Origin of the sequence: Lacticaseibacillus pantheris DSM 15945 = JCM 12539 = NBRC 106106, from assembly GCF_001311175.1 — a bacterium.
GTDB lineage: Bacteria > Bacillota > Bacilli > Lactobacillales > Lactobacillaceae > Lacticaseibacillus > Lacticaseibacillus pantheris.
Map to the genome: position 1 here is coordinate 1 of NZ_BBAI01000012.1, position 57,671 is coordinate 57,671.

Sequence of the window (57,671 nt, forward strand, 5' to 3'; positions counted from 1 at the left end):
GTGGCTGGTCGTACTGGCGTGATGGCTCCGGTTGAGCGGCTGGTCCCCGCGACCGGCTACGTGTCTCACGCTCACGCCCGTGCCGGGCTACCGCGAATTGCCGTAGCCCGAGCAAAACCCGCTCGGTCTAGCCAATTTGATTCTGTAAGTCATTACTGCCAGTAAGTGCTAACGCACTAACTGGCAGTAATTTCTAACAGAACTACGGGCATGCAGCCGTCGCGAGGACCAGCCGCTCAACCTCCGCCACCACGCCAGTACGACCAACGGTAGGAGTTGATCTTTATGTTTACGAAGGAGTTTACAGTCCTAATTGAAATAGTGGAACAGCCCCGCGCAAATCTGTAGTCATATTCACGCGATTACTGGAGCTTATTCCGGTACGAGTTCTTTCAGGTAACGTATTGGTATACGACTAGGCTCAAGAGATTAGAGACCACGAAATATCGGGAACCGCGGGTGGGCTTTGGGACGGAGGCGTCGTGCACGGAGACGTGGTTGCTGTGACCCCGGAGCGCCCTAGGAACGTAGTGACGTAGGGCGGCAAAGTTTATAGACCGAGTGGCTTTTCTCGGGCTATAAACTTCGTGGGAGGCCGGAACGGCCGGAGCGTGCGGGTATAGCAACCACGGCGTATGGTACGAAAGCCGCAGTCCCAAAGGCCACCCGCGTGTTCGTAACCACCCAGCCTTCGCCCTAGCAGTGGATTACCATGGAGCCCCCCACGAAAGCAGCAGCTCACCGACACGACCAACGCGGCCGTTAACCACTACCGTAGTAATCATGGCGTAGGGCACGTAAGCCGCAGCTCACCGACACGACCAACGCTGTCGCCAACCACTACCGTAGCAATCACAGCGTAGGACAAGAACCGGTCCGGCCGGCGTTACTTGCATAAAGCGTTGAAGGTGGCTAAAATATATTCTTAGCGAACAAACGTTTTGTTAAAGGAGGTCGAACGATGGCGTCGGCACACATCGAGGCAAAGTTAGCATTACTGCCAGACCTACCAGGCAGTTACCAGATGAAGGATATCACCGGCAAAATCATCTACGTCGGCAAGGCCAAGAACCTCAAGAACCGGGTGCGGTCCTACTTCAAGAGCAGTCATGACGGTAAGACGGCTAAATTGGTTTCAGAAATTGCGGATTTTGACTATATCGTCACCAGCACGGATAAGGAAGCCTTCCTACTGGAAATTACCCTCATTCAAAAGTATCAGCCGTACTACAACATCAAGCTCAAAAAGGGTACTGGCTATCCTTACATCAAAATCACCAACGAGCGGGATCCGAAAATCATGATTACGGGTGACGTGAAGAAGGATGGAGCTTATTACTTTGGCCCGTATCCGAACGTGTATGCCGCCGAAGAGACACTCCAGTTCATCCAGCGGGTTTACCCTTTGCGGCGCTGTAACGGCTACCAGGGCCGTCCGTGCCTGTATTACCACATGGGGCAGTGTCTGGGACCGTGTTTCAAGGAGGTGCCCAAAGAAGAGTATGATGCCCAAATCAAGCGCATCAAGAGCTTTTTGAACGGTAACACCGCCAAGGTCAAGTCGCAGCTAACTAAGCGGATGCAACAAGCAGCCACGGATATGGAATTTGAGCGGGCTGCGGATATCCGCGACCAGATTCGCTACATTGAGGCCACCGTGGAGAAGCAAAAAAAATTATCTCCAATGACCGTACGACGCGCGACCTGTTCAACTTTTACTGGGATAAGGGCTGGATGTCCATTCAGGTCTTCTTTATCCGCCAGGCGCGGTTGATGAAGCGGGAAAAGCGCTTGTTTCCCATTGTCAATTCAGCCAGTGAGGAATTTGAGTCGTTCATTTTGCAGTTCTACAACCGTAAGAACAACGTTAAACCACGCGAAGTGTTAGTGCCCGAGGGTATGGATAACCGGGTGTTGAGCGACATTTTGGGGGTGCCCGTCCGCACTCCTCAGCGTGGGGAAAAGCGGGCCCTGATGGATTTGGCGGCTAAGAACAGCCGGTTGACTTTGGAGCAGAAGTTCCGTTTGTTGGAGCTGGATAACCGCAAGACTGCGGGTGCCCAGGAAGAGATTATGGCGGCACTGAACTTGCCGCCAGCTGGCCACGTCATCGAGGCGTTCGACCATAGCCATATCCAAGGATCCGAGCCGGTCAGCGCGATGGTTCAGTTTGTCGATGGGCGACCAGAAAAGAGTAATTACCGGAAGTATAAACTCGCGCAGGACGAGGGGCAGCACAGCGCTAATGAAGACGCGAACACCCGTGAGGTTATCCGCCGGCGTTATACTCGTCTACTCAAGGAGCACCAACCGTTGCCAGACCTGATCTTGATGGATGGGGGTGCAATCGAAATGAATGCGGCCAAAGAAGTGTTGGCTGACGAACTCAACCTGGATATTCCGGTAGCGGGAATGGTGAAGAATGATAAGCACCGGACTGCTGCCTTACTATTTGGTGACGCCGATGAACCGATCAACCTTGACCCACGGAGCCAGGGTTTCTACCTCCTGGAGCGTATTCAGGAGGAGGTGCACCGCTTTGCCATTACTTTCCACCGGCAAATGCATTCCAAGAACAGCCTGAGCAGTCGTCTCGAGTCCATTCCGGGTGTGGGGCCAAAGACGCGTGGTAAGTTGTTACGGGAGTTTAAGACCGTAAACAACATCAAGGGCGCGACGGTGGACGAATTGCAAGCACTGGGGATTAGCAAAACCACCGCGCAGACAATTAAATTATCGCTCTAGCCTAGCATCAAGGCCCCGTGTCCTGTATGCTTAGGGGTAGAGCGACACGCAGGTACTGGAGGATTTTATGTTTGTAGATCAAGTCAAAGTGGCCGTGAAGGCCGGCAAGGGTGGCGATGGGGTCGTCGCCTTTCGTCATGAAAAGTTTGTACCGTTTGGTGGCCCGGCCGGTGGTGACGGTGGCCGTGGTGGAAGCGTGATTTTTTTACGTTGATACCGGGCTGAATACGCTGATGGATTTTCGTTACCGGCACGTTTTCAAGGCGTCAGCCGGTAGTAATGGTCAAAACAAGGGTATGTATGGTCGTGCGGCTGACGACACGCGGGTACCCGTACCCGCCGGCACAACCGTCACTGATGCGGATACTGGGGCCCTGATTGGCGACCTCGTTAATCCTGGAGATGAACTGGTTGTAGCGCAGGGAGGCCGTGGTGGCCGTGGCAATATTCACTTTGTGACCCCCAAGAACACCGCGCCGGAGATTGCCGAGAATGGTGAACCAGGCGTGGAGCGCAACGTCCAGCTTGAGTTGCGGGTGTTAGCTGATGTTGGGCTCGTTGGCTTCCCGTCGGTGGGCAAATCGACGCTGTTAGCGACGGTCACTAGTGCCAAACCAAAGATTGCGGCGTACCAGTTCACCACGTTGGTACCCAACCTGGGTATGGTGCGCCTCGACAATGGTACTGACTTTGTCATGGCCGATTTACCCGGCCTGATTGAGGGAGCGTCCGACGGCGTGGGGCTGGGAATCCAGTTCTTACGTCACGTGGAGCGTACGCGCGTAATTTTGCACTTGGTGGAGATGGATCCCGACAGCGGTCGTGACCCGCTGACCGACTACCACCAGATTCAAAAGGAACTCACCACGTACGACGACAACATGTTGTCCCGTCCGGAAATCGTTGTGGCAACCAAGATGGATATGCAGGGAGCTCAGGAACGGTTTGACACCTTCAAGCAGCAGTTGCTCGATGAGGGTGTAGCCGCAGACCACATCATGTCCATTTCAAGTGTAACGCATGAGAACTTGCAGCCGTTGTTGTACGCGACGGCCCAGTTACTCGCTGAAGCACCGTCGTTCTTTGAGGAAACCACCAGTGAAAGCGGCGGTAACGCGGAATACGCGTACCAAGGTGAGCCAGAAGACCAGTTTGAGGTCACAGAGGACGATGATGGTTTCCATGTGGTTGGTGCCGGGGTGGAACGAGTAGCCGCAATGGCCAACTTGGATCACGATGACGGGGTCCTACGGTTTGCGCGCAAACTGCGCCACATGGGCGTGGACGCGGCTTTGCGTGACGCTGGGGCCGAAGAGGGCGATGCGGTTTCGATTGGTGATTTGACCTTTATTTACGAAGATTAACGATGTACTGATAGCGGAGTGGTGTCTATTTTTGCAACGGGCTCAGCCTGGTTTGCTTAAATAGACACTTGCTCCTTTTTTTGTTTGATTCGCAATTTTTTTTGTGCAAAGTAGGGGTTCTGATTTGCGGCAGTTTGTTATAGTATATGTACAAGGCCGGTTTGCGTATCTGCAAGTCGGTGCGACTATTTTTTTGCCATATTAGTGAATGGGGTTAACCGATGGACGTGAAGAAGAAGGCGCCTAGGCGTCGCTATATTACTGGATTTGATGGTTTACGAACTATCGGGGTATTGGGTGTTATTTTATATCATCTGCGTCCAGAGTTGTTCAAGGGCGGTTACCTGGGTGTGCCAATATTTATGGTGGTCTCCGGGTATTTAATTACTGACGGCTTGGTCATGGAAATCACCCGGACGGGCCGGTTCAATTTCAAGAATTTTTGGTTGAAGCGTATCCGCCGCTTGTACCCAGCACTACTGGTGGTTTTATTCGGGACGGCGGCATACATTACGTTATTCGCGCGGGGATTGTTGCATAACCTGCACGCGATTATCGCGACTAACCTAGTTTACTTGTACAATTGGTGGCAGATTGCCAATGGTCAGTCGTACTTTGCCCGCTTTGCGGACGGAGAGAGCCCATTTACCCATCTGTGGACCCTGTCGATTGAGGGCCAGTTTTACCTAGTTTTTCCATTACTAGTGTTGCTATTATTCGGTATTTTTCGGTTAAGCAAAGGTAAAATGGCGGGTATCACGTTGGGACTCGCGGGTGCGTCCGCAATCTGGATGGGCGTACTCTACAAAATTACTGCTGGTGGCGCGCATTTTGACCCCAGCCGTTTGTATTACGGAACCGACACGCGTGTGTTTGCCATCTTGCTGGGTGCGGCTTTGGCTTCATCTGGCCTAGTGCCCACTTAGCACGGCACATTACGGATGCGGCCCGCAGGATGCTGGATGTGGTCGGCCTGTTAGCCCTCGTCGGCATGCTGGCCATGGTGGTGTTGGTCCAGGACCAAGACCCGTTCCTCTATGAGGGCGGTATGTTCATTTTCTCGGTGCTGGTGACAATTCTCGTTGCGGTAGTGGCACATCCAGCGGCACACCTGAACCGCTGGTTATCCAACCCGGTATTCTCGTGGGTGGGGTCCCGTAGTTACGGGTTGTACCTGTACCAATTCCCCGTGATGATTTTCTTTGAGCAAAAGTTTACGCACGTGGCGGACCATCCGTGGGCGTACCCGATTGCTGAAGTGCTCATCATCGTGCTATTGACCGAGCTATCGTTCCGCTTTGTTGAACAGCCCGCGGCACACTGGATGTTTAAGCGTCAGCTATCTGGTGGTCAACCCGCACAACCACGCAGTGAGCGTGTACCAGTTACACAGCGTATGAGCACGTGGTGGGGTCACCTGAAGCCGTCACAGATTGCGGTGACGGTGGTGCTCACGGCGACGTTCGCTGTGGGGATGACCGGTGTCGTTCAGGCTCCGCACGCCAAGGTTCAACAGACGGCGCTACAGAAGCACCTGGCACAGTCTGCTAAAGCAAAGGCGGCGGAGAGGAAGCGCTACGCCGCGTACAAATCTTCGCTCAGTGCCCAGAAGGCGAAGGATAAGTCCTCCGGCAGTGGTAGCAGCTCCAGTAGTAGCCAAAAGGTGGGCAAGAACGACTTTGCCCAGTACGGACTGACTGATGATGAGTTTGCTTACGCCGCGAATGTGGGCCTCACGGGTGTCGGCGATTCGGTGATGGCCGATGGTAAGCCGTTGCTAGAACAGATTTTCCCGCAATCGTTTATTGACGCTGCGGTTAGCCGGCAAGCTGCTGATGGTATTGGTATCGTTAAGAAATACGCGCAGGACGGTACGCTGGCCAACAACGTGCTTGTGGGTCTAGGGACGAACGGTCCGGTGACCTCCGATCAGATTGACGACCTGATGCATACAGTGGGTAAGAAGCGACAAGTATTTTGGATTAACACCCACGTACCAACACGGCAGTGGCAGAATCAGGTGAATGCCACTTTGGCTGATTCAGCTAAAAAGTATAGTAACCTCACCATTATCGATTGGAACGGCTATTCGAACGGGCATGCGGACTGGTTCTATGACGATAACGTGCACCCGAATCCGGATGGCAATCCGCGGTACGCGGCGTTTATTGCCAAGACTATTGTGGATAAATTGCGCGATCAAAAGTAACAGTTGTGGGAGTCGTCACTTGGTGGCGGCTCCCATTTTATGGTTATCACGTATCCGGCCTCCGCCAATCTGCGCGTAGAGAGTCACGGCCACGTATGCTAAAATAATCCGGTGAGGTTTGTAAGTGACGCTGTTGTTTGGTCACAATCAGGCCGGAGAAACAACGTAGATTGGTAAATAGAATGGATGGCACGCATGGAGATTCAGTTTTTAGGTACGGGGGCCGGTTCGCCCTCGCGAAGTCGTAATGTTAGTAGTCTGGCCCTCAAATTGCTGGATGAACGCAATGAAGTTTGGTTATTCGATTGTGGGGAGGGCACCCAGCACCAAATATTGCGGACTGCAATTCGCCCACGTAAAATTAGCAAGATTTTTATTACGCACTTACACGGGGACCATATTTTTGGGTTACCCGGTTTACTGGCCAGCCGGTCCAACCAGGGTGGCACGGAGCCGCTCACCATTTATGGACCGAAAGGAATCGCCGACTTTGTTAAAACCAGCTTACGGGTGACGCAGACACACCTGTCGTACGGCATTAACTTTGAGGTAGTGCAACCCGGAACCGTGTTTGATGACGCGACGTTCAGCGTGACTGCTGATTACCTGGATCACCGGATTACCTGCTTTGGTTACCGCATTCACGAGAAGCCACATCCCGGCGAGCTGCTGATTGATAAGGTGCGGGAGGCCGACATTCCTTCAGGACCAGTGTACGCGCAGTTGAAGGCCGGTAAGACTGTGACTTTGTCTGACGGGCGCACTTTCAATGGGCAGGACTTTATCGGCGACGCTCAACCCGGCCGGACGGTGACCATTTTTGGTGATACCCGGCAGGTTGACCGCGAGTTACCATTGGCAGACGGGGCGGACGTGGTGGTTCACGAGAGCACCTTTGACGGGGCGGACGCTAAGCTGGCCCGACGCTACTTCCATTCGACGGATCTAGAAGCCGCTAAGCTAGCTCGCCGGGCGCATGCTGGGCAGCTGTTGTTAAACCATATTTCTGCGCGGTACGTGGGCAAAGCGGCCCGCGAATTGCAAAAAGAGGCCCGTACCGTTTTCAGTAATACGCGTGTAGTTAGTGATCTTGATGAAATTGATATTCCGTTTAGGAAGCTGATTGATCATGACTGATTTAAGGGGACAGGTTGTTGTAGTGACCGGTGGCTCAGGTGGCTTGGGTCGGGCAATCGGCATGGCGTCGGTCCGGCGCGGGGCTACCGTGGTCTTTTTGGCTCGCCGCGTGAACGCCTTACGGAGTGCGCGGGCGGAGGCCAGTGCCTTGGCGGGGACCCCCGCGTATGCTTACCAACTGGACGTGTCGGATCCCGTGCAAATTGATGCAGTTTGGGCGCAGTTATTAGCGGACGTTGGTGGTCACGTGGACGTCTTGGTCAACGCAGCCGGCTTTGGTCAATTCCTGCCGGCGTTGAAGACTGATGCGGCAATCACCAACCGAATGTTCCGGGTGAATGTGTTGGGTCTCATTTACATGACTCGACTAGCCGGTGCACAAATGATGCGGCAGGGTGCTGGTCATATTATCAACATCGGTTCGATGGCCGGTAAAATTGCAACCCCAAAGTCTGCGGTGTACGCGGCTACTAAGGCTGCTGTGATTGCCTACAGCAACGCCCTGCGGTTGGAACTACGGCACACGGGGGTTAACGTTACGACCGTGAACCCCGGTCCCGTGGCGACGGACTTCTTTACGCACGCGCACGCCCAGGACTACGCGGACGCAATCGCTGCGTTTACCCTCAATGCGGACAAGCTTGCCGACAGGATTGTACGCGCGTTCCACAGACCTGTGCGTGAGGTCAATGCCCCCGCAATCATGCAGTTAGGTGCGGTACTTTACCCGTTGGTTCCGCGGATGGGTGATTGGCTGACGGCTACGGTCTTTAACCGTAAATAGTAGCGGTCCGGGCTACTCGATTATTTAGAGCTTAAGTGACAGGCGCGGTTAGATACCCCATCGGGTAGCGGCCGCGCCTTTTCGTTTGTCGTTGTGGACTGCCGCTAGTGGTGGCTGGTGGCTGGTCGTACTGGCGAGGCGGATCCGAGTGGCGGTTCTGGCCGCCGGGGGTGCCGTGGGGTACTGCGACTTTGTGGACCGCTCCACGGTGACCGCTGCTAGGGCGAAACCTCCAACCGCAAAAACCGCGGTTTCCGGTGCGATTTAGAGCCTGCCTGCCAAATGCAGGCAGCCAGTCTCTAAACTCGTCGCGCTGTACGTCACTACGCCCTCGGGCTGGCTTTGCCAGACCTGCGAATTAACTCCCAGTAAGGTGCTAAAGCACCAACTGGAAGTAAACCTACTGCGGCAAGCCCCTAACAGCGGTCACCGTTCCGGGTCCAGTCGTCTCCGTACCCCACGGCACCCCCGGCGGCCAGAACCACATTTGCGAACGGTTTTATGTAGTAATAACAGCTAGTCCCCGTTTGTGAATTAATTCTAGCAAGCATTCAGCTTTATAAAATTAAGTTAGTTCAACCGATACAGTTTTGCAGATCTAATCTGCTTTGGTGGACCGACAAACGGTTAATGGCTTTAGTGTTTACGGTTTGGACTGGGTGTCGCGACCCTTAATGTAGCGGGAGGCAGCGTCGGCCTGACCGACGCTGCCGTTAACCACTACCGTAGCTCATTGAATCGGCCGTCGTCAGCGTTTTGACCAACTTTGACCAAAGCAACCCACCCGTGTTAAAATGTGCACAACGAAAGGGGCGAGTAATTTGAATCCAGAACAATTAACTGAGGCAGTGACGCAGGCGGTGGGAGCAGCGCAACAGATTGCGCAAACTCGGCACCATCAAGAAATTGATATTCCGCATTTGTGGCGGGTACTGGTGCAGCCAAACGAACTGGCCAGCCAAATTTATCAGCAGGCCGGTGTTGATATTAGTGGCCTAAGCAGTGTAATCGACCAGGCACTCGATAATGAGTCAGTCGTTGAGGGCGTATCTAATTATGGCCAAAGCATGAGTCAGAACCTAAGTCAGTTGATGCAGGATGCTGACAAGGAACGTCAGTCTCTGGGTGACCAGTATATTGCTACGGATACATTACTGCTGGCGTTGATGCGGCAACAGTACTCGCCCATTACGGAGTACCTCACGCGGAATGGGGTGACGGCAAAGAAACTGCAGGAAGTCATCCAAAACGTTCGTGGTGGTCAGCACGTCAACAGCCAGGGCGCGGAAAACACTTACCAAAGCCTGAAAAAAAATACGGTACCGATCTCGTTGCGGAAGCCCGAACTGGCAAAATGGACCCCATCATCGGGCGGGATGACGAAATTCGTAACGTGATTCGTATTTTGTCCCGTAAGACCAAGAACAACCCGGTCCTGATTGGGGAACCCGGCGTGGGTAAAACAGCTATTGTTGAGGGGCTGGCACAACGGATCGTCAAGGCGGACGTCCCCGACAACCTGAAGGATAAAACCATCATTAGCCTCGATATGGGGAGCCTGATTGCTGGTGCTAAGTATCGGGGTGAGTTTGAAGAACGGCTCAAAGCGGTTCTCAACGAGGTTAAGCGCGCCGACGGTCAAATTATTTTGTTCATTGATGAAATTCACACCATCGTCGGTGCGGGTAAAACTGAGGGTTCCATGGATGCAGGCAACCTCCTGAAGCCGATGTTAGCCCGTGGTGAGCTCCACCTAATTGGTGCTACAACTTTGGACGAGTACCGTGAAAACATCGAGAAGGATAAGGCCTTGGAGCGACGGTTCCAGCGCGTACTGGTGCAGGAACCAAGCGTTGAAGACACCATCAGCATTCTGCGTGGGCTTAAGGAACGATTCGAAATTTTCCACGGAGTCCGGATTCACGATGCCGCTTTAGTGGCGGCTGCAACTTTGTCTAACCGCTACATCACCGACCGCTTTTTACCCGATAAGGCCATTGACCTCGTTGATGAGGCCAGCGCGAACATCAACGTGGAGATGAATTCGCGTCCCAACGAATTGGACGTCGCGGAACGGAAGCAGATGCAGCTAGAAATTGAGGAGGAGGCCCTGAAGAAGGAAACCGACAAGGCCAGTCAGCAACGTCTCGCACAGGCAGAAAAGGACCTGGCCGACGTCAAGGAACAGACCAGCCGACTCAACGCCCAGTGGCAGGCTGAAAAGCAGGAAATCACCGTTTTGAATGCCAAGAAGACCGAGGTGGAGCAGGCTAAACGTGAACTGGAGGACGCCCAGGCCAAATACGATTTGGAGAAAGCTGCGCGGTTACAGCACGGCACCATTCCGCAACTCGAAAAGGAGTTGGCCGATTTGGAACAGCAAGAACGTCCTGACACGTGGCTAGTACAAGAGTCGGTGACCCCGAACGAAATTGCGGCGGTGATTAGCCGGCAAACTGGCATTCCGGTAGCCAAGTTGGTGCAGGGGGACCGTGATAAGCTGTTACACCTGGCGGATAACTTGCACGAGCGGGTCATCGGTCAGGATGACGCTGTTGCGGCTGTAAGTGATGCAGTGATTCGGTCGCGCGCTGGCTTGCAGGATCCGAGCCGGCCACTGGGAAGTTTCTTGTTCCTCGGGCCGACCGGTGTGGGTAAAACGGAGCTGGCCAAAGCGTTGGCGGAAAACCTCTTTGATTCCGACAAGCACATGGTGCGGATTGACATGTCTGAGTACATGGAGAAAGCCAACGTATCGCGTCTAGTCGGGGCGGCACCCGGATATATCGGTTACGAAGAGGGCGGCCAGTTGACGGAAGCTGTTCGGCGCAATCCGTATACCATTGTGTTGCTCGACGAAATTGAAAAGGCGCACCCGGATGTGTTTAATATTTTGTTGCAGGTCCTCGATGACGGGCGTCTCACTGACGGGCAGGGCCGGACCGTCGATTTTAAAAACACAATTATTATCATGACTTCGAACCTGGGGAGTGAGCTCTTGCTGGATGCGGCTAACCAGGGTGGGATTAACGATGATACGCGTGCTTCCGTTCGTCAGCTCATTCAGTCGCGATTTAAGCCCGAATTCTTAAATCGAATTGACGATATTATTATGTTTAACCCGCTAAGCAAAGCTGACATTAAGCGAATCGTGGTGAAGGATATTGACGGGCTACGCTCCCGGCTGTCTGAACAGCAGGTGCAGTTACAGCTCACACCAGAGGCTATTAATCTGCTTGGCGAGTCGGGGTACCAACCGGCATTTGGGGCACGGCCGTTGCAGCGATTGATTACGACCGATGTGGAAACCCCTCTGGCAAGAAAACTAATTGCCGGTGAAATTGTTCCTGAAAGCACGGTGACAGTGGGTGCAAAAGATGGTAAACTAACTTTCGAGGACTCAGCGACAGCGCCAAACCCAGCGTAAATTGAGCGCTGCGCCTTGCAAAATAATGGTTTTCCGGTATAGTATATTGGAATACCAATAAAAAAAGGAGTTTATAATCATGGCAGTTCCTGCACGTAGAACTTCAAAGACGAAGAAGCGCATGCGTCGTGGTCACATCAAGTTGAGTGTTCCTAACTTGCACTTTGATGCTACGACCGGCGAATACCGTGTATCCCACCATGTTTCCCCGAACGGTTACTACAAGGGTAAGCAGGTTGTTGATACCAAGAGTGACGCCAACGCGTAATTAAACATTCAAGCCATTCCTTCTTTGGGTGTGGCTTTTTTTGTTGCGGATTTTTCCGCAACCATAGTTGATATGTGCTAGTATTAAGGACGAGGTGTACTTGCGTATATTGCAAAACTTGGAGGGCGCACAATGACAGATAATAAGGCATTTTCAGAATATTTGGCCCAATTGGCTCAGGCAAACTGGCCGCGTTGGGCGGATCTACCACAATTCGATTTGTACATGGACCAGGTCCTGCAGTTCGTTAACGAATTAACGGCACCCACGGGGATGGGCGAGCTTACTGCGACCATGGTGAATAATTACGTAAAGAAGGGTGTGATTAGTGCGCCCACCAAAAAAAAGTATGGTCGTACGCAGATTGCTAATATCATTGTGATTGCCATCTTGAAGCCGGTCTTTGCTTTAGACACCATCGCGGATGGCATCAAGTACCAGTTGGTTAATCGCACGGCGAACCAGGCGTACGATGCGTTCATCCTGGACTTTGCCGGTGCCATTCAACAGGCTAACTCAGACTTCACTGGCGAAGTAGTCATTAACGCGGTCAATAAGGAAGATACCACCAATATTCAAAACGCGATGGTTCAATTGGCCATTAACGCCGTTTTGCAAAAAAAATGTTGGTCGAAACCATGACAGAAATTGTGACGCCAAAGCCAGTGACCAAGAAGACCAAAAAGGATAAGACCAAGTAATTACGTGCCAATTATGACAATGAGTCACATTACACTTGTCGTTCTCGGTCAGGTGGGGTACATTAGGGTGCGTAACTTTTAGAGAAGGATGATTTTATTCATGAAGAAAATTATTACAGCAGTTAGTGCGTTGGCCCTGAGCCTCGTGCTGGCTGCGTGTGGGAACAAGTTGACTACTACCAAGAGCACTTATCATCAGGATGGTATGGTGGCTGTGATTAAGGGCGAGGCCAGTGGGGCCAAGCAGGTGCGTTACAAGTCCGCTAACGTTCAGGGCACGAAGAAGGTTAACAGTGGCACCTTTGCTTTCTCCGTACCGGTGACTGCCAGTAAGCAAAGCGTTAAAATCACTGCCGGCAATCTGAAGCGGACCGTTACGGTTAGTGCCGCTACTCCGTTAGCGGACTACCAGACGGCAGCCAACAAGTACAATATGGCGGTCGCGATGAGTACCCTCACAGCGGCGGAGCAGAAGCAGGTGACAGCATTCAAGGCCCCAACTAAGGCCAGCCTGGCTGCGATGACGCCCGCCGAGCAGGCCAGCACCATGCAGGCTGCCGCGACGGTCAAATCCTTGATGACGAAGGCCACGAATGCCACCAAGGACCAGCAGTTACCAGCGACGGTTAAGGACGGCGTGCACCAGGTGCTGAAGACTGGGGTGGTCCGTGTGCGGGTCAATGCTGACGGTAAGCACCTGATGGGCTACACGATGATCATTCCGGTCAAGGCGATGAAGAACAAGACCCAGGCAAAGCAGTTTGGGACTACGCTCGCGCTTCTCGGTACGTCGGCGGGTGCTGATGCCAAGAAGGTCATGAAGCAATTTGCCAAGGAAACAAAGGACCAGAAGGACAGCCAGACGACCATGAAGACCATTAAGAGTAATGGTGTGAAGTTTAACGTCGGGTTCTCTACCAGTAACATCTACGTGTACATCACTAAGTAGACAAAAATGCGGTTCCCATCACGATGTGGGAGCCGCATTTTAATGTTATCGGGCAAATTAAAACCGGCCTGAGCCGGTTGGGTGGTGCTGATTACTTGTTAGTGCTCTTAGTAGTGCCCGAGAAGTGTTGCATCAACGGTGGTAGGAAGACTAACAACACGACGAACACTGCACTGATAATCAGTGACTGGACGGGCTGGAAAGTGGAGCTCGTCAGTGAGGCGGCCAGGAAGCCGGTGATTTCACCGTAAATCACGCCCCAAAAAAAATAGCTGTTACAAAACGCATGTCAATCCCTCTTTTCTAACTAGCGCTATCTTAACGCATTCCGTCTGGTCCGTGCAAGTGAAAAATATGTGTGGGGACGAACGCGCGGGTGGGCTTTTGGACTGCGGCTTACGTGCCCTACGCCGTAGGTTGCTACACCCGCACGCTCCAGCCCGTGCCGGGCTTCCACGGATAATTGAGCTTGAGAAAACCACTCAATCTCAATTATCTGCCGCTGTAATTCGCTACGCTCAAACAGCGCTCCGGGGTCGCAGCAACTACGTCTCCGGGCACGACGCCTCCGTCCCAAAGCCCACTCGCGGGTTCCCGATAGTTCGTGGTCTCTAATCTCATGAACCTAATCCAATACCAATACGTTACCTGACCGAACTCATACCGGAATAAACTCCATTCACCACGCGAATATGCACTACAGATTTGTCTGGGCTGTTCTACCATTTCAATGAGGGGCTGTAAACTCCTTCGTAACCATAGGAATCAGCATCTAACGTTGGTCGTACTGGTGTGGTGGTGGAGGTTGAGCGGCTGGTCCCCGCGACGGCTGTATGCCCGTAGTTCTGTTAGAGTTACTGCCAGTTGGTGCTTTAGCACATACTGGCAGTTACGATTTACAGAATCAAATTGGCTAGACCGAGTGGGTTTCTCGGGCTACGGCAATTCGCGGTAGCCCGGAACGGGCGTGAGCGTGAGGCTCTCAGCACCGGTCGCGGGGACCAGCTGCTCAACCGGAGCCACCACGCCAGTACGACCAGCCAATAGCAGCGTTTACGTGGAGCGGTCCACAAAGTCGTAGCACACCACAGCACCCTCACCGACCAGCACCGCCACCAGCCGCCACCGCCACTGGTAGTGCGGATGACCGGTGCAGCGATGCCGTGGGTTAGGTATAATGGTATGTGAGGTGGCGGCATGGATTTTGTACAGTTACAGGTAATTTCCAGCGGGAGCATCCTGCAAAGCCCGACTGGGGTGCAATCATACATAGAAGCAGCTAAGGCGCGGGGATACCACGCACTTGCGTTGACCGACGTCAACGTGGTGTATAACCTAGCGCCATTTTATGATGCCGCCAAGCCGCCGGAATCAAGCCTTTGCTGGGCATGACCCTGCGGCTGAACGACGGCACCGAATGCATCCTCCTTGTGCATACACAGGCCGGCTACCGGCAATTAATGCGCGTCAGCAGTCAGGTCATGACGGGCAAAGTCGACGCTCTGGACGCCATCGGGTATCTGAGCGGCTTGGTCGTGGTGACCACCGCTAACGGTCGGCTCATGGCTGCTCTAACCGCTGGTGATGGTAATTCGGCCTGGGCGTTGGTGACTACTTTGCAGTCCCACCATCGACCGGGTGTTGGTGGGCGTACCAGCCGCCGCACTCGCAACCGATTTGCCCGCGTTCGCCCAAGTGCACCACTTGGGCGCGGTGGCGCTCGGTGATGTCCGTTACCTGGATGCTGCCGATGATGTAGCCGCCCAAATTTTGCGGGCAATTGCGACGGGTGACCGCCTGGATTTAAACGCCAACGACGCTCCGGGGGTCTACGAATTGCCTGCAGCCACCGATGCCGGTGAACCGTACGTTGTCGCCCACCGTGATGATTTGGTGCGGGCAACGGTTGCACTGGCTGATGAATGTGCGGTTGATATTCCGGCTGTTCGCACTCAGTTACCAGCCTTTCCGGACACGGAAGGAATGTCTGCTGGCGATTATTTGGCGCACCTCGCGTGGTCGGGGCTAGCAGCAGGATGTCCGTGGACGATCAAGCAGCGGTCCCCGCCGACTACCAGGAGCGCCTGCAGCACGAGCTAGCGGTCATTGGCTCGATGGGATTTGACGACTACTTTCTAATTGTCGGAGACATCGTGCAGGAGGCTCACCGGCGGGGTATCCTCACCGGACCGGGCCGTGGCTCTGCGGCCGGCTCCCTAGTGGCCTTTGCCCTCGGTATTACACGGTGGACCCGTTGCAGTACCAGCTACTCTTTGAACGGTTCTTGAACCCGAATCGTGGGCAGATGCCCGATATTGACCTGGACATCCAGGATGATCGCCGCGACGAGATGATTGACTACGTTCGCGAACGCTACGGTACCGATCACTTCGCCCAGATTATGGCATTAGGTACGTTAGGGCCTAAGCAGGCCATTCGCGATGTTGGGCGCGTACTGGGACGACCGCAACATGAGGTAGACGCGATTGCTGGCGCCGTTCCAAGTGGTGAGGAAACAATCGCGGACGCCTTGGCCGCGTCACGGCCATTAGCGAATATGCGGTCGGATAGCGGTGACGTTAACAGGGTGTTGACCCTTGCGGGGCGGCTGACGGGCATCCCACGCAATGTCACTACCCATGCGGCGGGCGTGGTGCTGTCCCGACCGCCGCTGGTGGACACGATTGCGGTGCAGACTATGCCGACCGGAGATGGTGAGCAAACTCAGGGGACCAAAGAAGTGGTTGAACGTCTCGGCCTGCTGAAAATTGATCTACTAGGTTTGCGAACTCTAGGTTTACTCGCCCAAATTTTGTTTTATGTCCGGCGGCAAGTGGGGGACGACTTTGACCCCGAGAACATACCGTTGGATGATGCTGATACCATCAAGTTGTTCCAAGATGGTGATACGCTGGGCGTCTTCCAGTTTGAAAGTGCGCCCATGCAACGGGTGTTGCGCCAAGTTCGTCCCCGTGGTTTTGAGGATGTCGTTGCAACCACCGCGTTGTATCGTCCTGGACCGATGGAATACATTGGCGACTTTGCGGCACGGATGCACGGTGATCAGGAAGTGACCTACGTGACGCCGTTGCTAGCCCCCATCCTGGATTCGACCTATGGCATCATTGTCTATCAGGAACAGGTGATGCAGGTTGCCAGCGCAATTGGTGGCTTTGACATGGCCGCTGCCGATGATTTACGGCGCGCGATGAGCAAGAAGAATAAGGCCAAAATCGACGCCGGCCGAACACAATTTATCGCGGGGGCGCAAGAGCGTGGCCTGAGCGCTGCCGATGCCGAGTCGGTTTACGCCGATATTGAACGATTTGCTGGGTACGGATTCAACCGTAGCCACGCGGTCGCCTACGGAAAGCTCGCCTTTTGGTTGGCTTACCTTAAGGTACATTTTCCTGCAGCGTTTTATGCGGCCCAGTGTAACCGTAATTTGGGGAATACGACCAAGCTACGGTCGCTGATTGGGGCGGCCCGCGCGGCGCAGGTTCCGGTACTGGCTCCCGACGTCAACTGGTCGGGCCGTGGATTTCGCCTCAATAAGAAGGGGGCAATCCGTGTCGGGCTGGCGAACGTTAAGGGCTTACGGCGCGACTTTGTCTCCGCACTGGTGGACGAGCGCTCCGCCAACGGGCAGTTCCAGTCGTATGCGGACCTGCTACTGCGACTGGCACCGCAGTGGCGTGATGCAAAGGTGCTGGGGCCGCTCATTCAGGTTGGTGCGCTGGACCAGTTGGTGACTAACCGGGCCGTAGCGTTGGCGCAGCTGGAGAGTGTCCTGACGGCGGTAGATTTAGCCGCGGGGGACGCGGATCTGTTGCGCAACCTGTGGCCAAAGCAGGCGGACGTTCACGCTAGTTCTCAAGCCGAAGATGATGCGATGGCGGCCACGGTTCTGGGCTACTACCTGAATGGTCACCCGACTGAGCAGTACACGGATGTCGCGGACGGCAACCACGCGGTGCGGCTTGATGGCGTGGGTATCGGCAAGAACGTGGCTACGGTCATACTCGTGACGGCGGTGCGGCAAATTAAAACTAAGCAGGGCATGACAATGGCCTTCCTGACCGTCGAGGACGGGACGGGGACAGCGGACGTGACGCTATTCCCCCGAACTTACCAGCAGGTGCAGCCCGTGACGGTTAATGCCGTATACTTACTGCGGGGCAAAGGCGAACGGCGTGAGCACGACGACAGCACGGCAATTATCGCCAATTCGCTCACACCAATTGATGTGGCTCGGGCCGAATTACCCAAAGTTGTCTTCCTCAATTTAGGGAGTCAGCCCGATGTTGCGCTCCGCTCCGAGGTGGCGGAAATCTTGGCAACGCACCGCGGACGTAGTCCAGTGGTGCTGGTTGCCGACGGCCATCGCCTGCCAACCAAACGGCCGCAATCGTTGGCAGTGACAGATCAGGTGCTAGACCAATTACGCACGGTCCTGGGCCCCGACGCGGTGGTGACCAGGCCATTACGACAAAAGTAAGATTCTGTTGAGAAATCTGCATGTTGCTGGCGACTTTATTTCTGAAAAGTGGTAGACTGATTTTGTTTGGGGTTGAGGTATTCGACCCACAGAAATTCACGTGAGGTGGAAAGATGAAACGCATTGGTATTATGACCAGCGGTGGGGATGCTCCGGGCATGAACGCCGCGGTGCGTGCCGTGACGCGTAAGGCTGAACACGAAGGCCTGGAAGCGTACGGTATCAACTACGGTTTCGCCGGCTTGCTTGCTGGTGATATCTTCCGGATCGATTCACGCACGGCTGATGACATTATCAACCGTGGTGGGACTATCCTGTACTCTGCTCGTTTCCCTGAATTCGCTGAAGAACCAGTTCAGTTGAAGGGTGTGGAGCAGCTCAAGAAGTTCGGTATTGACGCGATTGTCGTTATCGGTGGCGACGGCTCCTATCACGGTGCACTGCGCCTGAACGAGCATGGCTTTAACGCCATGGGCCTGCCGGGGACTATCGACAACGATATTCCTTACACGGACTTCACCATCGGCTTTGACTCTGCTTTGAACACTGCCGTGCACGCAATGGATAACCTGCGCGACACCGCCGCAAGCCACGAACGTACCTTCGTCGTGGAAGTGATGGGCCGTAACGCTGGTGACATCGCGATGTGGGCTGCAGTGGCTAGCGCTGCGGAAGACGTCATTATTCCTGAAAAGGATTTTGATGTCGCTGAGGTAGCGGCAAAGCTGAAGAGTAGCCGCGCCCGTGGCCAAAAGCACGCAATTATCGTGTTGGCTGAAGGCGTAATGACTGCCGCTGAGTTTGCCGATAAGCTCAAGCCGTTCGGTGACTTCCAGCTTCGCGCCACCACTATTGGCCACGTGCAGCGTGGTGGTGTGCCGACCGCCTTTGACCGCGTATTGGCCTCCCGCATGGGTAGCTACGCCGTTGAACTCCTGATGGAGGGTAAGGGTGGTTTGGCCATCGGTATCCAGAACAACAAACTGGTTACCCACAACATGCTCGACCTGTTTGACTCAAAGCACGAGCCCGAAATGGACGTTTACAAGGTTGCAAAAGAGCTCGCATTTTAGTTAACTTAATTCTGGTAACACTGTTTAAAAACATTTTGCAAAAGAAGGAGATTTTTCATTTATGAAAAAGACCAAGATCGTCAGCACGCTTGGACCTGCTAGTAACACGACCGACATCATTGTTAAGTTGATCGAAGCTGGTGCCAACGTTTTCCGTTTCAACTTCTCTCATGGTGACCACGAGGAACACTTGGCCCGTATGACCATGGTTCACGAAGCGAGAAGATTACTGGCAAGACTGTTGGTATCATGCTTGATACTAAGGGTGCCGAAATCCGTACGACCGTTCAGAGCACGCCTAATGGCAAGATCGAATTCCACACCGGTGATGTGGTACGTATCTCCATGGACGACTCCCTGGAAGGTACTCAGGACAAGGTTGCTGTTACTTACCCTGGCCTGTACGATGACACCCACGTTGGTGGTCACGTGCTCTTTGACGATGGTTTGATCGACGTTCTGATTACCGAAAAGGATGACGAACACCGCGAATTGGTTACCAAGGTCCAGAACGATGGTGTCTTGGGTGGCCGTAAGGGTGTTAACGCCCCTGGTGTTTCCATCAACCTGCCTGGTATCACTGAAAAGGATGCTAGTGACATCCGCTTTGGTTTGGACAACGGTATCAACTTCATTGCTGCTTCCTTCGTTCGTAAGCCACAGGATGTTTTGGACATCCGTGAACTGCTCGAAGAAAAGCACCAGGAACAGGTTCAAATCTTCCCTAAGATTGAATCCCAGGAAGGTATCAACAACATTGATGACATCCTGAAGGTTTCTGATGGTCTGATGGTTGCCCGTGGTGACATGGGTGTCGAAATTCCATTCGAACACGTGCCATTAGTTCAGAAGTCCCTGATTAAGAAGTGCAACGCCCTGGGCAAGCCAGTTATCACTGCTACCCAGATGCTGGACTCCATGCAGGAAAACCCTCGTCCTACTCGTGCCGAAGTTAACGACGTTGCTAACGCCGTATTCGACGGTACCGACGCAACGATGCTTTCCGGTGAATCCGCAAACGGTGACTACCCTGTAGAATCCGTTGCCGCAATGGCTCGCATCGACGAATACACTGAAAAGGCCATGACTGACCAGGATGCTTACGCTTTGAAGCAGTACTCCAACCAGTCCGTGACTGAGTCAGTTGGTCAGGCTGTGGCACACACGCGCGCAACCTGGGTGTTAAGACCATCGTTGCTGCCACTAACTCTGGTTACACTGCCCGTATGATCAGCAAGTACCGTCCGAAGGCTGACATCTTGGCACTGACTTTCAGTGAAAAGACTCAGCGCGGTTTGATGATCAACTGGGGTGTTGTCCCAGAAATCATCGAAAAGCCATCTTCAACTGATGACATGTTCGATGTTGCCACTAAGAAGGCTCAGGAATTGGGCTTTGCTGAAGAAGGCGACTTGATTCTGATTACTGCCGGTGTTCCAGTTGGTGAAACTGGTACGACCAACGTTATGAAGGTTCAGCTGATCGGCTCCAAGTTGACTCAGGGTTCCGGTGTTGGCGACCAGACTACTGTTGGTAAGGCCGTTGTTGCTACTACTGCAAGCGAAGCTGTTGCTAAGATGCAGAAGGGTGACATCCTGGTTACCAAGACGACCGACAAGGACTACCTGCCAGCCATCGAAAAGGCTGCTGCAGTGGTTGTTGAAGCCGGTGGTTTGACTAGCCATGCTGCCGTTGTGGGTATCGCTATGGGTATCCCAGTGGTTGTTGGCGCTGAAGACGCAACGACTGTCATCAATGATGGCCAGGTCGTAACCGTTGATTCTCGTCGTGGTATCGTCTACAAGGGTGCTACGAACGCCATCTAATGGTGCGTCAATCTAACTAATTGCTTTCAAACTCGAGGGGTGCGACACACTTTGGTGTGTTGCGCCCCTTTGGGTTACATATACTGCCGGGCATGGTCAAGGGCCAGCCAGGGTGGTAAACTAACTATTAAGAATGCCTTACGCTACACTAGCAATAGGCGTGTTGCGCAAAAAAAGGGTGGCCGCTAGCCCTGGCCAAATAAGGAGAAAACGATGGATTTTAATGGACAGACCGTCACTGGTAAGGTGACTGATAGTAACGAGGATTACGTGTACGTTCAGTACGCTGGCACCACGATGGCGGTGCAACGGAGTGAGTTTGATGAGATGCCGGCTTTAGGGAGCAGCGTCACCGGCTTTGCTACGAGAATGAGCACCGTGAGCCGCGAATGACGACGAAACAGCTGGCTATTAGTGAGTCGCAGTACGCCTTCTGCCCAGTGGTGCAGGTGCGCCGCGATTTGGGCGTCTTCGTGGACGTGGGCTTGCCGGATAAAGACGTGGTGGTGAGTCTCGACGATCTGCCACTTGAGAACCGCTTGTGGCCGTCCCGTGGCGACCGCCTGATGATTCGGCTTGAATTGGACAACAAGCACCGCATGTGGGGCAAAGTAGCTGCGCCGGACTTCTTCCCGCAATTAGCGCACATTGCTCATGATGACATGAAGAACAAAGATGTGACAGCAACGGTTTACCGCCTGAAGCTGGCGGGGACATTGGTGTTCACTGATGACCACTACTTGGGCTTTATCCACCCGAGTGAACGTGATGCTGAACCCCGTTTGGGTCAGGTCGTGCACGCGCGGGTGATTGGTATTCGTCAGGATGGTGGTTTGAACCTATCGCTGCACCCGCGCGCCTACGAGGCGATTGACGACGACGCCGCAATGTTGCTCGCAGTGATGCAACATAGTCACGATGGGCGACTAAACCTGACGGACAAGAGCGACCCGGCTTTGATTCGCCAGCACCTCGATATTAGCAAAGGTGCCTTCAAGCGTGCGTTGGGCCACCTGCTCAAGGCGCGGTTAGTGCGTGAAATGGACGGCTACGTTGAGTTGTTACCGCAGGACAAGGCCCCTGACGCGGAGTAATAGCTATGGATGACTTAATTACTGATTTTTTTGCATTACCTCGAAGTTGAACGTGGCTTAGCGGCAAATACGCGGATTAGCTATGGTAACGATTTACACCGTTATTCGTCCTGGCTCAAACAACAGCAAATTGATACGGTGCCCGAGGAACGGATCGTAGTGGTGGAGTTTCTGACCTCTGAGTCCGAATCGTTGGCCGCAACCAGCATGGCGCGGGAGCAGTCGGCTCTGCGCAAGTTTTACCGCTTTTTGGGACGCCAGGGTGTTGTGAGCAACGACCCCATGGACCTGATCGACGCGCCTAAGCCGGGGCGGCATTTGCCCACTGTGCTCAGTATGGACGAGATTGACCAACTGATGGCGGCCCCGAACGTGGATAAACCACTCGGCTTGCGGGACCGCGCCATCTTTGAAATAATGTACGCTACCGGGATGCGGGTATCCGAGGTCATTAATCTTAGCCTCAACCAGCTGCACCTCGACATGAACTTGATTCAGGTGATTGGTAAAGGGGATAAGGAACGCCTGGTGCCGGTTAGTGGCCAAGCAGTGTCGTGGTTGCGACGGTACCTGGATGATTCGCGTCCACGATTGTTGCGACGGTCCGACCCCCGCGTAGTTTTTCTGAACTTCCACGGGCAGCAGCTGACCCGTCAAGGCATATGGAAAAACCTCAAGAGCTACATCGTCGATTTGGGGATCGATAAGGATGTGACCCCGCACACGCTGCGGCATAGTTTTGCGACCAATTTGCTTGCCAACGGGGCGGACTTGCGGGTAGTTCAAGAGATATTAGGTCACGCCGATATTAGTACCACGCAGTTATACACGCACTTATCGAACGGGCGCCTCGCGGAAGTTTATCACGCGACGCACCCACGCGGTTAGTGGTTGGATGACAGTAAGGTTTAGGTGAAATCATGTTAGTAAAGTATAAACGCGACTACCAAAAAAAATTGCGATGGGTTTCTTGTCGTTTGAGCCCGATTTGAAGGTGTTGAGTAACCTTCAATCTGAGTTGAAACTGTTTGCTGAGGATGCAGGGCACCAGTTGTACCTGTATAAGGACGCGGACAACGACTTTTCTGGTGTAGTGGGTATTGAGGATGGCGATGGCTACGTGCTGGTTCGTCACCTCCAATTGGCTCCCGCACTGCGCAATCAGGAAACCATCAATACGGTGCTTGATGAGTTAGCGTCCATTGTCGGCGCACGGCGAATTATGGGTTCATTGGAGACCACGCCGCTGATCATGCGTTGGGAGGAGCACAGAAGGGAACCATAGCGCATGGCGTTAACAATCGTACTGAAAGACTTTGCGGGGCCACTAGATTTGTTGTGGCACCTCATTAAGCAAGAAAAACTGGATATTTACGACATCCCAATTGCCCAAATTACCGGCCAATATTTAGAGTACCTGCAGGCAATGCAGGATAACGCACTTGATGTGGCTGGTGATTACTTTGTGATGGCTGCTAGTTTGATGGCCCTGAAGAGCCGGATGCTGCTGCCCGAACCGGAACCTGAGCCTGGCACTGAGGAACTGGTTGAAGATCCTCGCGCTGAGTTGGTCGAACAGCTCCTTAATTACCAAGTATTTCAGGAAGCTGCTGGCCAGTTGCGTGACCTCGAGGTTGAGCGGAGTGCTTCCTTTGCGAAGCCCGCTTCGTTGCCACCGGCCGAGGTTACGGCTCCACTTGCCCCGGGAGCCGTGAAGCTGATTGACTTCCAAAGGGCGGTGGCGGACGTTGTGCATCGCGTTCAGCAGCAGGAAACGGCGGTGCGGCACATTGAGCTGAGGCCAGTGCTTCCATTGAGGACACCATCGCCGCAATGCTCGGTCAGTTACAACGGTTAGGTGACTGTGACTTTACGAATCTAGTTGATGGCCGGACGGTGGCCGCGGTCATTACGAGCTTTTTGGCGTTGCTTGAAATGATGAAAACGGACACGGTTGTTTGTACGCAGGCAGGCCCCACTGAACCGATTCACGTTTACTTAAAGGAGGTGGCATAGCTTGCTGGGAACAATTGAAGCAGTATTATACGCCGCTGGTGAGGACGGCGTGGACTTACATACTCTCGCGGAAATTTTGGGTGTAAGTGTGGCCGCCACCCGGCAGCAGGTCGCCACGTTGGCAGACCAGATGGCAACGGACGACCAACGCGGATTATTTATCCAGCAGTCGGGCGAACGCTTCTACATGCTCACCAAGCCCGCAGCCGCGCCGGCACTTAAAAAAATACTTCCAGGGTCCACCCGCGACGGGGCTATCCAAAGCGGCGTTGGAATCCCTGGCTATTATCGCGTACCAACAACCGGTCACGCGCATCGATATTGATGAGGTGCGGGGGGTACAAAGTTCCGGCTCGCTACAGACCCTAGTGACCCGACAGCTGGTGGCCGAAGCCGGCCGCAAGGATGCTCCTGGACGACCCATCATGTACCGCACGACGGAGGTTTTCTTGGACTACTTTGGTCTGGGTAGCTTGGATGACTTACCGCCGCTACCCACCAGCGGGACTCCGGATCCGGAGACGCTTGACCTGTTTGGCCGGGCTGACATTGACGATGAGGGTGTCGGCGACGCACTAGATACAGAACCGACACCACTGACTACGGAACCAACGGAGGATGAATAGATGGCTGAACGACTTCAAAAAGTAATTGCTCATGCGGGGGTGGCGTCACGTCGCCACGCCGAGGAACTGATTAGTGCGGGGCAGGTTACGGTGAACGGGTCCGTAGTCACGACACTTGGTACTCAGGTTGAGCCTGGCGACCAGGTGGCAGTGAATGGCGTGCCTTTGACCAAGGAGAAACTACAATACTTCTTGCTGTATAAGCCTCGCGGTGTGATTACTGCCGTCACGGATAATAAGAACCGCAAAGTGGTCACGGATTTCTTCGAGGATGTGCGTGAACGCGTGTACCCGGTGGGCCGGTTGGATTACGACACGTCCGGTGCCTTGATTATGACCAACGACGGTGAGTTTGCTAACATGATGATGCATCCGCGGTACCACATCGATAAGCGGTACGTGGCTAAGGTGGAAGGAATTCCCACTAACTTGCAATTACAGCCCTTACGTGAGGGTGTCCGGGTCGACGGACGCAAGTTGGCGCCAGCAAAGGTTAAAGTGCTTTCCCGCGATAATGGCGGCAAGCGCACCGCGATTGTGGAGCTGACTATTCATCAAGGACTGAACCACCAAGTCAAGAAGATGTTCAAGCAGGTCGGGTTCCCGGTGATTAAGTTGGCTCGTGAAGCGTTTGGTCCCTTGACGCTCGACGGTATGTCGGCGGGTGATTACCGGAAGCTCACCCATCAAGAGGTGGCTCGGCTCAAAGAAATGGCCGAATAGGCTTGCATTTGTGGGCAATCGTGTTACTATAAATAAGTAATTAAATAAACTGGTTCGTCTTCAGGGCAGGGTGTAATTCCCGACCGGCGGTGATAGCCCGCTACTCGTCACGTTTGTGGCGACCGACTTGGTGAGATTCCAGGGCCGATAGTATAGTCTAGATGGAAGAAGATGGGACTCTTTTTGCTGTCCTGACAAAAAGACCCGTCATCCTCGTGGTGACGGTTTTTTTATTGGTCAGGATGGGTGGTCTCTCCGGGACGAACCGCCTGGAGGTAATTGTTTTGACTAATGTTGCAAGTACGCGTGTACACCGTATGGCTGGTATTGCCATATTGGCGGCGTTTGGGTTCGTATTGATGAACTTTGAGGTGCCGATCATACCCGCGTTTCCGTTTTTAAAGCTCGATGGTAGTGACGTACCGGTTCTAATCGGCACGCTATTATACGGGCCGGTAGGTGGTGTCGGGGTGGCGTTTTTACGTAGTCTGGTCCACTTTGTGATTACCGGTGGGGGTGCGGTGAACTTGGTGGGTGACTTTGCCGCTTTTCTGGCCAGTTGCTCGCTCGCACTGCCGGTGGGACTGGCCGTTAAAAAGCAGTTTAGCTGGCGCCGGCTCTTGGCTGGTTTGGGTGTCGGGGTGATCATGCTGACCATCGTGATGTCCGTGGTCAATTACTTCGTGTTGATTCCGGTTTACATGGCGGTGCTCAACTTCAAACTCGGTGTCAGTTTGGCACAGTACGTTGTCGCGGGCGTAGTACCGTTTAACCTAATTAAGGGGGTACTACTCGCGGTGCTGACTGCGATTATTGCCCGTGCTCTGGGCGGTTGGATTCAGCATAACCGTCAAAACGGGACCAAACAAGGTAATTAGCAGGTTCTAAAATCTTAATACTAAGCTTAGGGACGGCCATGGCCGCCCCTTTTTTTGCGGTTGCAAGTGTTGCAGGTGCATCCCGCTGTACTCTGTGAAGCAAAGCAACATTTACGTTATACTGGTTGCATACGTGAGGAGGACAAGGCAATGCTAGCGGATTATCTCATCCAGTTTTTTTTGGGCCAGAACCGCGACGGCCGCTGTCGGTGCTGGGGTTACTGACGGGAAAGAAAACCATCTCGACGCTGTATGCGGCGTTGCAAACCGAACAGTTGCAGTGGCTAGCGTTGATGCCGCAACTACGGCGCGATGACTTTTTGACGTCTGTGGCCCAAATGCGCCGGCATGGTTGGCTTGAGCTGGTTGACAAAGATGTTAGGCTGACTGCGGCTGGTACTAGGCAGCGAGAACTGGTGAGCACCACGCATCCGTTACCCCGTCATTACGATTTTCGGCTCAATCCGAGCGGCCTGAGCACCCGATTATTTTTAGCGGTCCAAGTGATCTCGGAGGCCACCTTTGCGAATAATACATACGTCCCCGTGGTTGCGGATTGGTCCGTTCAGCACTGGGTGAAGTCGTGGTATCGTCACCATGGTCGCGACCATCAGGCGGTGGTGCAAGACCTGATTACAGCCTTTAATTTTTTTGCCATCCGACACGGCCGATTTTCTAGCGGCCCGGTTGGTGGGGCACGGCTATGCCGGTTCGGTGGACCTGGTGGCTGACGAGTGGGGATGGCAGTTATTGGATGCTATGGGTAGCCTTGCGCACGTAATCGGCGACCATGAGTCCGCCATGACGGCGTTGTTTCAACTTTGGGGTGGTCCCGTGAATCCATTGCCCGCACTTGGTCAAAAGAGTTTAGAATTAGTGAATCAAGGCATGAGCGTTGCAGAAATCGCGCAGCGGATGCGACGTAAAGAGAGCACCGTTAACGAACACATACAAGCCGCTGCTATTTGGGGTATGCCCGTTAATCTGCGCGTGTTGTTACCCACGGGTATGCACGGTGCGCTGGTTGCGGCCTGGGACGCGGGTCTACGCGATTACCGGGACATCCAGGCGCGGGTTCCGGACGCCTCATTTTTGCAAGTGCGATTGGTGCAAGTGGAATGCATTAGGAAGGAACAGGCACATGGGGATTGAACAGGCTGATATTGAGACGGCGCTACACAATTTAGGCTTTGACGATTTTCGTCCCGGACAGCGGGAGATTATTAGTGCCGTGGTCGCGGGGCACAATATGCTGGGGGTTCTGCCGACGGGTAGCGGAAAAACTTTGTGCTACCAACTACCGGGCAGACTGTTAGGCGGTTTAACGGTCGTTGTTGAACCGTTGCTGGCGTTGATGCGCGATCAGGTTGCGCGGCTACAAGCGGCAGGTGAACGGCGCGTGGTCGCGTTGAACTCCAGCCTGGACCCGCATGATTTTAACGAGGTGCTCCGCGACCTAGACCGGTGCCGTTTTCTATTTATCGCACCCGAAATGCTACAGCGGCCGGAGATACAGCGACGTCTACAGGCACTTGCCATCAGCTTGTTTGTGGTGGATGAGGCGCACTGTATTTCGCAGTGGGGCCCAGACTTTCGACCTGCCTATTTACGTCTAGGCGCCGTCATCGACCGGGTGCAGCCGGCTTCCGTACTGGCATTGACGGCCACCGCCCCGCGCCAGGTACAGGAGGATATCGTTCAGCAATTACATATGCCCAGCGCGCGGACTTATATCGGCTCCGTTAACCGCCCCAACCTCTTTTTAGGGGTGGAGCAGGTACTGAACCCGCAAGCAAAGTTTGCCCGCCTCGTTGAGCTCCTAGATAGTGTCTCCGGGCCGACTTTGGTTTATTGCGGTACAAAGTTGCAGGCAGAGGAGGTCGCTGGTCGCATCACCACCGCTACGGGTCGGGCGGCAGCGTTCTATCATGCCGGTCTGGACGCCCACAGCCGGACGCTCCGCGAGCGCCAATTCATTGAGGGGGATTTAGACGTACTTTGCGCCACCAGCGCCTTTGGGATGGGTGTTGATAAACCGGACGTACGGCTCGTCGTACACCTCTTTGTGCCGGAGTCATTAGAAGATTACTCACAGGCGATTGGTCGCGCCGGTCGGGATGGGCAACGGAGTGTCACCGTACTCCTATTAACCCCTAAGGATTTGGCGACGGCTCGCCAACACGCTGAGGCTATGCCGGAACGCGAAACAATCGAGAGTGTTTATGCCCAACCGCAGGCGTTCGTGGGGATGGATGACAACCAGGTACAACTTATTCTGGCATACCAGCACCTCGGCTTTGCGGCTGAGCAGGTTTGGCAACAATTGCGGGATCGGCAGACCGAAAGCGTGGCCGGGTTTAGCGCGATGGTTGCATTCATTGATGACCAACGGTGTCACCGATCCGTGTGGCTCCGGCATTTTGACAGCCCCGGTGTCGAGCACGATGCGATGTGGTGTTGTGGCCCGGTCACGGCGCAAGTGGTCGCAGCAATGGATAGCCACGGTTCACCCGCAATGAACACAAGCCGACAAATTACCAATTGGCGTGCAGTATTTCGGCACATTTTTAACGTTGACGGCCAGGTGGGCGAATAAACTGTGTTAAAATGACTATAACAGTGATAAAAAGAGGAGGCGGTGACCGTGGCCCAGACCCCAAAGGATGAGCACGATAACCAGCAAAACCAACCCCAAGAACCTTGGAACACCAAATTTGACGACGATTTAGACGATGACGGTAACTACTCGCGCGTAAAAAAAACGCCGGCGCAGTCACGGCAATTCAGTTCTAACGTGGTCAATTACCGTTGGTTTAATTGTAATTCTATTGGTACCCATCATCTGGCTAGCGTGGATAAACGCATGCAGAACTCGGCTGATACTCAGGAATCTAGTAGTGTGGCCGTGTCGTCCAGTGCTAAGGCAAAGCGTAGTAGTTCCGCCAAAGCCGCGAGCGAGGCTAAGGCCAGCAGTAAGGCTGCGTCAAAGAGTAGCAGTGCTAAGAAGGCCAGTGTTGCTAAGGCAAGCAGTAAATCGGCGGCAAAGGGTTCGTCAACTAGTGCATCGGCTAGCGAGTCGAGTACCGCTGAAAGCAGTAGTAGTAGTGCCGAATCAAGCAGTGCTAGCAGTGCGGCCGGTACTTACACGGTTCAATCTGGCGATAACCTTTACCGGATCGCGGTTAATCACGGGATGAGCTTATCCGAAATTCAGGAGTTGAACGGGATGGGCTCGAGCACCAGCGTCACGCCGGGGCAAACACTGAAGGTAAAGTAGCCCGTAGTTGTAAGTTCACAAAGAGGCTCAGTTGGGCCGTGGCAATGATGCCTCGGCCCATTTATATGGCTAAATCAGTTGAAGGAGAATCAGGATATACATGCAGATTGCGATTGACGGCCCGGCCAGTGCGGGTAAGAGTACCATTGCGAAGTTAGTGGCCACTAAGTTGGGGTACGTGTACTGTGACACGGGGGCAATGTACCGAACGGTGACATTGATGGCTTTACGTGCGGGAATTGATGTTCACGATGCTGATGCGATTACGGCGCGGTTGCCGGAATTACGCATTGATTTCCGTCCCACTGCTGATGGGCAACAAGTTCTGATGAACGGTGACGACGTTTCTTTGGCCATCCGGCAGGAAGATGTCACCAATAATGCGAGTGCGGTGTCCGCTATTCCCGCAGTCCGGGCAGACCTCACGCAACGGCAACGCGACATTGCCGCCGCAGGAAACATCGTGATGGACGGCCGGGACATTGGGACAACCGTGCTACCGGACGCGGAACTGAAGGTGTTCATGGTCGCCAGTGTAGAGGAGCGGGCCCGGCGTCGTTTCTTGGACAACCAAGCCAAGGGCATTGACGTGCCCGTAGAGGTCCTTGAGCAGGAAATAGCCGCGCGTGACCATAAAGATTCAACGCGAGCAACGTCCCCGTTGAAGCAGGCGGACGATGCTGTGCGCATTGACACCACCCATATGTCGATTGATGAAGTGGTGACCGAGATTTTGCTCCTACACGATGACCGCGAGCAGACTGCAGCCACTAAATAACTAGGTTGTACAAGTTTAAAAACGCGAATTGAAAAACTATGATTGAAAAGTTGGCAAAAGTGCCGCGTATCATGTATACTGGCATTTGATGATAGTCGTTAAGGAGGATTTTTTTTGGCATGAGTGAAAACAGCGTAAACCCAGAAACCATGGCGGACGCCCTGAACAGCGTTCAAACGGTCAATGTTGGTGATACCGTTAAGGGTGAAGTCCTGGCAATTGAGGACAAGCAACTAACGGTCGGCATCCAAGGTACCGGCGTGGAAGGGGTTGTGCCACTTAAAGAATTAAGTACCCAGCCAATCGAAGATATCCACGAAGTTGCCCAGGTTGGCGACGTGATGGATCTGGTTATTATTAGCAAGATTGGTAAGGACAAGGAAAACGGGCAGTTCCTGCTTTCCAAGCGTCGCCTCGAATCAAAGAAGGTTTGGGACGAACTGAAGGCGAAGTCTGACGCAGGTGAAAACATTACCGCCCCTGTTACTTCTGTAGTAAAGGGTGGTCTGGTTGTTAACGCCGGTGTCCGTGGCTTTGTGCCAGCATCGATGGTCGCTGATCACTTTGTCGAAGACTCAAGCAGTACCAAGGTCAGGAACTCGAATTCAAGATTATTGAAATCGAACCCCTGGACAACCGTTTGATTTTGTCACACCGTGCCGTACTTGAAGCACAGAAGGCCGAAGCTCGTGAAGAAATCTTCGCTAAGATTCAGCCTGGTGATGTCCTCGACGGTAAGGTTGCTCGTCTGACGAACTTTGGTGCCTTCGTTGACTTGGGTGGTGTTGATGGTCTGGTGCACGTTTCCCAGATTTCTTTTGACCACGTTGACAAGCCAAGTGATGTTCTGAAGGTCGGCCAGGACGTTAAGGTTAAGGTGCTGAACCTGGACCCAGAACGTAACCGTATCAGCTTGTCCATCAAGGACACGCTGCCAGAACCTTGGGATGGTATCGAAGACAAGGCTCCAGTCGATGCAGTCCTGACTGGTACTGTTCGTCGCCTGACTAACTTTGGTGCATTTGTTGAAGTGCTGCCTGGTGTTGAGGGTCTGGTACACATTTCCCAGATTTCCCACGAACACATTGGTACTCCAGCTGACGTGCTGAAGGAAGGCCAAGAAGTGCAGGTCAAGGTTCTGTCTGTTGACCCATCAGCACACCGTCTTGGTTTGTCCATCAAGGCCCTGACTGAAGCCCCAGAGGGTGCTGCTGAAGAAGACAACAGCAACAACAGTCGTCCTCGTCGTAGCAACAACAATGGTGGCAACAACCGTGGTCGTCGTAACGGCGGTAACGGTGGTCGTACTAGCATTCCTGCTGAATACCAGCAGGACGACTCTGGCTTCTCTTTGGGTGACATCTTGGGTGATGCCCTTAAGGATGCTGGTCAGGACGACAAGTAATTCCTTTCAACAAATTAGTTACTGGAAAACGTTGGGCCAACGGCTCAGCGTTTTTTGATAGGAGGGCAACATGACTATTCCCACATTAGCAATTGTTGGGCGCCCCAACGTGGGTAAATCAACGATTTTTAATCGCATCGTGGGTACCAGGCAGGCCATTGTTGAGGATACCCCTGGTGTTACGCGGGACCGTCTGTATGGGCGTGCCACGTGGCTCACACGTGAATTTGCCGTTATCGATACCGGTGGTATTGATATGGGCGATGAGCCCTTGGTTCAACAAATCACCCAGCAGGCCGAAATTGCGATTGATGAAGCGGACGTGATTCTGTTCTTGGTGAACGTCGAGAATGGTGTGACTGATGCCGACGAACGGGTCGCACAGATTCTTTATCGTGCCGACAAGCCGGTGATTCTAGCGGTTAATAAGGTCGACAACCCCGAACGGCGCAACGACGTCTTTGACTATTACAGTCTCGGCTTTGGCGAACCACTGCCGCTGTCTGGTACGCACGGGTTGGGCTTGGGGGACGTCTTGGACGCCGTCCTGGCTGCTTTCCCTGATGACCAGGCGGATGCCGAGGATGATAGCGTTAAGTTTTCCCTGATTGGGCGGCCCAACGTGGGCAAGTCCTCACTGGTGAACGCCATTTTGGGCGAAAACCGCGTGATTGTGTCCAACATTGAGGGGACCACCCGTGACGCCATCGATACCCACTTTGAGGCACTCGGGACCGAATTTACCATGATTGACACTGCCGGTTTGCGTAAGCGTGGCAAGGTGTACGAAAACACCGAGAAGTACGCCGTGTTGCGCGCCATGCGTGCCATTGATCGGTCAGACGTGGTTCTGATGGTGCTCAACGCCGAGGAGGGCATCCGCGAGCAGGATAAACGTGTGGCGGGCTACGCGCACGAGGCCGGTCGTGGGATTGTCATTGTGGTCAACAAGTGGGACACCTTGGACAAGGATATGCACACGATGCAGGACTTTGAGAACCACGTCCGCGACCAGTTCCAATATTTGGATTATGCGCCCATTGTGTTCGTATCGGCGAAGACTAAACAACGCCTAGACCAATTACCACGGTTAATCATGCAGGTGGCTGAAAATCAGTCCCGCCGCATTCAAAGTAGCGTGCTGAATGACGTCATTAATGAGGCCATTACGGTCACGCCCACGCCAACCATTAACGGCAAGCGGTTGCGTATTTACTACATGACGCAGGTTTCCATCAAGCCACCAACGTTTATCGTGTTTGTAAATGACGTAGAATTACTACATTTTTCCTATCAGCGGTTTATCATTAACCGGTTAAGGGAAACGTTTGATTTCGAAGGTACACCAATTCATTTAATTGCACGGAGGCGTCAATAACAGTTGGTTGACGGGAACTTACGCCTTATTGTGAATAATTTTATGACTAGGATGTTAAATATAACAATTTTTAGCTAAAAACGCGAAAACGCTTGGCAGAACGCCTTTTCCATGCTATATTTACGTGTGAAATAGTGTTGCTTAGGTGCTCATTATTTCCTCATTCTTAAACCACTAATACGGTGGATTTTGTAGTTAGAATAACTAACTGCATCACGGAGGTGAAATACACATGGCAAACAAAGCAGAACTTATCGACAGCGTTGCATCCGCAACTGGCTTGACTAAGAAGGACGCTACGGCCGCTGTTGACGCAGTGTTCGGTTCTATCCAGGATAGTCTGGCTAAGGGCGACAAGGTCCAGTTGATCGGTTTCGGTAACTTTGAGGTCCGCGCACGTGCTGCCCGTAAGGGTCGCAACCCGCAGACTGGCGCTGAAATCCAGATCCCTGCATCCAAGGTACCAGCATTCAAGCCTGGTAAGGCCTTGAAGGACGCCGTTAAGTAATTAACGGAGATGCAATAGTACTTAGAGAGGCTGAGCCCAAAGCGATTTGGGCTCGGCTTTTCTTTTGGAGAGAGCGGAGCAGGCCGTTTAGAAAGCAGAGTATAAGTTACTATCGCCGAAAGGCCCGCACTTGGCCTTTTGGTGATAGTAACTTATACGTCGCTTTCTGGCCTGCGCAGCTCATTTCAATATTGGGCACTAGCGCGAGAGCGTTGTAGCGTTTAACGCTTGAGGAGGCCGTGAGCGGTTTTGGCCTTTTGGTTAGAGTTACTTGTGCGGCGTCTTCTGGCCTGCGCAGCTCATTTCAATATTGGGTACTAGCGCGAGAGCGTTGTAGCGTTTAACGCTTGAGGACGCCGTGAAGCGGAATTGGCCTCTTTGGGTAGAGTTACTTATGCGGCGTCTTCTGGCCTGCGCAGCTCATTTCAATATTGGACAGCAACGCCCATCTCCAGCACAAAGTCATTAATTTCAAAAGATACTTCCGTGAATGAGGGGGAAACAACATGAGTAGTTATTCAGCCCAAATGCTTGATGCCATCGAGGGTGGTCAACTGGAACGCGCACACGAACTATTGCAGTTGGCGCAGACCAATGATGATGATGAAACTCAATTTAATTTGGCCGAGGAACTGTACGGAATTGGGTTCACACCGGAGGCCAAGCAACTGTACGAGTCGTTGTTAGGCAAATATCCCGATGAGGGTGATGTGTTGACCGCCCTCGCTGATATTGCGGTGACCGATGGTGACAGCGATGCGGCTTTGGAGTACCTATCCCGGATTCACCCGGACAATCCGGCATACGTCCAAGCGTTACTAGCAGTTGCGGATTTGTACCAAACGCAGGGCCTATATGAGGTGAGCGCACAAAAGCTACGTGAGGCGGCCCAGTTGGCCCCAGACGAGCCGGTCATCACCTTTGCCCAGGGTGAGCTAAACCGTGCTTGGGGGCACACGCAGGACGCTGCTGCGGCCTACCTGCGGCTTCTGGATCAGGGTGAGGACATTGTCGCCGGGGTGAACGTCCGCGGCCGTTACGGTGAGGCTTTGGGCAACCTCGGGCGTTACGAAGATGCGGTCGCCGTATTTGACGACGTGGGGGTTGACGCGTTAACTTTGGATGAGACCTTTCAACTGGGTGTCATGGACATTGAGCTGAAGGAATATAAAGACGCGACTGACGCCCTTCAGCGAGTGGTTGAACAGGACGAGACCTACACGAGTGCCTACCTGCCGCTTGCCCAGGCGCAGCAAGCCATGGGGGACACCACGGGCGCATTACAAACCGTGCAGGCGGGAATTGCCCAGGACGACACGAACGCCGACCTGTTCGCTTTGGGTGGCACGTTGGCATTAGATCTAGACGATGCGGAAACGGGCGAGCGGTACTTCCAAAGTGCGCTGGCCATTGACCCTAATAATCAGGCACACCGGCTCGACTGGAGTAACTTCTTGCTCCATGAGGGGCGTGACCAGGAGAACGTTGATTTCTTGGGCGCACTGGATGAAGATGGCAATAGTGATCCACAGTTGTACTGGAACCTCGCCCGTTCCCAGGAGCAGTTGGAGGAGTACGACGCGGCACGGGCCAACTACCTGCTGGCGTTCGGTACCTTTCAAGACCGCCCGAGCTTTTTGCGCGACATTGCACAGTTTTTCCGCACGACTGCGGCCGCGGCGGAAGAACGCGCGGCGTTGCAACGCTTGGTACAGTTGGAGCCCGATGATGTGGACGCACAGGAACGGTTGGATGATCTGAATGCGGGTGCGTAGCGCGGCAGTTACCGTCAAAACAATATAAGCAATCACGGAGGCAGTTATTGGCATGCAAGTAGACTTAAGTAACCCACAATTTCAAGCGGCGGTACCCATTTTGCGCCGCATCGAGGATGCAGGCTTCGAAGCCTATTTTGTTGGTGGCTGTGTCCGGGACGCCCTCCTTGGGTTGCCCATCCACGACGTTGATATTGCCACTTCTGCGTATCCAGCCGAGGTGAAGGGCATTTTTCGGCGTACCGTGGACACCGGCATTCAGCACGGGACGGTGACGGTGCTTGATCATGGTGCTGGTTACGAGGTGACGACGTTTCGCACTGAGTCCGGGTACCAAGACTTCCGTCGCCCAGACAGCGTGCAGTTCGTGCGCTCCCTCAAAGAGGACCAGTTGCGGCGTGACTTTACGGTGAATGCCCTCGCTGCGCGGCATGACGGAACGGTTATTGATAACTTTGACGGCCTAACTGACCTGCACAATCACGTTTTACGTGCTGTGGGGCGTCCCGATGACCGCTTTGGCGAGGATGCCCTCCGCATGATGCGGGCGGTCCGTTTTCAAAGTCAGTTGGGGTTCGCTTTGGAACCTGCGACCGCGCAGGGCATCAGTGATAACGCCCCGCTACTACAACACATTGCCGTCGAGCGCATTGCGTCCGAGTTTACCCGATTACTGCTAGGCATTGATCGGCGTGCAGGTTTACAAACGCTAATTGATACCGACCTGTACCGCTACTGCCCGCAGCTGGCGGATGCGCGGGCTGCTTTGAACCACCTAGCAGCGTTACCCGATACCCAGCTGCAGGATCCTGCCGTTGCGTGGACTTTAATGGTGGTGCTGGTTGGCGCACCCGTCAACCGGTTTCTCCGGGCGTGGAAGCAGTCGAACGACCTCATTGCGACGGTTAGCGCTGCTGCGGCAATCTGGCCGCTACTAGGGGACACCATCCCCGACCATTGGGCGCTCTATACCGCGGGACGGACGGGGCTCCGTATCGCGCTTGAGGCGTACGTCCACGTGCACCCGGACTTTAACAGCACACCGGTTCAGGCCGCGTACGATGCGTTAGCCATCCATGACAAAGGTGAGTTGGCACTGACTGGCAGTGATTTAATCCAGGCGGGCATGCAACCGGGCCGGGCGATGGGGCAGGCTCTGCGTCGGGCTGAGGAAGCCGTGGTGGCAGGCAGCGTACCGAACACCAAGAATGCGTTGCTGGCGTACGTGCGTGTCTAGTTTTTGAGATAGCGAGAGGGGAACTTTTTAGTGCAAACATTAACCGCTACGGGCGTCAACAAGGCGTACGGGGATAAACAACTACTACAATACGTTAACTTTCTGATTAACGAGGGAAACCGGATTGGGTTGATTGGGGTTAACGGGACCGGCAAGACGACGTTACTTGAGGGACTCGCGGGGACCGCGCCGTTTGACGACGGGTCCGTGGAGGCGCCCAAAAACTACCGGATTGCTTACTTAGCGCAGCAGCCCTCTTTGCCGCAGGCCGATACAATCATGGATGCTGTATACGGCGGGGATGCCCCCGTTTTTGCAGCCATCCGGGAGTACGAGGCTGCGTTGGCTGCGTACGGTGATGCACCCATGAGCGACGCTGTGCAGGAGCGGTATACCAAAGCAATGGCGCGTATGGACCAGACGAATGGTTGGGACGCGGAGACCGAGATCAAAACCATTTTGACCCAGCTACACCTCGATGACCTGACCCAGAAAATAGGCACGCTGTCCGGTGGGCAAGCTAAGCGTGTGGGGTTAGCGCAGGTTTTAATTGAGCAACCGGACTTGTTGATGCTGGACGAACCCACGAACCACCTAGATTTTGATTCAGTAGCCTGGTTGGAAAAGTATTTGGCTGCGTACAAAGGTGCGTTGCTAGTCGTGACCCATGATCGGTATTTCCTCGACCGGGTTGCCAACAAATTTGGGAGTTGGACCGTGGGCAGCTACAGGCCTTCAACGGTAATTATCAGGACTACGTCGCGCAGAAAGCCGAGCAAAATGAGCGCGAGGACGCGATGGCGCACAAACAGGCACAGTTGTATAAGCACGAATTAGCCTGGATGCGCGAGGGGGCGCACGCGCGGTCGACCAAGCAAAATGCGCGCGTTAACCGGTTTAAGGCGATGAGTAACGGTCAACAGGAACGTCCAACCGCCACGGTCGACATCGACATCGGTACCCAGCGTTTAGGCAAGAAGGTCATCGAGATGTCTGGCGCGAACTTGCGGTTAGGCGACCACGTGATTTTGTCCGACTTTGATTGGTTGGTTCAGCCGGGTAAGCGGATTGGTATCACTGGTGTGAACGGTGCGGGCAAGTCATCACTACTGAACGTAATTACCGGTTTGGTACCGCTCGATAGTGGCACGCTAGCCATTGGTGAGACCGTTAAGTTTGGTTATTACCAGCAACAGATGCCCCCAATGGACGGCGATGAGCGTGTCATTAGCTACCTGCAGTCAATCGGCGAGGGGGTCACGAACAGTCAGGGTGAGCACCAGAGCGTTACCCAGCTACTGGATGCGTTCCTGTTTCCACGCGCCATGCATGGTACGCGCATTGACCGCTTGTCGGGTGGTGAGCGGCGTCGTCTATACCTGCTGCAGATTTTGATGCAACAGCCGAACGTCTTGTTGCTCGATGAGCCGACTAACGACCTCGATATTGCTACGTTAACCGTGCTGGAGGACTACCTGGATAGCTTTCCGGGCACCGTCATCACGGTATCCCACGACCGCTACTTTTTGGACAAAGTGGCGGATCAGCTACTCGTCTTTGCTGGCGGGGGGCAGATTGAACGGGCCGTTGGTCGCTTTACTGATTACTTGGCGCAGCAGGCGCAAGCGCCCACCATTGCTGACGATCAACCGTTGGCTAAGCGAGATCAACAGCATCGCCGACAGAAGCGGCCACGCCGAAGAAGAAGGTTAAATTAACCTATGCCGAGCAAAAGGAATACGAGGTCTAATGCCGCAAATTGACGCCCTGGATCAGCAAATTAGTGACCTGGAAGCGGCCATGGCGGCCACTGATGGGTACGATTACCAGACTTTGGGTGGTCAACAGCAGCAGCTCGATGAGCTCAATGCCCAACAAGAGAAGCTGATGGAGCGCTACTTGGCACTCGACGAATACGTTGCGGATTAACCCTTTGGCAGGGAGCATAAAAAAAAGAGGTCTAGACACATTTTGTGTCTAGGCTTCTTTTTTACAGATAAATTGTTAAACGAATAGGTAAATCGAAATGAACATTAGCGCCGACCCCAGCATCACGAACATGTGCCATACCACGTGAATGTAGGGGATGTTTCGCTGGGTGTAAATCAACGCGCCCACCGTGTAGGCAACGCCGCCACCAACCAGTAGCCAGAAGCCCACCACACCCAGGTGTTGCCACAATGGTGCCATCGCTACCAGGCAGAGCCAGCCCAGCAGGATGTATATGGCAACTTCTAGCTTCCGGAACTGTTTTGCCGCGCAACAGTCGAGAAGGATGCCCGCAGCACACAGCACCCAGATGGTGATTAGCAGGCCAATACCGAGCTTACCGCCAATGGCAACGAGGCAGTACGGTAAGTATGAACCCGCAATCAGTACGTAGATGCTGGAGTGATCGAGCGCTTGAAAAACTTTGCGCGCACGGGTGAAGTATAGCGCGTGAAAGAGCGTTGACGACGTGTACAGCACGATTAGGGACAGGCCAAAGCCCGCAAAGGATAGGATGCGCAAAATGTTGCCCGTCGGAATAGTTTTGACTAGTAACAGAACGAGTGCGGTAATGGCTAATGCAATGCCAATGCCATGAGTGATGGCGCTCCACACCTCGTTACGGACTAAGTAGCGGTGGGTTTTTAAACGGTTGTTTGTCATTTGCATTTATGTTCCCCCAAGGTCATCTGGTATCGATAACTACATACTAGTCCGTTGCGTCTTCAAAGTCAACCACACCTGGTATTGAAAACTATTAAATGCTAGTTAGTCGCAGTACGTCCCAATATGGTATTCAGTTGGTGGGATATGGTAGTGATTGCCGGCAGCGTCGGCCGAACCGGTAAGCTACGGCTTACGTGGGGTACTTCATGGTAATCCACTGCTAGGGCGACGGCTCCAACCCGCCAAGTGCGGGCGCGTTTCCGCCGCGATTCAGAGCCTGTCCGAAAGCCCACCGGCCAGTCTCTGAACTCGTCGCGCTGTAATGGCTAAAGCCAATGGAACTCTCGGACTGGCTGCGCCATTCCTGCGAGAAGCACGCAGTAAGCGCTAAAGCGGAAACTGCGTGCGTTCCCTGGCAGTGGTTACCACTCCGACCCCACACGCCTCCTTTCGCCGGTCCGACCGACGCTGCCTCACGCTACTGTAGCACGTGCATCTCATGACACGATGCCCTCGCCCCAAAGGCCACCCGTAGCTTCCCGCTAGTTCGTGCACTCTAATCCCAGCATTTTTGATTAAAGGCTAAAACTTTACCAAACTGAACTGGGAATGGCGTAGACGTTACTAGTCACACGAGTAAGCACACAGTTTCGTTTGGCATTGAATTTCCATTAAGGATTTAGGGTGTTAGCTGACCCGTAAACTTGATGGTAACCATCTACCGTTGGTCGCGGGGGCCAGCCGCTCAAGCGGAGCCGCCGCGTCAGTAGGACCAGCCACCAGGAGGAATACGGGGCAGTATCGATTGGCATTTAAGTTACACCTAGTTTCGGAAACCATTAAATCTATGCTAGATTTCAGAGCACGGTTCCGGTATACTAGCAGGGTACAAAATAAGTTGAGACCAGAAAGTGTGGCGTACAGATGACCAATATTAAGATTGTGGCCGACTCCTCAGTACAAATGACTCCAGAGGAAGTCGCTCAGTATCAGGTAACCATAATTCCGTTGACCGTTATGATTGATGGAACTGTTTATACTGATGGTGAAACCATTACGCGTGATGAGTTTGTCAATAAAATGTTTAGCGCCAAGGATTTACCGCAGACGAGTCAGCCGGCGATTGGGTCCTTCGTGGAACAGTATAACCAGCTCACGGCGGACGGTAGCCAGGTCATTTCTATTCACTTGGCAGAAAGCCTCAGCGGTACCGTTAACGCTGCCCGTCAGGCTGCCGAGATGGCCGACGTGACGTCACCGTGATTGATTCCGGATTAACTGACCGCGCGATGGCCTTCCAGGTGATTGAGGCGGCCAAGTTGGCGGCACAGGGGGCTGATGTTGACACCATCGTCGCCCGGGCGAAGACCGTTGAGGACCACACCACTTTGCGTATGGGGGTAGTTGACCTGACCAACCTGGTTAAGGGCGGCCGGTTGTCCAAGGCAGCGGGGATGATTACCTCCGTGCTTAACATTAAAATTGCGCTCTCCATGGAGAATGGTAAGCTTGGCATCTTGAAAAAGGGACGGGGAATGAAGACCATCAAGCGGTTTATCGATGACGTTGTCCAAACGATGAGTCAGAAGCCGGGTATTCACTCGGTGGGTGTATCCTACGTTGATGAAACTTCCGGTGCGGATGCCATTGCGGATCAGATTCGTGCGGCGGTCCCTGGTGTGGACGTACTGGTTCGGCGGACGGGCCCAATCGTGGCTACCCACGCTGCAAGGGCGCCTTTGCCATCATGTATTATGAAGACTAATTAACTAACGAGCATGGCGGGCCGTTCCTTATGGGGAGCGGCCCTTTACGTTACCCAGAGTGCGCCTTGAAGGATGACAAAATGTTTAAGCCGCGCCGGACTGGCTGAGTCGAACGGGCTTTTGTGGTACCATAAATTAATAGCTATTAATAGGCGGAATAACAGAATTTTCAAGAACGAGGGATGAAGCTATTATGACGAAACGTGTGATACGGCTAGTCACTGTGCTGGTGGTGGCCGTGCTCGCTGGTGTCGGGTTAACCAACATCTTTGTGCATAGTGCGCGACCGTTAGCGACTGGTGGGGACACCTCCACTACCGGTACTGTGAATGTGGTCGCAGTAGGTGACTCACTGACCCATGGTGTTGGCGATACGACCGGCCAGGGGGGCTACGTGCCGCTTATTGCGGAGGATATCCGGGTAGAGACCGGTGCCACCGTTAATACCAGTAATTATGGGGTGACGGGTGATACCTCCCTCCAGATTCTCAAGCGTGTGCGGACCAATACAAACATGCAGTCTGACCTGAAGCAGGCAAATGCCATTACGTTGACGGTTGGTGGTAACGACCTCATGCACATCCTGCAGAATAATTTGAATAAGATTAACCTCAAAAAAGTTGATCAGGGGATCGATACGTTTCAAACACATATCCAGACTTTGATTGCGCAGATTCGCAAGTACAACGGGAATGCACCCATTTATTTGTTTAGTATCTATAATCCGTTCTACGTATACTTCCCGAACTTAACCAAGATGCAAACTAGCGTGAAGGAATGGAATGCGGCCACGGAGAAGACCGTGGGGCAATTGCACCGGGTGCACTTTGTGGATGTGAACAAGACCTTGTCATACGGTACGGCGGCCGACCAACGTTCGATGAAGGCGGGTAAGAGTAGTGTGACCAACCACCTGATTTACACCAAGGATCATTTCCACCCCAACAACGCGGGTTACGTCAAAATGACGGCCAAACTATGGTCGTCGATGTCAGCAACGGAGGATGAATGGCAATAATGGCAAATAATACGGAGCAACCACAAAAGCAAAGCCGCGTTAATCGCGTGCAGAAGCAGTCGACACCACAGTCCCCCAAGTCGCCACAAACCCATCGTGGGATTAACTGGTGGTTCTGGGCCTTCATCGTGTTGCTGGGCCTGGTGATTGGTACCAGCTGTACGGTGGTGTACAAAGCCTCTCGTCCGGTGGAGACGACCACGCAGGTGAAGCCGGTTAAATCGGCCGGTGACGTAATGCACGTTAGCATGACCAAAACTGAGGTTAACCGTTTGATTGCGACCTACCTAAGCCATCAGCTCAAGGCTGGGGACATCAAGTACACGTTCTCGGTGGGGAACCACGCGGTGTTGAAGGGCAAGTTTAAGTTCTTGGGTACCAACGTCAACTTTGGCATGGTGCTGGATCCTTACGTTCAGACCAACGGGAACGTGCTGCTCAAAGTGGCGCAAATTAACGTGGGTCAATTGGGAGTACCGGTAAGCTACGTGATGAGTTACATCGCGAATAATTATAAGCTCCCGGATATGGTGCAAGTGAATACCAAGCGCCAGATGATTGTGCTAAGATTAAACAAAATAAAACTGAGTAACGGCCTCCGCATACGTGCGGACCGCATTGACCTGGCGCACGATGAAATCGACGCGACGGGTTACACCGTGAAGGCGGCTCAGTAAACTGGAGGTTGTGCGTATGGCAACAGCAATTTTTGCGGGCGGATGTTTCTGGTGCATGGTCCAGCCCTTTGAAGAACAACCAGGTATCCAGAACGTGGTGTCCGGTTACACGGGCGGACACGTACCGAATCCAACCTACGAACAAGTGAAGAGCCACACCACGGGGCACACTGAGGCCGTTGAGATTACCTTCGACCCGGATGTTATTAGTTATGCCGACCTAGTGGAAATTTATTGGCAGCAAACTGACCCAACCGACGCGATGGGGCAGTTCCAGGACCGTGGCGGAAACTACCGTCCGGTCATCTACGTCAACTCGCCTGAACAGCGGGCGGCGGCAGAAAAGTCGAAGGCTGCATTGGCTGCTTCCGGTAGGTTTAGCGACCCGATTGTGACCACAATTGAGGACGCCCAGCCGTTCTACCCCGCTGAGCCCGAACACCAAGAATTTTACGCAAAAAAATCCGCGCCGGTATGCGGCAGAACACGCACAGCGCCAAGAATTTACCGACGCGCACTGGAAGGAGTAGCAATGACCGAACCATTCTACCGGTTTCTGATGACTTTGCGGAACCCCAACGATCATGGGGAGCTGGCCACCTTTGCCCAAAATGCATTCTTGGACCAGTCATTTCCACAACAGGAAACCGATTTTGATGAATTAAGTAATTATCTTGAATTGAACGGCAATTATCTGCCCAGCATGGACGTGTTTGATGCGGCTTATAAGCTGTACGAAGAACGGCGCTCCTAGGGCCCGGAGGCAAACGTGAGTAACGAAGACGAAACTAAGAACCAGCAGGAACAGGCACCACAATCGGACAAGCCCACCCGTAAGTCAATCCCCGTATGCGGCTACGGTAGGTATGGCCGTTACGATCGTACTGGGAGGCGGCATCGGGTACGGTGCGTTCGCCATACATAACGCCCAGCAGGCAACGACCACGACGGCGGTTCCGGCGGAGATGAACAAAGTCGTCAAAGCGTACGCCACCATTTCGCAAAACTACTACCAATCGACCAGCAGTCAGAAGTTGATTAACGGTGCCATTAGCGGCATGGTCAACTCACTAAAGGATCCATACTCGGTTTACCTACAGAACCAGGATGCCACCAGTCTGAATACGGAAATCTCCGGCTCGTTTGGGGGTATCGGCGCCACGATGGAACAACGCAGCAGCGGCGTCTTCGTCGAATCTGTGAACGCGGACAGTGCGGCCAAGAAGGCGGGCGTCCAGGCCGGCGACCAGATTGTGAGTGTTGACGGGAAATCGGTCACCAAGCAAAGTCTGAACAAGATTGTGGCGAAAGTGCGGGGCAAGATCGGCACCAAGGTGACGGTGGGCGTCAAGCGCGGCGGGCACACGATGACGTTCACAATGAAACGTGCCAAGGTCACGGTAGCCAGCATCACTGGCAAGTTGGATAGCACCAACAAGCAGGTGGGCATTATTACCTTCACCACCTTTACCGATAATTCGGGTAAGGAGATGAAGAAGGTTGTGAAGAAACTTCGCCAGGAAGGTGCGAAGAAGTTTGTGCTCGACTTGCGTGGTAACCCGGGTGGGGTGCTCGATCAGGCTCTGGCCATTGACTCGATGTTCCTGAAGAACGGACAGACCATCCTCAAGGTGAAGTCGCGGACTGGTGCCGCCGAAGTTTACAAGGCCGGCAAGAAGTACGACGATGGCTTCAAGATTACCGAACCAACAGTTGTCCTGATTGACGGTGACTCGGCATCCGCAGCCGAAATTACCGCGGCGGCTTTGAACGAGCAGGCCAATGTTCCTTTGCTGGGCCAGAAGAGCTTTGGTAAGGGCACCGTGCAGACTGTCGCCGACATGGGTGGCGGTAATGAACTTAAGCTGACCATCGCCAAGTGGCTGACGCCTAACGGCACGTGGATTAACCACAAGGCATCCAGCCAACCGAGAAGGTGGACAATCCGAGCTACGCCAACATTCCGGCCATTACCGTGACCAGCATGAAGGAGGGAGACGCAACAAGAGCGTGAAGTCACTCCAGCGGGCGCTGAACGCTTTGGGGTACGATGCCGGTACCGCCAACGGTTATTACAGTAGCACCGTCACGGCGGCCGTGAAGGCTTTCCAGAGCAAAGCGGGACTGACTGCCACTGGGGAGGCTAACGAAGACACCATTGGTGAATTGGTCACCAAAGTGAGTGCCAAGATCAGCGACAACGACACCGTGATGAAGGCGGCGTTGACGAAGGTCGAAGGTATGCAGTAATTTGGCTTTACAGCTGAGTAAGCACGAAAAACTCGATTTGCGGCAGTCAGCCGCGAATCGAGTTTTTTTCGTATCCAAACCATCTATAAAAACACCCCACGTCAGTCCTGCCTTCAGGATTAGCGTGGGGCGTGACCAGTCAATAGCGGTTCGCCATTGATTGGGGGACACTTAGGACTTTAATTTACGCGATTGACTCAACTGGTAGGTGCATACCCTTCCAGCCATCTAGTGCGCAGGAGAGCTCGAATGCTTTGAAACCATTGGTCAGTAACACCAGCAAAGCGGCCTTACCCAATGTAGTACCCGCGGTCCAGTCGTAAACGACGTAAGTCTTCTCGTGGTACAATTCGTCAATGTGATCAGCCAGGTCCTTAGCGGGTATGGCGACGGAGCCCTTGATTTGGTCCTGCTTAATTTGGGCAGGGGCATTACGAACATCCAGCACCACGATGTTAGAGTTGGGCTTTTGCATTTCTGGTAGCACTTCGCTGTGGTTGATGTACAGGCTCAGGTAAGTTTGTAAAAAGTTGATTTTCTCAGTATTCATGTTTAAAACTCCATTTCTTTTTTTTGAGGGCAACTGTGCCCTGGTTGATTTTTGACAGTAACTGGTCCAGTGTGGTTAATTCTGCCGCCGTTAATTGACCAAATAATGTTTGAATGGCGGCAAAATTACGGGGCAAGTAATCCAGCAGGGTTGCCTGGCCCAAAGTGGTGAGGTGAATCAATGTAGCGCGCTTGTCCTCAGTGGACGGGTGTTTTTCTACCCAGTGCATTTCGGTCAGCCCCTTGATCATCTTAGTAACGGTGACGCGGGTAGAACCTAACTTTGCGGCAATTGCTGATGGTAAGAGCTGTTGGTGCGGCGCTTGGGAGAGAAACATCAGTATAATAAAGCGCGATTCTGACAGATTATTGACGGCCAGGACATGGTCATATTCGCGCTGCATTCGCCGGTACGCCCATTGAAAATCTAGGAATTTTAGCACGACGGTCGGATCGATGTTTGACTGTGCCGCGCTAGTGCTCATTGCGATGCGCGCGGCATCAGGACGGTCGTTAAAGCTATATTTGTCCATATTCAGTACGCTCCTAAAATACAATTAGCCGGCTAATTATATTGAATACTATGAAGACTTGCGAATATTTGTCAACAATAATTTTGGTAGTGTGGTTGGATTGTTGCTGGTGCGAATATGGCTAGCCCACTATTTAAGCTATCCCGCTGCTGCTTACTAGATAATTTTTGCGGCTGATTTACCGTCACCGCGGCTTTCAGTGGTGTATATTAGCCTTGTGGTTTTAGACGAGCAAAGTTGTACAACGGTAATGACGTCAACATTCTAACGCTTTATGGGGGTAGTTATGGAAGAGCTAACATTCTTACGCCGATTATTGGCGATTAGTGGTGCCGGTCTGGCTTACGCGCAGGACAAATTTGACCAGGAACGGTATCAATCCGTACGCGACTTGGCGGAAGATCAGATGGCTGCGTACACCGGGCAGCCAGTTAGTTCAATTCGTGCGAACTTTGCTGATGAGCAGGGTTACCCGACACCCAAAGTAGATGTGCGGGCATTTATTCGCCGAGATAAGCAGTTCTTGATGGTGGAAAATGATCACGGTGAATGGGCGCTACCCGGTGGCTTTGCTGAAGTGGGTTGGTCACTTAAAGCAAACGTAGCTAAGGAAGTAAAAGAAGAAACTGGATTGACGGTCGATGTAGGGCGTTTGCGTGCGGTTTTTGATACGTCACAAAGAACGGATATCCCCCAAGCATTTCAGTATTACAAAATGATTTTTGAGTGTGAGATTAAGAGCGGTTCATTCGTTCAAAATAGCGAGACCGTCGCCACTGGGTGGTTTGAACAATCGGCTTTGCCACCGTTATCGCTGAGCCGCACCACGCCTGAGCAGGTTGCCATACTGTTCAGCAAACAGCCAACATATATTGAGTGACCATGGGGGTTGTCCATTGGTGGATACAAATTAAACGCACAGACCCGTGCGGTTTTCTTTGGTGAGGTAGGTAGCACAAGCGCCGCACAAAAACCGCGCTCGGAACGCAATAATCCGAGCGCGGTTTTTTTTAATGGGTGGTGCGTGCGGTTAGAATTGAGATCGTATCACTGCTGATGGGTAGCGAGGTAGTCCGCACGCCATTTAGGGTCAACCTGCGTGGTACCGGGCATAAAAAATATTTGTTCCGTTCCTGCCTGGTTGGCGTGTGCGTAATACCACTTTTTCCAACGCAAAAAAATCCAGGTTTGCTTGTAGCACCTGAATGCGGGCCTCCAGCGCTTGTTCCTGGTCAATCATGAATTGTTCCCGCTGGGGGAGGGTGGCGTCGCCCTCAACGCACCAATGCATAAATTGACGGATATACCGCAAAGGTATGGCCGAGCGCTTGAGACAATCGATTACTTCGAGGTAACCCAGGTCATCATCTGTAAAAATACGCTGACCTTGGGCGTTACGCTTCACAAAAGGCAATAACCCGGACTCGTCGTAGTACCGTAACGTGGCGACCGTCGTGTGGTAACGCTCGGCAATTTCACCAATTGAATAACTTTTCATGATTTCTCCTTGACCTCAAGTATACTTGAGCATTTATGCTTATTTTAAACAACAAGGCAGGAAAGTAAAGGAGAAAAAATATGACTAAGAATTTGATTGTTATCACCGGTGCGTCGTCCGGCTTTGGTGCCGAGATGGCCAAATTGTTTAACAACCAAGGTTACCCAATGCTACTACTTGCGCGTCGAACGGAGCGCATTAAAGCCTTGCCGTTGGATTTCACCAATGTTCGGGTTGCTGGTGCAGACGTGACCAACCAGGAGGAGTTGCGGACCGCAATTAGTGCGGCCGAGGCTGAATTTGGGCCGTTGGACTTATTGGTGAATAATGCCGGAGTGATGCTGCTGGGTAACGTTACTATGCAGGATTCCTCGCAGTGGCAGCAGATGCTGAACGTGAACGTGATGGGTGTACTAAATGGTATCCAGGTAGTGTTACCGGGGATGATTGAGCGCGAACACGGAACCATTATTAACATTTCCTCGTTGGCGGGTAAGAAAACGTTTGTCAACCACGCTGCTTACGTTGCCTCTAAGTTTGGGGTGCACGGTCTGAGTGAAACCATTCGTGAAGAGGTTTCTGGCCATAACGTCCGGATTGCCATGGTGGCCCCAGGTGCAGCCGAAACAGAGTTATTGGGTCACACCACGGATAAGCAGGCGGTCACCGATTATAACGGTTGGAAGCAAACGATGGGTGGTATCACGTTGAATCCACGACACGTTGCCGAGGCGGTCAACTTTATTTACTCGATGCCTCAATCCGTCAATGTACGTGAAATTGACATTGCCGCGACACGTCAAGATAGCTAACGTGCTACTGGCCGGCAGCAATGAAAAGGCGCCCGCAAAGCGTAACTACTTTGCGGCGCCTTTTGTTTGGGCATAAGGGTTATTGGTATACCGTTAAAATCCCTAGTTTAATTCAGCAAACTTGAGCAGGGTGCGAATCATCTGGCAAGTAAAGCCGTACTCGTTATCGTACCACGCAACTGTTTTAACGAGTTGTGTGTCGCCGGCCGTCACCACCGCAGTTTGAGTGGGGTCAAAAACGGATCCGTAAGTGGTGTTAACGATGTCAGCAGAGACAATCTGGTCCTCATTCCACCCAAAACTGTCGTTGTTGTCGGTGTACGGTTTAATCCGTGCGTTAATTTCATCAGCCGTGAGGTTTGTAGACTGTAGCACGGTGACTAATTCAGTGAGTGAGCCGTCGGGTACGGGGACGCGCTGGGCGTGACCCTGCAGTTTACCGTTTAGTTTTGGCAACACCAGCAATGGCCTTGGCTGCGCCAGAAGAGTGGGGGATGGTGCTGACCGCTGCGGAGCGAGCTGCCGATCAGGGGCGTGGGTGAAATCGTACATTAAGCGGACTTCCTTTCTGTGATGGGTAACTGCGTGATGATCTGGGTCTTACTCGGGTCAATTTTTGAGGCGTCAAGAATCAAAGACTTAATGCCGTGAGCATGAATACGACCGCTGAGCGGATTCTTGACACTTAAAATATCAGATGTGATTTCGGCATCAATTTCTGAACAGTATTCAAATGCCAAGTCGGTATGCAATAGGCGGCAGTTCTTCATCGTCAAATGTTCGACGTAACAGAGGCCTTGATTGCTTTCGATAGTGCAGTTGATCAGGGTTAAATTCTTGGTGTTCCATGCTAGGTATTCACCAGTAATCGTTGAATCGTAAAGGGTGACGTTCTCGCAGTTCCAGAAGGCATCCTTTGAAACAAAAGTTGAATGATGTGCTTCAACGTTCTTAGCACCGTCGAAGCAGTAATTGCCAACCAAATCTACGTGGTCGAGGTAGATGTTGCTACTATCCTTACCGAAGTAATTACCGTTTATCTGCACATCGGTAAGGCGGATGTCGTCACAGCTCCACATTGTTTCTTCCGCATCGGCAAAGTGAACGTGATTGAGGCGAATTTTGCTATTCCGCCGAAAAAGTTTTGGGGCCTGCAGCGCACTGTTGGTGATTGTAATATCGTGTGTATACCAGATGCCGGAGCGTGCCATCGTTTCAAATGTCGTCTGGTTGGCTTGAATGTGCTGACTATACCAAAGCGGGTATTTCCACTTGAAGATTGAATCATTCAGTTGAATATTAGAACTTTCCTTGAGTGGAGATTCGCCGGCATCAAAGACGGTTCCGTTGATCACGGCGTCTTGCTCAGCAAAAAGAGCACGCTCTCCTTCAAGGTAGGTGTTTGTGTATTGCGTCATAAGTACCTCCTAAAAAGCACATCGATCAATAATCGATGCGCCATGTGTGGCTACATCGCGTCGTCAAAGAAGACTTGTAGCTTGTCGAATGGAATCTTGGTGATGTCATCGTAGAGATCAATATGGTTGGCATTAGGCACTAAAACCAGTTCCTTAGGTTCAGCGGCCGCTGCATAAGCATTATCAGAGAAAAACTTAGAGAAGGCGTTCTCACCTGCAACCAGCATGATTGGCCGTGGAGAAATTTCATTGATCTTGTCCAACAATGTGAAGTTCATGAATGCAATATCAGATGTCGCCGTGAATTGTGTGATCGAGTTCGGGTGGAAGCCGCGGCTAGTGAAGTAGAAGTCACCGAATTCACGAAAGACGGGATCGTCGGTTTCATCAGCCAAGGCTGCACCGCGATTGCCAAGTGCAGGCTGATCATTTTCAAAGTCAACGTAGCGCTGCTCGGCAAGTTTCGTCAAACGGGCTTGCCGTTCTTCCTTAGTGCCTTGCTGTGCCGCACCAGAGATGTCAACCATGCTGGCGGTAGCAACAGCCTTGATTCGCATATCAACTGCTGTTGCGCTCAAAGCAAAGCTACCACTACCGCAGATACCGATGGCACCAATGCGATTGCGATCGACGAAGTGCCTAGTGCCGAGATAGTCCACACCTGCCGAAAAGTCTTCAACAAAGATGTCTGGCGAGGAAGCATGACGTGGCGTTCCGCCGGAGAAGCCGTTGAATGACGGATCAAAGGCGAGCGCAACGTAACCACGTTTAGCCATCTCCTGCGCATAGATACCGGGACCTTGCTCTTTGACGCCGCTGTATGGAGGGCCAATAACCAACGCAGAATACTGACTTGCATTATCCATATCCTTTGGAGTGTAGAGGTCGGCGGCGAGTTCAATACCGTAGCGGTTATTGAAACGGACAGTCTTACGAGATACGAGAGGGCTAAGTTTGAAGATGTAGTTGTCCATATTATTTTTCTCCTTAATTACCATGGCTGATCAGTCGGACCAACGGTAAATTCATTAACGTTCGTGTCATCGGGCATGTCGATGGCAAACGCAACGACTTTGGCGATACGATCCGCGCCAATTTCGTAGGTGTCATAAGTCCGTTGCATGGCATCACCGGCTGCCTTATCAGTGATTGTATTCAGCAGTTCCGTTTTGATGGCTGCTGGGTAAATGGTAGCGGTACGAATGTGGCTACCTTCTTGGGCGGCTTCCATTCGCAGTACTTCCATCAAGTCACGGACAGCCCACTTAGTTGCGCCGTATACGGCACCACCGGGATAAGCTTTCAATCCAGCAACTGAGCTGGTGGCAATGAAGTGACCAGATTTTTGATCTTTGAAAGTGGGTAGTGCAGCTGCAATCCCGTTGAGCACCCCTTTGATGTTGACATCGATCATCTGGTTTCATTCATCAACGTGTAGTTCCGACATTGGTGCAACCGGCATTAAGCCAGCGTTTAAGAACATGACGTCAATGCCACCAAAAGCGTCCTTGGCGAGCTGCACAAGGTTTTCATTGTCAACAGACTTTGTAACATCGGTGACCCGGTAAACCGCCTGGCCGCCGGCGTCATTGATTTCATCAGTTAATGCGGCAAGCTTATCTTCGCGCCGGGCGCCGAGGACAACACTCGCCCCTTGACTGGCCAGTAATTTGGCGGTGGCGGCACCGATACCGCTAGATGCACCGGTAATCACGACAACTTTATTTTCGATCATAATAGTTTTCTCCTTTAGTGTTGAATTGTTCGTAGGACTTTTGCAGGAACGCCGGCAACGACGGTGTTGGCAGGGACGTCTTTGGTAACGACTGCTCCTGCGCCAACAATCGCGTCCTCACCAATGGTCACTCCGGGTAACACAGTGACGTTAGCTCCAAGCCACGCACCTTGTTTGATGTGAACTGATTGCAGTACTAAATCGCGGCGATGGGCCGGATCCTCGCGATGCCCAACCGAGATGAGCATTGTGCGTGGTCCGATCAGAGCATTGTCTTCGATGTAGACGCCGCCGAGATCAACGAAAAAGCAGTCGCGGTTGATGAAGACGTTTTTGCCCAGAAATATATGGGGTCCAAAGTCAGTTCGAAACGGTGGAGTGACCATGGTTTCCTGGTCAAGGGAAGCACCGAACATCTGGGTGAGTAGGCCACGGCGTTTAGTTTCGGTTGTTGCTTGGTTGAAATCAATCAAGTAACGGTTGGTTTGAGCTACAATTGTGTTGACTTTATTTGGCAAATCACCGGTCCAATTGACGATACCGGCATTGATTAGTTTAGATAACGGGTTATTCACAACGAACCTCCTTGCTTGATTACACCATTGAGTATAGATACGACCTTTAGTTCTGTCTAATACCTCTATTGAATGCTATACTATGTTAAATAAGTATGGAGATGAGGATATGGAATTACGGGTTTTACGTTACTTTTTGGCGGTGGTCGATGAGCGGAATATTTCGCATGCGGCCGAGAAGTTACACGTCTCGCAGCCGACAATTTCCCGTCAATTGCACGATTTGGAGGATGAGGTTGGTGTGACTTTGTTCGAGCGGGGGAGCCGCACAATCAATCTGACCAGTTCTGGAGAATATTTTGTCAGTCAAGCCCGTCAGATCGTAGCCTTAGCTGACAAAACGGTGGCTAACATTCAGCGTACACAGGAAGTCAGCGGCAGTATCGTGATTGGCAGTGCTGAAGCCCCGATGATGGCGACAGTGGCTGCTGCAATTAGCAAGCTGCGGGAAACTGCCCCCAAGGTGAATACAAATATTTATAGTACTGATGCTGATGATGTGCATGCGCGCATGAAGAATGGATTATTTGACTTCGGTGTCGTGATGGAGCCGACAGACAAGGACGATTATCACTTTATCAACTTACCCGGTACCACCGGATGGGGGGTGTTAGCCCAGCGTGATTCACAGCTAGGCCGACGTGCAAGTGTGACCGTAGCTGACTTGCGGGGTCAGCAGGTGATTATGCCCCAGCAGCACGGTAGTATCGATGTTTTGAATGATTGGCTCGGTTCGAGTGAGCAGGAGTTCAACATCGTGGCCAAATATAATTTGTTGTACAACGCCGGCATTTTGGTCAACGCGGGCGTCGGCATCGCATTATGTCTTGACGGTATTATCAATACTACCAATACCGACCTGCGCTTTATCCCGCTCACACCACGACTAGAAGGACACGCCAGCCTAATTTGGCGAAAAGCGGGGCAGATGTCCCCCGCGGCAACGGCGTTTTTAGACGCCATGCGTGATATCCTGCCCAATAACAAGTGATTATTGGACAAACGTGATGTTGTGCAGGCGGCAGGCTTCTGCATAGGTGTCAACATCGAGGATTAACGGGTGATTTGTGTCCAATTTGTTAATCTTCGCCATATCTGCATCTGACAAGCTGAAGTCATCCACAGCAAAATTCTGACGAATACGTGCCAGATGAACAGATTTAGGGATGGCAACGATGTCATTTTGGCGTAACCACCGCAGAGTGACCTGAGCCGGCGTCTTACCGTACTGATCCCCAATTGCTGTGAGGACAGGGTGGGTGAACAAATGGTTCTGGCCCTCTGCAAATGGTGCCCAAGCCATCGGGGTAATGCGATACTTAGCCATCAGTGCGCGCAATTCACGGCGCTGGGAAAATGGGTGGATTTCGATTTGATTAACTGCTGGTACCACTTCAAAGGACTGGATTAAATCTGCCAAGCGATCAGGTAAAAAGTTGCAAACGCCGATTGCGCGTATCTTCCCAGCTTGATACAGGTCGATCATCGCCCGCCAGCTACCAAAGTAATCACCGTAGGGCATGTGAATCAGGTACAAGTCGAGATAGTCTGTCTGTAGGTTGTCCAGTGTCTTCTGGAATGAAGCCATGGTCTTGTCATACCCTGCATCTTGAATCCAAACCTTGCTAGAAATGAAGATGTCTTCCCGTGGCACGCCGCTCTTAGCAATTGCACGACCGACAGCGGACTCATTTCCGTAGCAAGCCGCAGTGTCGATTAGGCGGTAGCCAGTTTGTAAAGCGTCACTGACGCCTTGTTCACACTGCATTAAGTCGTCGATTTGAAAGACGCCATAGCCCAGTTGTGGCATTGAGACACCGTTGTTAAGTTGAATCTGTTTCATGTTAATTACCTCCGTTTCTTTACAAAAGGCAAGTCTACGGCCACTTTGCACTAATGTCTAATGCCTATTGGCGAAGGGAAACCATGTCATTTAGTTATATAAGGCCAAGGCTAGACTTACTCCTCCCAGAACCTTATGCAAATTTTTGTGGTCAATAGCCCACCGAACGGTGATTATAACTAACAATACGCGCGTGGAAATGAAGGCGATGAACTCATGCGTTCAGCAATCTTCAGCTGAGCAATAGCGACTGCCTGAACTCGGTGCGCGTAGCACCATAGCGGGATTTCTGCTAGAATTAGGGACGCAGTAATTCAGTCGGTACCCAAAGGAGAACAAAATATATATGGCAAACATTAACTGGTTGAACCAAGGCTGATTGGCAATGCTACTCATGGTGGGTATGGGATCTCTGATAAAGCTGAATGAAAATTAGCAAAAAAGCCCGTCAATTCGGGCTTTTTTGATTGCTCTCAAGTTTTATCGATAACTCGTGGGATGATTCGGCAGGGCATCGGTAGAGGCTGATTCTAAGCAATGCTTGGCAAATAAAATCAGATTTTGCCCACGTTTTTGCCCACACATTTCCACACATTTCGTTGAAAAATACCCGGGTATTTACTTGGACTTTGAATACGCACATGCCCATAATTGGTTGGCAAAACTGAATTTATTGGATTCTTCGTTTCTACGTTGTTGCGTAAGTTGTGCGAGCTATTTATATATATTTCTGTATACTTTCTTGATTCGTGCTAGTACTTGTCGCCGTCTCTTGTTCACCCCCTGACTAGTTTTGCCGGTGCGGTTCCCGATTTCCACGGCGTTAAGTTCAGAATAGTAATATTGATACAACACCGTCTTTTCAGCAGTTGAAAGGCTTGCAATGGCCGCTGCAAGATGCTCATTTTCGATGAAGGTTTCGAGATGTTCAACCTCGTCATCAGTTAAAAGAAAGTCTTCGGGATGTCCAGGATCAACGATTTCTTCCAATAACCGTTCCTCAAGTAGAGTTTCTTTGAGGTCTTTAAAGTGTTTACGATAGAGGTTGATTCGTTCGTTACGAAGGACTTGTTGCATGTATCTGATGAACATTCGAGAGACCTCACGTTCGCGGCTCATGAATACAGACTCCTTAGATTGACAGATAATTAGTTACACCTACGCAGGTCACAGGCCGAGGTTGAACATAGCGGTGAAAGCAAAACGTTAAATTAGGTAATTAAAATCGTAGGACAGCAAAAAAAACCATTAGCCAATATACATTGACCAATGGATTCAAGAGCAGTGTGGATCTGGTGAGAGTTCGCTAGATGTGTGCCGCAAATCGAATCGCTGTCAGCACAATGCCCGTTAATAAAGTGATCACGATTGCTAAGCCGATCAAGGCCGGCTGATTGCAGCGATCCCCCAGCCAGTCAGTGCCAGAACTAGGGTCAATATACAGTTGCCACCGATCGCTACTGCAACGGCGCGACTGGGTCTGCTAGCCCAGAACGGCTTTTGGGTGCGGGTCATCAGGATCGTCAGCATCGCGCTAAAAATCAGATAGACGTAAAGGCCAGTGCTGACTTGTCCAGTCGTTAGACCAAGCCGTTGCAACCAAGTCAGCCAACCGTAGCCGACCGTTGACCAGCCTATGGCCAAGATGCCAGCAATCTTGCTAAGTTTGGCCAGGTTCCAGCTTTCTGGTTGGTGGGTGATCGTCGTGCGGTCAGTGCCGAGCACAAGGGTCACACAATCATTCAGGATCGCGACCAGGATCATCGCGTTTAAGGTCAGCGGAATGAAGTGGAGAATCAGATAACCTAATGTCAGCAGGAGTGTCAGCTCCGCGGTGCGTGAAAGTTTGGTGATTGTCCAGGTCATCATGCGTTGATAGACGCGGTGGCCGGCATCTAGGATCTCGATGATCGGGGTCAGGCCGTCTGCTAGCAGAACCATGCGCGCCGAGCGCTTGGCGAGGTCAACGGCATTGTCAACGGCGATACCAACATCGGCTTGTTTCAAGGCGGGTGCGTCATTGACCCCGTCGCCGGTCATACCGACCACATAGCCTTCACCTTGTAGACGCTGGGCCATCGCCAATTTGTCTTCTGGGGTCACGTCGGCGATGCCTGCGAGGCCTGCAATTTTGGTCCCGACATTAACCTCGGTGTACGAGCGCACCTCACCGTTTAGCCCAACTGCTTGGGCAATCGCGGCGGCAGTTTTTTGGTTATCGCCAGTCAGCATGATTACTTTGACGCCGCGTGCCTGCAGAGCCTTGATGGCAGTTGCGGAATCTGCCCGAGGTTGGTCTTGGAGTACGAATAGACCGACTAGCTGTGAATCAACGACCACGGCTGCCGTACGGCCTTCGGCAAAGTTGACCGCCGTTAGGTCTGGGTGATTGGTGGCCAGCGCCGTCAACTTCTTCAGTGCGCCGAGTTTCACGTTGACGGTGGTACTATCGGTGACCACAGTGGCTTGGGAGTAACCGATACCGGAGGTGAACGGCGTGAATTCATGCTGAGGCCAGGCCTTAATGTTGTGTGCTTGAGCATAGTTGAATAGCGCCGCGTCGATCACTCTGGCATTGCGCGTATCTGCTGCACTGATCGCCAGTCGGGTCACGTCGGCGTCTGGGAGCGTTGACCAGTTGTAGAAGGCCACCACAGCGGGTTTGTTGGCAGTAATCGTGCCGGTTTTATCCACGAGTAGCACATTCATATTGGCAGCTTCTTGAATCCCGGTGAGGTCGGAAACTAAGACGTGCTTGGTGCTCAGGACCTTGGCTTCGACCGAGTTAGCAACGGCAAAACTCGATGGCATGGCGATTGGGATCGTTGCGATGAACAGCATTGCCAGAAACGGTAGCATGGCGACCAAGTCTTCATGGCGGACAATGGCCACGATGATCGATAGCACGGCCAACACCGCATCGAATGCTGCTAGATAGCCGATGATTTCGCCCAAGAGCTTCTGCAAATGGCCCGGCGCCGAGCTTTGGTTGATCAGGCTGATCGTTTTGCCGCTGCGGCTATTAGCACCGGTGGCGGTGACGATCGCTAAGGCATTGCCGGAGAGGACTTCGGTGCCGGCATAGGCGGTATCACCAGGGGTGCGGTTGACGGCCTTGGCTTCGCCTGTGATACTGCTTTCGTTGACTTCCAGCGTGTCCGTCAGCAGACGCACGTCGGCGGGGATAATGTCTCCTTGGCGTAGGCTGATGAGGTCATCAACGACTAAGTGCTTGGCCGACACCTGTTTCCACTTGACATCGCGGCTGACCGCGGCGGTCGGCGATAAGTCATGTGATAGGCTGCGTAAGACCGTGTTGGCGCGGCGAGATTGAATCGCGCCATTGACCGCGGCAAAGAGCAACATTAGCACGATGAACCCGGCTTGGATGCCCTTGCCTAACACGATTTCAATGATCAGCGCCGCTTCGAGTATCCACGCGCTAGGCTCCCACAGGCGAGTGATAATGGCCGTGGCAAAGTTGAAGGGGGGTTCGGCCACTTCGTTGAAGCCATTACGGGCCAGTCGCTGGTCAGCTTCGGCTTGGGCGAGGCCGTTTAGATCGTTTTTTTTCGGTCATAGTAGACACTAGCTTTCTGCAAGATAACAAACGGCCGCGCACAGATTCGTGCTCGGCCGTTTGGTCAATGCTGATCAGTCGAAGTC

General features: G+C 52.8%; 42 protein-coding genes, 16 pseudogenes and 1 riboswitch (1 of these 59 running past the window's edge). Of the genes and pseudogenes, 44 read left to right on the top strand and 14 right to left on the bottom strand.

What is annotated here, in order from left to right; translation table 11 throughout:
* Positions 1-961 precede the first annotated feature (961 nt).
* From uvrC to JCM12539_RS05415, 9 genes and pseudogenes are all read left to right on the top strand, one after another.
* Positions 962-2,745: pseudogene (uvrC, locus tag JCM12539_RS05375) on the top strand (excinuclease ABC subunit UvrC).
* Between the two features lie 67 nt (positions 2,746-2,812).
* Positions 2,813-4,109, top strand: a pseudogene (gene obgE, locus JCM12539_RS05380) (GTPase ObgE).
* 221 nt (positions 4,110-4,330) lie between these two features.
* Positions 4,331-6,318 (top strand): annotated as a pseudogene (locus JCM12539_RS05385) (acyltransferase family protein).
* Between the two features lie 195 nt (positions 6,319-6,513).
* Entirely contained in the window at positions 6,514-7,455 is a 942-nt protein-coding gene (gene rnz / locus JCM12539_RS05390; RefSeq protein WP_054649829.1) for a ribonuclease Z, read from the top strand.
* The gene (locus JCM12539_RS05395) at positions 7,448-8,239 is read left to right on the top strand and encodes an SDR family NAD(P)-dependent oxidoreductase (RefSeq protein WP_054649831.1); all 792 of its coding nucleotides are present in this window, start codon (positions 7,448-7,450) and stop codon (positions 8,237-8,239) included. The genes rnz and JCM12539_RS05395 overlap by 8 nt, the downstream gene beginning before the upstream one ends.
* Before the next feature lie 821 nt (positions 8,240-9,060).
* Positions 9,061-11,666: pseudogene (clpB, locus tag JCM12539_RS05400) on the top strand (ATP-dependent chaperone ClpB).
* A gap of 79 nt (positions 11,667-11,745) precedes the next feature.
* Positions 11,746-11,934, top strand: coding sequence for a 50S ribosomal protein L32 (rpmF, locus tag JCM12539_RS05405; protein ID WP_054649834.1), 189 nt, complete (start codon positions 11,746-11,748; stop codon positions 11,932-11,934).
* Between the two features lie 132 nt (positions 11,935-12,066).
* Entirely contained in the window at positions 12,067-12,576 is a 510-nt protein-coding gene (locus tag JCM12539_RS05410; protein WP_439645120.1) for a DUF1836 domain-containing protein, read from the top strand.
* A 159-nt stretch (positions 12,577-12,735) separates the two neighbouring features.
* Complete coding sequence (locus JCM12539_RS05415) at positions 12,736-13,584, top strand: hypothetical protein (RefSeq protein ID WP_056956964.1); 849 nt, start codon at positions 12,736-12,738, stop codon at positions 13,582-13,584.
* A gap of 91 nt (positions 13,585-13,675) precedes the next feature.
* Here the strand turns inward: JCM12539_RS05415 and JCM12539_RS12640 are convergent, their stop codons facing one another.
* Positions 13,676-13,840, bottom strand: a complete 165-nt coding sequence (locus JCM12539_RS12640; RefSeq protein ID WP_082405358.1) for a DUF2929 family protein — start codon at positions 13,838-13,840, stop codon at positions 13,676-13,678.
* A 941-nt stretch (positions 13,841-14,781) separates the two neighbouring features.
* Here JCM12539_RS12640 and JCM12539_RS05420 point away from each other — a divergent pair.
* From JCM12539_RS05420 to JCM12539_RS05540, 25 genes and pseudogenes are all read left to right on the top strand, one after another.
* Positions 14,782-14,976: a PHP domain-containing protein gene (locus JCM12539_RS05420; protein ID WP_054649838.1), complete on the top strand. Its 195-nt coding sequence runs from the start codon at positions 14,782-14,784 to the stop codon at positions 14,974-14,976.
* The gene (locus tag JCM12539_RS05425) at positions 14,964-15,311 is read left to right on the top strand and encodes a PHP domain-containing protein (RefSeq protein WP_054649840.1); all 348 of its coding nucleotides are present in this window, start codon (positions 14,964-14,966) and stop codon (positions 15,309-15,311) included. Before JCM12539_RS05420 ends, JCM12539_RS05425 begins: the two co-directional genes overlap by 13 nt.
* Positions 15,298-15,684 carry a hypothetical protein gene (locus JCM12539_RS13105; protein ID WP_225350252.1) on the top strand — a complete coding sequence of 129 codons (387 nt, stop codon included), beginning with the start codon at positions 15,298-15,300 and terminating at the stop codon, positions 15,682-15,684. Before JCM12539_RS05425 ends, JCM12539_RS13105 begins: the two co-directional genes overlap by 14 nt.
* Positions 15,621-18,082: pseudogene (dnaE, locus tag JCM12539_RS05435) on the top strand (DNA polymerase III subunit alpha). The gene JCM12539_RS13105 and the pseudogene dnaE overlap by 64 nt, the downstream one beginning before the upstream one ends.
* A gap of 113 nt (positions 18,083-18,195) precedes the next feature.
* Entirely contained in the window at positions 18,196-19,155 is a 960-nt protein-coding gene (pfkA, locus tag JCM12539_RS05440) for a 6-phosphofructokinase (protein ID WP_054649846.1), read from the top strand.
* 61 nt (positions 19,156-19,216) lie between these two features.
* Positions 19,217-20,981 (top strand): annotated as a pseudogene (gene pyk / locus JCM12539_RS05445) (pyruvate kinase).
* A gap of 213 nt (positions 20,982-21,194) precedes the next feature.
* A pseudogene (locus JCM12539_RS05450) lies at positions 21,195-22,075 on the top strand (CvfB family protein).
* Between the two features lie 21 nt (positions 22,076-22,096).
* Positions 22,097-22,963 (top strand): site-specific tyrosine recombinase XerD, encoded by an 867-nt coding sequence (gene xerD / locus JCM12539_RS05455; RefSeq protein WP_054649848.1) that lies wholly within the window; start codon positions 22,097-22,099, stop codon positions 22,961-22,963.
* Between the two features lie 109 nt (positions 22,964-23,072).
* Positions 23,073-23,360, top strand: a complete 288-nt coding sequence (locus JCM12539_RS05460; protein WP_225350253.1) for an N-acetyltransferase — start codon at positions 23,073-23,075, stop codon at positions 23,358-23,360.
* A gap of 3 nt (positions 23,361-23,363) precedes the next feature.
* Positions 23,364-23,933: a segregation and condensation protein A gene (locus tag JCM12539_RS05465; RefSeq protein ID WP_225350254.1), complete on the top strand. Its 570-nt coding sequence runs from the start codon at positions 23,364-23,366 to the stop codon at positions 23,931-23,933.
* A 159-nt stretch (positions 23,934-24,092) separates the two neighbouring features.
* A pseudogene (scpB, locus tag JCM12539_RS13600) lies at positions 24,093-24,717 on the top strand (SMC-Scp complex subunit ScpB).
* Positions 24,718-25,440, top strand: coding sequence for a pseudouridine synthase (locus tag JCM12539_RS05480; RefSeq protein ID WP_054649854.1), 723 nt, complete (start codon positions 24,718-24,720; stop codon positions 25,438-25,440).
* A gap of 52 nt (positions 25,441-25,492) precedes the next feature.
* Positions 25,493-25,617, top strand: a riboswitch (FMN riboswitch).
* Between the two features lie 140 nt (positions 25,618-25,757).
* A complete protein-coding gene (locus JCM12539_RS05485; RefSeq protein WP_338043283.1) occupies positions 25,758-26,318 on the top strand; it encodes an ECF transporter S component in 561 nt (186 codons plus the stop codon).
* Positions 26,319-26,527: 209 nt separating this feature from the next.
* Complete coding sequence (locus tag JCM12539_RS05490; protein ID WP_054649859.1) at positions 26,528-27,049, top strand: YpbB family protein; 522 nt, start codon at positions 26,528-26,530, stop codon at positions 27,047-27,049.
* Positions 27,042-27,470, top strand: a complete 429-nt coding sequence (locus JCM12539_RS13415; protein ID WP_162204038.1) for a helix-turn-helix domain-containing protein — start codon at positions 27,042-27,044, stop codon at positions 27,468-27,470. Before JCM12539_RS05490 ends, JCM12539_RS13415 begins: the two co-directional genes overlap by 8 nt.
* The gene (locus tag JCM12539_RS05500) at positions 27,460-28,914 is read left to right on the top strand and encodes a RecQ family ATP-dependent DNA helicase (RefSeq protein ID WP_054649863.1); all 1,455 of its coding nucleotides are present in this window, start codon (positions 27,460-27,462) and stop codon (positions 28,912-28,914) included. Before JCM12539_RS13415 ends, JCM12539_RS05500 begins: the two co-directional genes overlap by 11 nt.
* A 48-nt stretch (positions 28,915-28,962) precedes the next feature.
* Positions 28,963-29,595: a LysM peptidoglycan-binding domain-containing protein gene (locus tag JCM12539_RS05505; RefSeq protein WP_054649865.1), complete on the top strand. Its 633-nt coding sequence runs from the start codon at positions 28,963-28,965 to the stop codon at positions 29,593-29,595.
* 100 nt (positions 29,596-29,695) lie between these two features.
* Positions 29,696-30,373, top strand: coding sequence for a (d)CMP kinase (gene cmk, locus JCM12539_RS05510; RefSeq protein WP_054649867.1), 678 nt, complete (start codon positions 29,696-29,698; stop codon positions 30,371-30,373).
* A gap of 119 nt (positions 30,374-30,492) precedes the next feature.
* Positions 30,493-31,017, top strand: coding sequence for a S1 RNA-binding domain-containing protein (locus JCM12539_RS15540; protein WP_439645121.1), 525 nt, complete (start codon positions 30,493-30,495; stop codon positions 31,015-31,017).
* Positions 31,002-31,778: a S1 RNA-binding domain-containing protein gene (locus JCM12539_RS15545; RefSeq protein ID WP_439645123.1), complete on the top strand. Its 777-nt coding sequence runs from the start codon at positions 31,002-31,004 to the stop codon at positions 31,776-31,778. The genes JCM12539_RS15540 and JCM12539_RS15545 overlap by 16 nt, the downstream gene beginning before the upstream one ends.
* A 70-nt stretch (positions 31,779-31,848) precedes the next feature.
* Complete coding sequence (gene der, locus JCM12539_RS05520) at positions 31,849-33,156, top strand: ribosome biogenesis GTPase Der (protein WP_054649869.1); 1,308 nt, start codon at positions 31,849-31,851, stop codon at positions 33,154-33,156.
* Between the two features lie 232 nt (positions 33,157-33,388).
* Positions 33,389-33,664, top strand: a complete 276-nt coding sequence (gene hbs, locus JCM12539_RS05525) for a non-specific DNA-binding protein Hbs (RefSeq protein ID WP_054649871.1) — start codon at positions 33,389-33,391, stop codon at positions 33,662-33,664.
* A 506-nt stretch (positions 33,665-34,170) separates the two neighbouring features.
* The gene (locus tag JCM12539_RS05530) at positions 34,171-35,439 is read left to right on the top strand and encodes a tetratricopeptide repeat protein (protein WP_054649873.1); all 1,269 of its coding nucleotides are present in this window, start codon (positions 34,171-34,173) and stop codon (positions 35,437-35,439) included.
* 52 nt (positions 35,440-35,491) lie between these two features.
* Positions 35,492-36,676, top strand: coding sequence for a CCA tRNA nucleotidyltransferase (locus tag JCM12539_RS05535; protein WP_054649875.1), 1,185 nt, complete (start codon positions 35,492-35,494; stop codon positions 36,674-36,676).
* Positions 36,677-36,706: 30 nt separating this feature from the next.
* A pseudogene (locus tag JCM12539_RS05540) lies at positions 36,707-38,605 on the top strand (ABC-F family ATP-binding cassette domain-containing protein).
* Positions 38,606-38,680: 75 nt separating this feature from the next.
* Here JCM12539_RS05540 and trhA read toward each other — a convergent pair.
* Positions 38,681-39,328 (bottom strand): PAQR family membrane homeostasis protein TrhA, encoded by a 648-nt coding sequence (gene trhA, locus JCM12539_RS05550; protein ID WP_420835968.1) that lies wholly within the window; start codon positions 39,326-39,328, stop codon positions 38,681-38,683.
* 927 nt (positions 39,329-40,255) lie between these two features.
* Between trhA and JCM12539_RS05555 the strand changes: the two are divergent.
* The 7 genes and pseudogenes from JCM12539_RS05555 to JCM12539_RS13940 all read left to right on the top strand — a co-directional run bounded on the left by JCM12539_RS05555 (position 40,256) and on the right by JCM12539_RS13940 (position 45,042).
* A pseudogene (locus JCM12539_RS05555) lies at positions 40,256-41,096 on the top strand (DegV family protein).
* A gap of 194 nt (positions 41,097-41,290) precedes the next feature.
* A complete protein-coding gene (locus tag JCM12539_RS05560) occupies positions 41,291-42,115 on the top strand; it encodes an SGNH/GDSL hydrolase family protein (RefSeq protein ID WP_054649881.1) in 825 nt (274 codons plus the stop codon).
* Complete coding sequence (locus JCM12539_RS05565) at positions 42,115-42,792, top strand: YpmS family protein (protein WP_054649883.1); 678 nt, start codon at positions 42,115-42,117, stop codon at positions 42,790-42,792. The genes JCM12539_RS05560 and JCM12539_RS05565 overlap by 1 nt, the downstream gene beginning before the upstream one ends.
* Positions 42,793-42,802: 10 nt before the next feature.
* A pseudogene (msrA, locus tag JCM12539_RS05570) lies at positions 42,803-43,322 on the top strand (peptide-methionine (S)-S-oxide reductase MsrA).
* A gap of 2 nt (positions 43,323-43,324) precedes the next feature.
* The gene (locus tag JCM12539_RS05575) at positions 43,325-43,546 is read left to right on the top strand and encodes a YozE family protein (protein WP_054649885.1); all 222 of its coding nucleotides are present in this window, start codon (positions 43,325-43,327) and stop codon (positions 43,544-43,546) included.
* Between the two features lie 112 nt (positions 43,547-43,658).
* Positions 43,659-44,771: a S41 family peptidase gene (locus tag JCM12539_RS05580; protein ID WP_225350256.1), complete on the top strand. Its 1,113-nt coding sequence runs from the start codon at positions 43,659-43,661 to the stop codon at positions 44,769-44,771.
* A 31-nt stretch (positions 44,772-44,802) separates the two neighbouring features.
* On the top strand, positions 44,803-45,042 hold the full coding sequence (locus JCM12539_RS13940) for a peptidoglycan-binding domain-containing protein (protein WP_225350257.1): 240 nt from the start codon (positions 44,803-44,805) through the stop codon (positions 45,040-45,042).
* Positions 45,043-45,226: 184 nt separating this feature from the next.
* Here the strand turns inward: JCM12539_RS13940 and JCM12539_RS05585 are convergent, their stop codons facing one another.
* Both JCM12539_RS05585 and JCM12539_RS05590 read right to left on the bottom strand, forming a co-directional pair.
* Entirely contained in the window at positions 45,227-45,592 is a 366-nt protein-coding gene (locus JCM12539_RS05585; RefSeq protein WP_054649887.1) for a rhodanese-like domain-containing protein, read from the bottom strand.
* Positions 45,582-46,124 (bottom strand): MarR family winged helix-turn-helix transcriptional regulator, encoded by a 543-nt coding sequence (locus JCM12539_RS05590; protein WP_156302076.1) that lies wholly within the window; start codon positions 46,122-46,124, stop codon positions 45,582-45,584. The genes JCM12539_RS05585 and JCM12539_RS05590 overlap by 11 nt, the downstream gene beginning before the upstream one ends.
* A 286-nt stretch (positions 46,125-46,410) precedes the next feature.
* Between JCM12539_RS05590 and JCM12539_RS05595 the strand changes: the two genes are divergently transcribed.
* Positions 46,411-47,004, top strand: a complete 594-nt coding sequence (locus JCM12539_RS05595) for an NUDIX hydrolase (protein ID WP_054649889.1) — start codon at positions 46,411-46,413, stop codon at positions 47,002-47,004.
* Between the two features lie 167 nt (positions 47,005-47,171).
* Here JCM12539_RS05595 and JCM12539_RS05600 read toward each other — a convergent pair.
* Positions 47,172-47,622: pseudogene (locus JCM12539_RS05600) on the bottom strand (MerR family transcriptional regulator).
* Between the two features lie 80 nt (positions 47,623-47,702).
* On the opposite strand from JCM12539_RS05600, the gene JCM12539_RS05605 reads away from it, so the two are divergent.
* Positions 47,703-48,434: an SDR family oxidoreductase gene (locus tag JCM12539_RS05605; RefSeq protein WP_054649891.1), complete on the top strand. Its 732-nt coding sequence runs from the start codon at positions 47,703-47,705 to the stop codon at positions 48,432-48,434.
* A gap of 102 nt (positions 48,435-48,536) precedes the next feature.
* Here JCM12539_RS05605 and JCM12539_RS05610 read toward each other — a convergent pair.
* The 5 genes and pseudogenes from JCM12539_RS05610 to JCM12539_RS05630 form a co-directional block, all read right to left on the bottom strand.
* Positions 48,537-48,957, bottom strand: a pseudogene (locus JCM12539_RS05610) (type I glyceraldehyde-3-phosphate dehydrogenase); the annotation flags it as partial.
* A gap of 28 nt (positions 48,958-48,985) precedes the next feature.
* Complete coding sequence (locus JCM12539_RS05615) at positions 48,986-49,852, bottom strand: DUF3737 family protein (RefSeq protein ID WP_054649893.1); 867 nt, start codon at positions 49,850-49,852, stop codon at positions 48,986-48,988.
* Between the two features lie 50 nt (positions 49,853-49,902).
* The gene (locus tag JCM12539_RS05620) at positions 49,903-50,826 is read right to left on the bottom strand and encodes an alpha/beta hydrolase (RefSeq protein ID WP_054649895.1); all 924 of its coding nucleotides are present in this window, start codon (positions 50,824-50,826) and stop codon (positions 49,903-49,905) included.
* 17 nt (positions 50,827-50,843) lie between these two features.
* Positions 50,844-51,587, bottom strand: a pseudogene (locus tag JCM12539_RS05625) (SDR family oxidoreductase).
* A 14-nt stretch (positions 51,588-51,601) separates the two neighbouring features.
* Positions 51,602-52,162 (bottom strand): sugar O-acetyltransferase, encoded by a 561-nt coding sequence (locus tag JCM12539_RS05630; RefSeq protein ID WP_082405362.1) that lies wholly within the window; start codon positions 52,160-52,162, stop codon positions 51,602-51,604.
* Positions 52,163-52,271: 109 nt separating this feature from the next.
* Here JCM12539_RS05630 and JCM12539_RS05635 point away from each other — a divergent pair, with 109 nt between their 5' ends.
* A complete protein-coding gene (locus tag JCM12539_RS05635; RefSeq protein WP_054649899.1) occupies positions 52,272-53,153 on the top strand; it encodes a LysR family transcriptional regulator in 882 nt (293 codons plus the stop codon).
* Here JCM12539_RS05635 and JCM12539_RS05640 read toward each other — a convergent pair whose 3' ends face one another.
* From JCM12539_RS05640 to eno, 4 genes and pseudogenes are all read right to left on the bottom strand, one after another.
* The gene (locus JCM12539_RS05640; protein ID WP_054649901.1) at positions 53,154-54,005 is read right to left on the bottom strand and encodes an aldo/keto reductase; all 852 of its coding nucleotides are present in this window, start codon (positions 54,003-54,005) and stop codon (positions 53,154-53,156) included. It abuts the gene before it with no gap.
* A gap of 714 nt (positions 54,006-54,719) precedes the next feature.
* Positions 54,720-55,124 carry a sigma factor-like helix-turn-helix DNA-binding protein gene (locus JCM12539_RS05645; protein ID WP_003594410.1) on the bottom strand — a complete coding sequence of 135 codons (405 nt, stop codon included), beginning with the start codon at positions 55,122-55,124 and terminating at the stop codon, positions 54,720-54,722.
* 187 nt (positions 55,125-55,311) lie between these two features.
* Positions 55,312-57,530 (bottom strand): annotated as a pseudogene (locus tag JCM12539_RS05650) (HAD-IC family P-type ATPase).
* 129 nt (positions 57,531-57,659) lie between these two features.
* Positions 57,660-57,671, bottom strand: a pseudogene (eno, locus tag JCM12539_RS05655) (phosphopyruvate hydratase) (it continues 1,276 nt past the right edge of the window).

Coding starts and splice junctions, on each gene's coding strand:
- rnz (WP_054649829.1), top strand. CDS start 6,514: ATGGAGATTCAGTTTTTAGGTACGGGGGCCGGTTCGCCCTCGCGAAGT.
- JCM12539_RS05395 (WP_054649831.1), top strand. CDS start 7,448: ATGACTGATTTAAGGGGACAGGTTGTTGTAGTGACCGGTGGCTCAGGT.
- rpmF (WP_054649834.1), top strand. CDS start 11,746: ATGGCAGTTCCTGCACGTAGAACTTCAAAGACGAAGAAGCGCATGCGT.
- JCM12539_RS05410 (WP_439645120.1), top strand. CDS start 12,067: ATGACAGATAATAAGGCATTTTCAGAATATTTGGCCCAATTGGCTCAG.
- JCM12539_RS05415 (WP_056956964.1), top strand. CDS start 12,736: ATGAAGAAAATTATTACAGCAGTTAGTGCGTTGGCCCTGAGCCTCGTG.
- JCM12539_RS05420 (WP_054649838.1), top strand. CDS start 14,782: ATGGATTTTGTACAGTTACAGGTAATTTCCAGCGGGAGCATCCTGCAA.
- pfkA (WP_054649846.1), top strand. CDS start 18,196: ATGAAACGCATTGGTATTATGACCAGCGGTGGGGATGCTCCGGGCATG.
- JCM12539_RS05465 (WP_225350254.1), top strand. CDS start 23,364: ATGGCGTTAACAATCGTACTGAAAGACTTTGCGGGGCCACTAGATTTG.
- JCM12539_RS05480 (WP_054649854.1), top strand. CDS start 24,718: ATGGCTGAACGACTTCAAAAAGTAATTGCTCATGCGGGGGTGGCGTCA.
- JCM12539_RS05485 (WP_338043283.1), top strand. CDS start 25,758: ATGGCTGGTATTGCCATATTGGCGGCGTTTGGGTTCGTATTGATGAAC.
- JCM12539_RS05500 (WP_054649863.1), top strand. CDS start 27,460: ATGGGGATTGAACAGGCTGATATTGAGACGGCGCTACACAATTTAGGC.
- cmk (WP_054649867.1), top strand. CDS start 29,696: ATGCAGATTGCGATTGACGGCCCGGCCAGTGCGGGTAAGAGTACCATT.
- JCM12539_RS15540 (WP_439645121.1), top strand. CDS start 30,493: ATGAGTGAAAACAGCGTAAACCCAGAAACCATGGCGGACGCCCTGAAC.
- der (WP_054649869.1), top strand. CDS start 31,849: ATGACTATTCCCACATTAGCAATTGTTGGGCGCCCCAACGTGGGTAAA.
- hbs (WP_054649871.1), top strand. CDS start 33,389: ATGGCAAACAAAGCAGAACTTATCGACAGCGTTGCATCCGCAACTGGC.
- JCM12539_RS05530 (WP_054649873.1), top strand. CDS start 34,171: ATGAGTAGTTATTCAGCCCAAATGCTTGATGCCATCGAGGGTGGTCAA.
- JCM12539_RS05535 (WP_054649875.1), top strand. CDS start 35,492: ATGCAAGTAGACTTAAGTAACCCACAATTTCAAGCGGCGGTACCCATT.
- trhA (WP_420835968.1), bottom strand. CDS start 39,328: ATGACAAACAACCGTTTAAAAACCCACCGCTACTTAGTCCGTAACGAG.
- JCM12539_RS05560 (WP_054649881.1), top strand. CDS start 41,291: ATGACGAAACGTGTGATACGGCTAGTCACTGTGCTGGTGGTGGCCGTG.
- JCM12539_RS05565 (WP_054649883.1), top strand. CDS start 42,115: ATGGCAAATAATACGGAGCAACCACAAAAGCAAAGCCGCGTTAATCGC.
- JCM12539_RS05575 (WP_054649885.1), top strand. CDS start 43,325: ATGACCGAACCATTCTACCGGTTTCTGATGACTTTGCGGAACCCCAAC.
- JCM12539_RS05580 (WP_225350256.1), top strand. CDS start 43,659: ATGGCCGTTACGATCGTACTGGGAGGCGGCATCGGGTACGGTGCGTTC.
- JCM12539_RS05585 (WP_054649887.1), bottom strand. CDS start 45,592: ATGAATACTGAGAAAATCAACTTTTTACAAACTTACCTGAGCCTGTAC.
- JCM12539_RS05590 (WP_156302076.1), bottom strand. CDS start 46,124: ATGGACAAATATAGCTTTAACGACCGTCCTGATGCCGCGCGCATCGCA.
- JCM12539_RS05595 (WP_054649889.1), top strand. CDS start 46,411: ATGGAAGAGCTAACATTCTTACGCCGATTATTGGCGATTAGTGGTGCC.
- JCM12539_RS05605 (WP_054649891.1), top strand. CDS start 47,703: ATGACTAAGAATTTGATTGTTATCACCGGTGCGTCGTCCGGCTTTGGT.
- JCM12539_RS05615 (WP_054649893.1), bottom strand. CDS start 49,852: ATGACGCAATACACAAACACCTACCTTGAAGGAGAGCGTGCTCTTTTT.
- JCM12539_RS05620 (WP_054649895.1), bottom strand. CDS start 50,826: ATGGACAACTACATCTTCAAACTTAGCCCTCTCGTATCTCGTAAGACT.
- JCM12539_RS05635 (WP_054649899.1), top strand. CDS start 52,272: ATGGAATTACGGGTTTTACGTTACTTTTTGGCGGTGGTCGATGAGCGG.
- JCM12539_RS05640 (WP_054649901.1), bottom strand. CDS start 54,005: ATGAAACAGATTCAACTTAACAACGGTGTCTCAATGCCACAACTGGGC.
- JCM12539_RS05645 (WP_003594410.1), bottom strand. CDS start 55,124: ATGAGCCGCGAACGTGAGGTCTCTCGAATGTTCATCAGATACATGCAA.